This is a genomic window from Gordonia sp. NPDC003950 (genome assembly GCF_053605205.1).
This window is the reverse complement of record NZ_JBSGIT010000035.1, coordinates 1-44,193: the sequence shown is the minus strand read 5'-3', so window position 1 is coordinate 44,193 and position 44,193 is coordinate 1. Positions and strand designations below refer to the sequence as shown.

Here is a 44,193-nt window from a genome sequence, read left to right as displayed (position 1 = left end):
GCGTACCTGTCGTGTGAGTGCGGGCGGGGTGACTGCTCGCGGGCGATCCCGTTGCCGGGAGAACCCTGTGGTCTGACCGACCTCGACATCGATGTCGACCTCGACGCGGCTGATCTGTCTGACGATGTCGACGCGGACGTCGATCATGGTGAGCCTGATGAGATCACCGAACCCGAGACGACCGACGATCCCCAGACGGACGCTAATGTGGCCGTCGATCCCGAGACGATCACCGACGGCGACGCTGACTGTGCGGCAACGGATACCGTCGAGGCGCACCCCAACACCGACACCGACACCGAACTCGACAGTGATTTGCAGTTGTCGCTGTCGTTGATCACCGACCCATCCGGGCAGCGGGAAGCCCGGCTGGAATACTTCGGCGTGATTGACGAAGCTCACGCCCGAACGCTGATCAATTCGGGACAGCTGGTCACCGTCACCGAGTTTCCCACCCTGGACATACCCACCATCAGCACCACCACCTCGCTGGATCGGATACCGGCGGCGTGGCGTCGTCTCGACGACCCGTTCCCCGCAACCCCGATCGACCCGACCGGACACGGCGGCTATCTCCTCCCACCACCGGGTGCGTTGACATATCGGATACCAGCCTGGTTACGAGAGAAGATCATCGAATTGGACGGCACCTGCCGATACCCGCAGTGCGGACGCCCGGCCAGCGACTGCCAGATCGATCACCTGGTGAAATTCGTGCACCAGGATCCGATCACCGGTGGCTGGACGGTGGAGTTCAACCTGATGCCGCTGTGCACCCCGGACCACCAACGAAAACACATGGGGCTGCTGATCCCCACCATGCTCGCCGATCGGGTGGTCATCTGGCACGACCCCGCCACCGGGGAAACCATCACCACCTATCCGCGATAGGCGGCCGACATCGGCCTGCTGTCGGGTGGTGCTGCGCTGCAACCGGTTTCCGGCATCAGGTTGCGAAAGTGGCCTCGACCTCGACAAGCTCGGCCCCGGTGGACGGGGCGGTGCGACCGTCCGACTAAACGCTGACCGGTGCCAGGCGGATACCAGCGCGCTGCCAGCGGGACACCGTTGCCCGACGGGATGCCATCGGCGTCGACAGGAGAACGGCGAATATTACTGGGGGATCAGAGAAATCACGGTAGTGGTCGCGGTAGAACGGCAGGGACTCAGCGAACCAGTCGAAGTCGGTGTCCGACGCGGTCAGCAGGTGCTGCGCGTGGGTGATCGCCGTCAGGTATCCACGCCGTGGCGGACTTCCGGCGTCCGCGGTGAGGTTGTCGAGGTCGCGCATCGCGTCGTCGAAGGCGTCCTTGTTCTTGCCGAAAGACGAAGGGAATCCCCAACCATCGGCGAATGCCGCGTACAGCTGCGGCAGTGAACGGAGGTGGTCGCCGTCGACGACGCGGACCTCGTACGAGTCGGCAACAGAGCTGGGCAATGATGTCACCGAGAGTGCGTCGGTGATCAATCCGACTGCGGGACCGCCCCTTCCGGCATCGGAGAGGAACTCGTCGATGGTGCGTGAGTCTCCGCTCATGACGGCCCCCTGATCAACACGAAACTGCGGTAGTGATTGGCGGTGTACCACGCCGACCCGTCACTGCCGGTGACGATGCGCTCGGCATCGCGCGAACGGCCGGGCTCCTTCGGGTTGACATCCCACTCCCGATACGTGATCCGCTTACCGGCGGAATCGCGAGCCGGTAGCCGACCCTCGCTGTTACGGAAGGTGATTCCGCCTTGCGTGCCGGGTGCGTCGGCGGCCTCGGGCCATTCACCGGCGTCGATGAGAGCCAGCGTGCGGGTCACCCGGGCGGGGACGGCGGCCGTCTGCCGGGACGTCGACCGCTCCGATGGCCCCGACGATGCGACCGACGACCGCGCCACCGAAGACCCTGCCACCGACGAACTCGCCACCGACGAACCGGACGACCCGGCGTCGTCACCCGAGTTGTTGATGAGCCAGGTCGCGATCACGACGATGGCGACGACAACCAGGCCGATCGCGGTGACAACGGCCTGACGGCGCCGTTGCGCCGGGGTCTGTGCTCGCGATCCCCGGGTCGATGACCGCGGCCGCTTCGATGTCGCATTCATGTCTCTCGCCCTCCGTCGCCGAGCGCGAGGTAACGATAGCCGTGGTGCAGCGCGAAACCCCGTGACCTATACCAGGCCCCGGCCACCCGGTTGCCGGCTTCGGTCTGAACGTAGGCCGCGTCGGCACCGTGCTGCGCTCCCCAGGACAACAACCGGGACACGATGGCGTCGCCGATATGACGTCGGCGACGGGCCGGATCGGTCCACACCGCCGTGATGCCCAACCACCGTCGTGAACCCGGCGCCTCGGTCACTGCGCCACGACCGATCGCGATGGGCTCCCCGTCGTACTCGACGGAGGCGAACACCACCGAACCATTCTCGCCGACAACACTGTTCAGGACGCCGGCGCCGACGGTGAGGTCGGCCTCGTCACCAAGGTAGGCGCGCAACCAAGCGCGCGACGGATCAGCCCCGAGCGTGACATCGCCACTGCCGGTCGGCACACCGCCGTCAGCCGGCACGTCGTCGAGAATCCGTGTCAACACCTGGATCTCGTCGCTCGCGGGCTCCCCGACGATCTGCCGGGGCAGCAGCCGATCGGGAACCGCGATGAGCGTGCGCAATCCCCGTGCCGCATACCAGTCTCCGATCACCGACAGCATCTGGGCATCGGCGCGAGCCGCACGATCAACGGCGATGGCCGAATTTGCGCGCCGAGAGATGCCGCCACTGGCGCGCAGCAGCCATCCGTCGATCTCCTCGTGCTCGATGCCGGGCCACGCCAGCGCCGCGGCATGTTCCAGCGTCCGAATGTCACTGTTGCGGACCGCGACCGCCGACAGCAGCCGCATTGAGGTGATCGCCGACCGCGGGATGGATTCCACGACCCCGTCGCGATCGAGTCGGATCGGGTCGCCGTCGTCGAACAGGAAACCGGTCACATCCGACAGCGACGGCCGACCCGGTGCCGTGCGCGGATTGGGGGTATCGCGCCAATCGGCCGGGGTCGCATCGCCGAGGCGATAACGCACCACGACACGGTCACCGCGGAAAGCCCCGGACGACATGCCGAACCGATCCGGCATCGAACCCGCCGCCCCGGTCACCGTGACATCCGCACGTTCAATCGTCGTCGTCGTGACCGAACGGATCCGCCTGCTCACCCGGGGTCCAGGTCAGCCCCGGCACCCCCCATCCGTTCTTTTTGATCGCCTTCTTCGCGGCCCGGGCATTGCGGCCGACCAGCACATCGACGTAGAGGTATCCGTCGAGATGACCGACCTCGTGCTGCAGCATCCGGGCGAAGAACCCGTTGCCCTCGATCGTCACCGCGGCACCGTCGCGGTCGACTCCGGTGACCCGAGCCCAGTCGGCGCGGCCGGTGGGGAACTGCTCACCGGGCACCGACAGGCAGCCCTCGTCGTTGTCGTCCGGATCGGGCATGGTCTCGGGGATCTCGGAGGTCTCGAGCACTGGATTGATGACCTCACCGCGGCGGCGGGCCGCCATCCGGGACTCGCCGGCGGGGCAGTCGTAGACGAACATCCGCCGACCGACCCCCACCTGGTTGGCGGCCAGGCCGACGCCGTTCGCGGCGTCCATCGTCGCGTACATGTCGTCGAGCAGCGTCACCGTCTCCGCCGACGGCCGTCCGTCACCGTCGAGTTCGACGAGTTCGGTCGGACGGTGCAGAACCGGCTCACCGACAATGCAGATGGGGAGAATTGCCATGCACGACAGGTTATCGTGCGCGCAGATGGCCATCGGCGCCGAATGGTCCCGCGCGACGTGCCGCCCGCGCGTCACGTCAACCCACTCGGTTCTGCGTGGTTAGATGTTGACGAACCACACCGTTGTCATTCGCCGGCCCCGAGCCCGTCATGCGCGACGTCACCAGACGTCCGATGATGGACCCCGGACCCAGATGACGTGGTGTGAGGGGTCGCAGAGGAGATCTTCGAGGGAGCGAGATGGACGGCGCAGCAGCGCGAAGCCAGAATCAGCCGGGCCAGGGCCCGGAGTCTGAGAAGACCCACGACGTCGACGGCGCGCAGAGCATCGATCCGAACGAGGTCGGTCCCGACGGGCTGTCCCGCCGCGAGCACGACATCCTTGCCTTCGAACGTCAGTGGTGGAAGTATGCCGGCGCCAAGGAAGAGGCCATCAAGGAACTCTTCGGGCTCTCGGCCACGCGCTACTACCAGATCCTCAACGCCTTGGTGGATCGGCCGGAGGCGCTGGCCGCCGACCCGATGCTGGTGAAGCGCCTGCGACGGTTGCGCGCATCACGCCAGAAGGCGCGTGCCGCACGTCGACTCGGTTTCGACATCACCTGAGCCCGCACGCCCCGGCGCTGGAGAGCAGGCGCCATGCGTGTGTGCGTTAAGGTCATCGGTGATGAATGCTGATCGCGAGTCCAACCGCCTGCCCCTGAGGGCCGGAGCCATGCTGCTCTTCGCGGTTGCCATCGTGTTCGTGGGCCTGGGCTGGCACTCCGCGGCCACCGCGAACGACAACCCCGAGGAACAACTGCAGGCCGCGCAGTCGTCGGCGCCGTCGACGACTGCCAGCGCACCGGCCACCACGTCGACGGTGAACCAGGGCAACACCACCATCTGCGTCATCAACGCGGGTGAGGTCACCGGTCTGGCGGGCGAGGTGGACTCCCAGGTCAAGGCCAAGGGCTACACCACCGAGGGCATCACGAGCGAGAGCAACTACTCGCAGGGCGGCTTCTCCGAAAATTCCATCGTCTACTCGACGACCGCGCAGAAGCCGCTCGCCCAAAAGCTCAACGACGACCTCGGCGGGGAGTTCAGTGTCGACTCGCGCAGCTCCTTGGGCAGCGGGTTCAGCCGTTGCGCCGGCGGGATCGCCGTGGTCGTGGTGAGGCAGCCATGATCGGCACATCCGTCCATCGAGGCCCCAGCATCCCAGGCCCCGGCGTCCCAGACCGCAGTGTCCCAGGCGGCGGCGTCCCAGACCTCAGCGTTGCAGCCCCGGGCGCTGACACCGGCTCATCAAGGCAGCCCGGTTTCCAATCACATATCACTCGAGGAGCGAGATGACCGTCAGTTCGAAATCAGGCTCTGCGTCCCTGCGTGCGCTCGCGGTGCTCGCCTCGGCCGGCGCCGTCGGGTTGGCACTGGCGGGATGTACCCCGGACGAGCCGACCACCACCGAGAAGGGCACCACCCCGGCGGTGCAGACCGGAAATCCGGCGCCCGTCGTCGGACTCGTCGACGCCGACGACATCCCCTCCAGCAGCGGTGAGAAGGGCTCGGCGACCATCAAGGACACCTCCGGCAAGGACATCGGTACCGCGACCTTCAGCCCGCAGGGGGAATCGTTGGCGGTGCTGGTCAAGCTCAACGCCGGCAGCGGTCTCCCGGCCGGCTTCCACGCGATGCACATCCACTCCGGCAGCACCTGCAACACCGCCGACAAGTTCGACTCGGCGGGTGGTCACCTGCAGGTCGACGGCCACACCGGCCACCCGGCCAGCGGTGACCTGGTGTCGATCAACGTCCTGCCCGACGGCTCGGGGACGACGCTGACCTCCACCGATGCCGTCGATCTGGAGCAGGTGACCGGTAAGACGATCATCATCCACGAGAACGCCGACAACTTCGCCAACATCCCCGATCGCTACCAGGCCAACGGACAGCCCGGACCCGACGAGACGACGATGACCACCGGTGACGGTGGGCCGCGCCTGGCGTGCGGCGTCATCGAGACCGCGGAGTAGGGCGTTCTGCCGACGGCTCCGGTGCACAATCCACGTGTGGTGACGTGATGCCCGCCATCCTCCCGATTGAATTCTCGGGCTCGCCGGAGCCGACACTCGGCGTCGAGTGGGAGTTCGCCCTGACCGACAAGGTCAGTGGCGATCTCTCGAACTCCGCGGCAGACCTGTTCGCGGCCTTCGGGTCTGCGCATCCCCATCTCGCCGGCAAGGTACACAAGGAATTGCTGCGCAACACCGTCGAACTGGTCACCGGCATCTGCCGGACCACCGGTGAGGCGGTCGCCGACCTCGCCGAGACACTGCACGCCGTCCGCGGCGTCGCCGATGACCTCGACGTCGACCTCTACGGGGCGGGAACTCACCCCTTCGCGCAATGGTCGACGCAACTGCTCACCGAAGGCCATCGGTACGCCGAACTCATCGAGCGCACCCAGTGGTGGGGCCGGCAGATGCTGATCTGGGGCGTGCACGTGCACGTCGGCATCTCCCACCGCGACAAGGTACTGCCGATCCTGTCGTCGCTACTCAACTACTACCCGCATCTGCTGGCGTTGTCGGCGTCGTCGCCGATGTGGTCGGGGCAGGACACCTCCTACGCCAGCAATCGGGCGATGATGTTCCAGCAGTTACCGACGGCCGGCCTGCCCTTCCAGTTCCAGACGTGGCATGAGTTCGAGGCGTTCGTCGCCGACCAGAAGACCACCGGCATCATCGACCACATCAACGAGATCCGGTGGGACATCCGGCCGTCGCCGCATCTGGGCACCATTGAGGTGCGGGTGTGCGACGGGACCACCAACCTGTACGAACTCTCCGCACTGGTGGCGCTGATCCACTGCCTCGTCGTCGACCTGGACCGGCGGTTCTCCGCGGGCGAGACCCTGCCGCAGATGGCGCCCTGGCTGGTGCAGGAAAACAAGTGGCGCGCAGCGAGATACGGGCTCGAGGCGATCGTGATCCTGGACTCCGACTGCACCGAACGCCTCGTCACCGAGGATCTGGCGGACCTGCTGGTGCGGCTCGCGCCGATCGCCGCCGACCTCGACTGCGTCGACGAACTCGCCGGGATCTCCGAGATCATGGCCCGCGGCGCGAGTTATCAACGGCAGCGGGCGACGTTCGCCGCCACCCGGGACATTCGCGCGGTGGTCGCGTCGGTGGTCGACGAACTGAAATGACCCGCGGCGCCGCTGTGCCGGCCGAGAGCCGGGGCGGTGTGTTCGGTGTGGACCCGGGACCGCGCGGGATCGGGTGCGTTGAGGAAATTCGCGACCATTTCATAACCCACTCTGACAATTCATTTTCCCGCGTGTGAAGTAGGGCTTCTCCGACCGTGTGAATGTCGGGTTTCGCCGGTGACCGGCCTGTCCGGATTGCCGCACTGACGTCGACAGTCCGACGATACGCGGGGTTGCGTCGTGTCCGCGTGTTGGCTTGTGACCTTTGCTAACGGACACTGAAGAGGTGCTGCCCGTCCGTGTGCAGCATCCGAAATCGGTGTCGGGGTTATCTGGCAAAGGAAATGAAAGCTTATGAATTATTCCATCGTGACAATCGCGCATTCCCCGCAGTATTCTGCACTCGATCTCGCCGGTGCGTCGGCATGGGTGGACGACCTCTGTGGGAGCGGAGCGACGATGATCTTCGCCGATCCGCACACGTGGCCGGAACTGTGGCATGAGTACATCGATGGCGCCGTCGTCGAATACACCGCACGCGGGGTCCGGTCGGCGCTGGAATACGAGCGGATCCGCGACGGCCGGGACACCACCCTGTTCTGTGCCGTGCTCGACCCGTCGGGTGCGGTCGTCGGTGGCCTCCGCGTGCAGGGGCCGTATCGCGATGCCCGACAGTCACACGCGATCGGCGAGTGGGCGGGCCAACCCGGCCAGGACGACCTGATCGCGGCGATCAACCATCGCATCCCCGACGGGATCATCGAGGTCAAGTCGGCCTTCGTCGACCCGTCGTCGCCGCTGGCCAAGGTGGCGGCGGGTGCGCTGGCGCGGTCGGCCAAGATCTCGATGGAGCTGACCGGATGCCGCCACATGCTCGCCACCGCGGCCGACTACGTGCTCGAACGCTGGTCATCCGGTGGGGGACGAGTCAATCCGCTGATCGCCGCGACCCCGTACCCCGACGACCGCTACCGCACCCGGGCGATGTTTTGGGACGCGGAGAACCTGCAGTCCTTCGCCGATCCCGACGTATGGGAGTTGATGAATGCGGAGCACGCCGCCGCATTGCGGTCGCGGGAGGTGTCGGCGGCGGAGACGGCGACGGTGGCCTGACAGGTGCACGTCGGGGGACACCGACCGCGAGAACTTACCTCAAGCAGGTGGCTTCTCGCGGTCCCACGTCCCCGGCCCGTCAGTGGGCCTACCGGCGATGAACTCGGGATCGAGTTCATTCCATGCGGAACCGCCGTGGCCGGCGTTGAGTATCTGCTCGACGTCGATGACGTGGCGACCGGATTCGACGAGGTGGCCGCTGACGATGTTCCGGGCCGCCGCCGCGGCGAAGGCGCCGGCCATCGCGCCGGTCGAACCGAGTTGCGGCCAGGACGCGACACCGCGGCCGATTTGACTGGCGGAGAACGCCATTCGAGGGGTGAGGACGTCGCCGACGATCGACGTGGCCATTCGCAGTCGCTGGGCGGGGTCGGTGGCATCACCGGCGGTGAAGTTCTCCACCCGGCCGTGGAAGATCGGGTAGGTGGGGTCGAGGTCGTAGCGTTCGATGTCGAGAATGACGTTGTCGCCCATGTCGGTTGCGCTGATGACCGGAATCCGCAACGCGCGGGCACGGCGACGCATGTCGATCTTCGCCGCGACATCATCGATCTCCTCGATCACGATGGTTCGCGGACCGGACGGCGAGGTTGCCAGGAACCGGTCGGCCGTGGTCGGCGAGTAGCCATCGGCGAACGATTCGATGACGGTGTAGGGGTCGGCCTCGAGGAGCCGACGCGCCGTCAGGTCCAGCTTGGCCGTCCCGACATCGCACACCGACCCGGACATCCGGTTGAGATTCGTGGTGGCCAGGGTGTCCGGGTCGGCGAGGCGGAAATGCCGCACCCCGGTCAGCGAACACGCCGTCACCGCCGACGATCCGACGCTGAGTCCGGCGACGGCGATGATCGTCTCACCCCACCGGCGTTGTTCCGCGCTGGTGACGAGGAAGCGATTACGTGCTGTCTTCAACCGATAGAACGTCGCACTGTCGGGCATCCGGACCACCCGGCGGCGCCACGGGAACACCACGTACCGCGTATGTCCGGTCACGACCGACGGGTCGTCGTAGTCGAGTGGGTCTGCCGGCCGGACCCCTGGTTCGACGTGATCGAGTGCATCGAGTTGCCGCAGTTCGGCCACCGCATCGGGCCAGATGTCGACGAACTCGTACAGATTCGACGAGGTGAGCTGCCGAATGCGGCCGGCGTCCCGGGCGGGATGCAGGATCTCGAACGTCGCATCGCCGGTGGGGTCGGGGGCGCCGAAATCGGCGACGCCGGGGTCGGTGATGTCCACACCGTCGATACGGCGGGCGCTGCGTGGCGGCCGGGACCCGCTCGCGGTGCGTGTCGACGCGGCCCGCAGTACCCGCGTCGCCGCTCCCGCCGATCGCGGTGCGACCGCCGAGACCAGCGCGGAGGTGGTGCGTACCTGACGGGCCGTCCCGTCCTCCGACGTCGCCGTCGCCTCCGGATCATCGAAGTACCAATCGACGGTCGGTATCTGCGACACCATCGACCGGTTGCGGCCCAACGCCTTGGCGGCGTACAGGCGCTGGTCGGCCGGTCGTGCCAGATCGTCCAGGAGCGTCTGGGCATCGGGGTGCAGCGGTGCATCGAGTCGCCGCAGCGGTGCGCAGACGCCGCCGACACTGGCCGTCACCTCGGAGCCGGAACCGACCGCCAGCCGCAACCTCGTCGAGGCGGCCTCGAGTTCGGCCGCGCCGGCGACCCCGAACAGGATGGTGAATTCCTCACCGCCGGTGCGTGCCACGATCCCGCGATCCCCCACCTCCTCGTGGAGAACCGAGGTGATGTCGACGAGAACCTCGTCGCCGGCGGAGTGCCCGAGTGCGTCGTTGACGCGTTTGAAGTGATCGATGTCGATGACCAGCATGCCGATCATCTGACCCGCCTGCTGGGCCTCCTCGAAGACCGTCGGCGCGCCGTCGAACAGGCCGCGCCGGTTGAGGGCGCCGGTGAGCGGATCGATCAGGCTCAGCGTCGTCTGTTCGTGGATCAGATCCGACAGATTGCGCCGCAGCATCGTCACCATCAGCGTCGGTGCAATGACCGCCATGATCACCGCACCCCCGCTGACCAGGAGATCGGTCAGCGATGCCGCGCGCACGGCGACGACGGCGAGTCCCAGGGTCACTGCGATCGTCATGAAACCGACGACGGTGCGCCCCGAGGACCCCATCGCGGCGAGTGCGGGGATCGCCGCCAACAGCACCAGCACCGCGTGTGAGGTGCCCTGATCGGCGATCACCGCCGCCGAGCCGGCCACCCCGATCATCCCGCCCGTGCACAGGATGACGAACAGCCGGTCGTCGAGACTGCCCTGCCAGGCCGTGAGTGACACCGAGATCGCGGTGAACACCAGGATCGCCACCAAGAGTGGTCGGGTGCCGGCGACAGCGAAGGACGACGAGAACAGCGCCAAGATCAGCAGCGGTACCGCCCCCAGCTCGCTGCACAAGACAGCCAGCGTCCGCTGATCGAATCGATTACCCACCACTCGATTCCTTCCGCGACCCCCTCTTTAGTCCTGTGAACAATCAATCTACCGGTGGTTGTCGTCCGCGGGGAAGGGTCGACTTACACAATGGGCGTAAATGTCGAGATATCCGTCACACCGCGGGTGTCAGACAGTCCTGATCAGGCCCTAATCCCGGTCGCCGCTTTCCATCTGGTCGCGTGCGATGAGCCCGTCGCGGGCACGCTGCTCCTGATAGACGAGGCGTCCGATGCGGTGCGCGACCACCGGTGCGGTGATCAGTGCGAAGATCCCGGCGAGGATCAGCATCCCGTTGTCGACGTGCCCGCCGCCGACGCTGATCATCGTTCCGATCAGCATCATCAGCAATCCCAGCGTCTGGGGTTTGGTCGCGGCATGCATCCGCGAGAGGGTGTCGGGGAATCGGAGGATGCCGATCGCCGCGGTGACGGCGAGCAACGCCCCGATGGACAGGAAGACGGCGGTGACGATGTCGGCGATCATGTTTGATCATCCCGGACGCGAAAGCGGGCGATGGCCACCGAGCCGACGAAGCTGACCAGCGACAACGCGACGATTCCCGACACCACCGTGGTGTCGCCGCTGTAGGCGGTCCAGGCCGCGAGCCCGCACATGCACAGCGCGATGAGCGCGTCGAGGGCGACCAACCGGTCCAGGGTGGTCGGGCCGAGCAGAATCCGTGCCATCACCAGGACGGCGGCGACGAGCAATGCGGTGGCGATGCAGTACCAGACCACAGTCATAGCCGATCCTCCTCGTCGCCGGGGGTCGTGCGGTCGAAGAGGTCGGGGCGGTGCCGGACCGCGCCGGTCGCAATGCCGACATGCTCACCGTCGGGCACGTGATGGAAGCTGTCGTCGATCCCGTGGTACGGACTGGGATGCCACTCGCTGTCGCGTTCGAAGGCCTTGATGAACATCCGCTCGACGAAGGCGACCTGGTTGTAGAAGCTGCGCACCTTCTTGTCCGATCGGACGTCGAAGACGTGGACGTAGAGCAGGCGCCGACGATGATCGATCTCCAGGACCATCGTGCCGGGCACCAGGTTGAGATAATCCACGGCCAGCGTCAGGACCATGTCGGATTTGATGGCGACGCGTACACGCATGACCGCGCCCAGCGGCGGTCGGCCGGGCCGGATCGCGATCCACGCCACCTGCGCACTCGAGACGAAGAAGTCGACGATCAACCGCAGAACCAGCACAAGCAGGGTGAGGGGATGGATCCGGCCTTCGACGGGGACCCGGGGCAGCGGCAACAGGACGCCGATGGCGATGGCCAGGACCAGCCCGGCGATCACATTCGCCCACGACACCGTGCCCCACAACAGCACCCAGACGAAGGCCAGCCACGCCATCGACCACAGTCGGACGGCCACCTCCCGGCCGTCGGTGCCCAACCAGTGGGGTGTGCGAACCCGTCCGCGCAGCCACACCCACGCGCTGACCGTCGTCCACGCGAAACCCAGCACCGAATAGCGCGCGATGTTGATCAGCAGGCGCTTCACCGGCCCTTTGCCGACGGGTCTGACGGGCGCGATCCGTTCGTTCTTCCGGTCGGTCATCATCGGCCTCCCAACACCGAGCTGACGTAGATGTCACGGTCGATGATGTCGGTCGCGGCGCGGTCGGTGAATCCGAAGATCGGACCTGCCCACACCGTCAACGCCAGACCCGCCGCCACCATCAGCGCTGTCGGGATGACCATCGCGATGGGCATGCGACCCACGTCGGCGCGCTCGTCGAAGGCGATGTCGGCGCTCTCGTCGATCAACGCCGACGGGGCACTGTCGGAGAGGTCGCCCTCGGGGGCGTCGGCGCGGGGACGCCAGAAGCCCTTGGTCCAGATGCGGGCCACCACGTACAGGGTCAGAAGGCTGGTCACCACCGACCCGGCGACCAGAATCCAGGCGAGCACCGAACCGTCGGAGGTGCCGGCCTCGATCAACGCAACCTTGCCCAGAAAGCCCGAAAAGGGCGGAATACCACCGAGATTCAACGCCGGGATGAGGAACAACGCGGCCAGGACCGGGCTGGCGATGAGGCCACCGAGTCGCCGTAGCGACGCCGACCCGGCCTGACGTTCGATCAGCCCGACCACCAGGAACAGCGTCGTCTGCACCAGGATGTGGTGCGCGACGTAGTAGATGGCCGCGCTCATCCCGATCTCCGAGGACAGCGCGATCCCGAAGATCATGTACCCGATGTGGCTGACCAGGGTGAATGACAACAGTCGTTTGATGTCGGATTGGGCGATCGCACCGAAGATGCCGACGAGCATCGTCAACAATCCGGCGACCAGCAGGATGGCGTCCATCGACCCGCCCGGGAACAGCAAGGTGTGTGTTCGCATGATCGCGTATACGCCGACCTTGGTGAGCAGGCCGGCGAACACCGCGGTGACCGGTGCCGGGGCCGTCGGGTAGGAGTCCGGCAGCCACGTCGACAGCGGGAAAACCGCCGCCTTGATGCCGAAGGCCACCAGGAGCACCGCGTACAGCGCGTTGCGGGTGCCATCGGGGACGTGGTCGAGGCGCACCGCCATCTCGGCGAGGTTGAGGGTCCCGGTGGTCGCATACGCGAAGGCGATGCCCGCCAGAAAGATGAGCGACGACACCATCGAGACCATCACGTACGACGCGCCGGCGCGGACACGATCGGCGCTGGCCCCGAGGGTCAGCAACACGAAACTCGCGGCCAGCAGCACCTCGAACGAGACGAACAGATTGAACAGGTCGCCGGCCAGGAACGAATTGCACACGCCGGCACACAGGATCAGATACGTGGGCAGGAAGATCGACACCGGCTGATCGGTGGTGCCATCGCGGATACCCTGCCCGATCGCGTAGATGACGACGCACAGCAGCACGAGCGTCGACACCACCAGCATCAGGGCGGCGAGTTGATCGACCACCAGGGTGATGCCGAGGGGTCCGTTCGCGAATCCCTTGTCATCCCACCCGCCGATGGCCAGCGCGTAGGTGCCGTGTTCGTTGGTGAGGTAGAGCATCATGCACGACGCGATGAGTGCCACCCCGATCGCCGACACCGTGATGATGCGCTGGAAGATGGCGCCGCGGCCGCGCAACAGCGTCAACGCCGCGCCGAGCAACGGGACCAGCGTCGGCAGGGTGATCAGGACCGGGAGCCAGGAGGTCTGCGGGATCATCGGCGATCCCCCGGGGTGCGGTCATCCGACCCGGTGTTGTCGGAACCGGTGTCCGAACCGGCGGTGTCCGAACCGGTGGTGTCTGACTCGGCGTTGTCCGACTCGGCGGTGTCTGAATCCGGATCGTCGACGCCGATCTCGTCGATGACGTCGGCGTCCTCGGGCATCAGGTCGGTCTCGATCACCTCGAGGTGGCGTTTGATGTATTCCTCGGGGGTCAGCGGGTTGCCCTCGTCGTCGAAGAAGTCGCCGGCGGAGGTGTCCGCGCCGGTCAGGGGGTCGTCGCTGCGGTCGCGGTCGGGTGCGGTCCGCAGGGAGCCGGTGGCGACCTTGACGTCCTCGGTGTCGTCCTCGACGTCGTCGTCGTCGCGATTGAGCACGAACAGCCGGTACACCAGCGACAGGATGAACGCGGCCACACCCATGGTGATGACGATCGCGGTGAGCACCATCGCCTGTGCGAGGGCGTCGGCGTCGCGGGGGCGGGCCTCCGACGATCGGCCCATGATCGGTGGATTGCCCATCCCGCCGGCGAGCACCAGGATCAGCAGGTTGATGCCGTTGCCGGCCAGCAGCAGACCCAGCAACATCCGCACCAGGCTGCGTTCCATCAGCAGATACGCACCGGCCGCGATCAGTACCGCGATGACCACCAGCAGGCCGAGGTTGACGCTCATTTCGCCCCACCATCCGCCGGCACCTGCACCGACCGGGTCACCAGACCGCCGGGGCCCTCCACGTCCAGGCGGGCGCCGAGGCTGCGCAGGACGTCGAGGACCAGACCGATGACGATCAGGTAGATGCCGAGGTCGAAGAACAGCGCGGTGACCAGTTTGATGTGCCCGAGCACCGGGACGGTGATCTCGAAGACCGCCGAGCTCAGGGCCGGCGCGCCGAGGAACATCGAGGTCACGGCCGTGCCGGCGGAGATCAGCAGGCCGGCGCCGAGGAAGGTGCCCGGTTCCACCGGCAGGGCCTCACCGAGTTCGTAGCGGCCACCGGCCAGGTAGCGCAGCACCAGCGCCAGGCCCATGGTCAATCCACCGGCGAACCCGCCGCCGGGCGAGTTGTGGCCGGCGTAGAAGAAGTACACCGACAGCACCACCATCGTCGGGAAGATCAATCGGGTGGTGGCCTCGAGCACCATCGACCGATGTCGCGGATCGCGGAATTCGCTGCCCAGCAGGTAGGTGGTGCGGTCGGGCGGGATGACGTCGTCGTCCTCGTCGGCGGACCCGGCGAAGAATTTCGCGGCGTCGGCGACGCGCGGGGCGGCACCGAACCGGCGGTTGCGGAAGACCATCGACGCCACCCCGGTCGCGGCGACGATGAGGACCGACACCTCGCCGAGGGTGTCCCAGGCGCGGATGTCGACGAGGAGCACGTTCACCGCGTTGGCGCCGTGGCCGAACTTGTAGGCCGCCTCGGGGAGGTCGATGCTCACCGGCTGTTCGGAGCGGGCCGCGGCGGCGAACAATCCGATCACCACCACCGACACACCGAGTGCGATGCCGATGAGCGCGCGCAGCGGTTTGAACCCGGTGGAGTGGCGGGGCTCGGGTTCGGCGGGCAGTTTGCGCAGGACCAGGACGAAGATCACCAGTGTCAGCGTCTCCACCAGGAATTGGGTGAGGGCCAGGTCGGGTGCGCCGTACAACGCGAAGAGCATGCCGCATCCGTATCCGGTGACGCCGACGATGAGGGTGGCGGCCAGGCGGTTGCGGAGGATGACCGCGGCGATGGCCGCGGCGATCATGATGCCGCCGACGACGAGTTGGACCGGGGAGTCGAAGCCGCGGGGGGAGAGCGTGTTGCGATTGCCGAGAAAGAGCACCGTCGTCGGCAGGATGATCATCGTCGACAGGATCACCCCCTGGGTGATCGGCAGCGATCCGCGCTGGGTGTTGCGGGTCATCAACAGCGACACGGTGTCCGCGCCACGCAGGGTTGCGTCGTAGATGCGGTCGGCGTTGAGCAGTGGCCGGAACCCGAAGACGCGGTCGCGGATCGGGCGCAACCCCAGGAAGAGGGCGGCGCCGCCGACGACGACGATGACCGAGAACACTACCGGCAGGCCGAAGCCGTGCCACATCGCGAGGTGTTCGAGGTCGTGGCCGTGGAGCGGCAGTTCCTCGGCGTAGGGCTCGAACCAGTGACCGACCCAGCCGCTGGCCAGGCCGGCGACGACGCCGAAGGCGGCGAGCAGGATCGGGGAGAACAGGAACATCGGCGTCGGCGGATGCATCTTGGCGACCGCCCGCGTCGGCAGGGTGCGGACCTTGCGTCCGAACGCTCCCCAGAGGAATCGGCAGGTGTAGGCGAAGGTGATCACCGAACCGAGCAGCAGCACGAGGTCGACGACATGGCCCTGCCAGGGTTGCAGCGACCCGGTGTCCCACACCGACCCGAACGCGGTCTCCTTGCCGACGAATCCGAAGGTGAACGGCAGTCCGGCCATGCTTGCGCCGGCGACGGCCGCGGTGACCGCGAGGACGGGCAGGCGATGCCCGAGCCGGGCGAGTTTGCGGATGTCGCGGGTACCGGTGGCGTGGTCGATGATGCCGACGACCATGAACAGCGACGCCTTGAACAGGGCGTGCGCGACCAGCATGGTGAGGCCGGCCATCGCCACGTTCGCATCACCCATGCCCATCAGCACCGACATGAAACCGAGCTGGGAGACGGTGCCGAAGGCGAGGACGAGCTTCAGGTCGAGTTCCCGCAGGGAGCGCCAGCCGCCGAGCACCATCGTGAACGAGCCGAGCCCGATCACCATCACCTGCCAACTCGGCAGCGGCGCGAATGCCGGCGCGAGACGACCGATCAGGTAGATGCCCGCCTTCACCATCGCCGCGGCGTGCAGGTACGCCGAGACCGGGGTGGGTGCGGCCATGGCGCCGGGCAGCCAGAAATGGAACGGCACGATCGCCGACTTGCTCAGCGCCCCGATCAGCAGCAGCACGACGGCCACCTCGACGTAGACGCCGTCCATCGGGGGATGCGCCAGCAGATCACTGAGCAGGTAACTGCCGGTGCGTTCGCCCAGCATGATGATGCCGACGAGCATCGCCAGACCGCCCAGGGTGGTGACCAGCAGCGCCTGGGTGGCCGAGCGTCGCGACGTCGCGCGGATGCGATAGAAGCCAACCAGCATGAACGACAGGACCGTCGTCAGCTCCCAGAAGATGTACAGCACCAGCATGTTGTCGCTGGTCACCAGGCCGAACATGGCGGCGGCGAAGGCGATCATCTCGCCGCCGAACACGGCGACGCGCGGGAGGGCGTCGTCGAAGTAGTGCGCGCAGTAGAACAGCACCAGCGTGCCCACACCCAGGATCAGCACCGACAGGATCGCCGACAGCGTGTCCATCCGCATGACGATGTCCATGTGCAGGGTGGGAACCCAGTGCAGCGTCTCGACCTGCGGGGCGCGATCGGAATCGGGCCAGTGCGTCAGCACCCAGACAAGTCCGCCGAGAGGGGCCAGGCCGAGGAGGTAGAACCCCTTCGTCCCGAGCTTGCCGACGATCGCGGGGGCCACGAGCGCGCAGAGTGCCAATGCCATCAGCACAGTGAGCAAGGGGGCGCACTCCGTCTTCGGTCGTCGGTCTTCGGTCGGCGGGCGGGGTGGTCATGGCGCGGGTGTCGAGTGTGTCTGTCCGGTGGCCGGGAGTGTCACGACGTGACGTCCGCGGGCTCTACCTTACCGTTGCTCCCATGGCTCGGCTGAATGCAGTGGTGAGGGTGCTCGCCGTGATGCTGGTGATATCGGTGGCAACGGTGCTGATCGCGGCATGCGGCAGCGACGACGCGCCGACCCGTCCGGGGCTGCCCGCCGATTTCCCGACCGCGCAGGTACCGCTCGTCGACGGCCAGGTGCTGACCGCCGACGGTAGCAAGGATCACTGGACCGTCACCGTGCAGGCACCGGCGAATCAGGGCAACCCGATCGAGGGTGCGGTGACGAAGCTGACCGACGCCGGCTTCACCGAGGAGGGCCGGGAGAGCGACTCGGGTCAGACCGTGGTGCGGATGTCGGGGACGAAGGACGGCACCACCTACTGGGTGACGCTGGGCATCACACCGGCCGCGGCCGCCGGTGCCACCTCGGTGTTCTATCAGGTCAGCGTCGGCTGAGCGGACGGGTGAGCCAAACGTAGGGCAGATCGGTTCGGGCCGTGCCGCGGTTGACAGCGGGTTCACAGGTGATGGGCAGTACCGGCCAAGCGGGTGTCGCCACCGTGGAGTCGTTGAAACCGATCCGGGACGCAGGTGTCTGTGACCGGACCAAACCTGAAAGCGAGAGTGACACGATGTCGACTCCCGACACCACGACAGTTTCCGATACGTCGACGGCCCCCGACGCAACGCCCGGCACCACTGCGGCACCGTCGAATGCCGACGCCTACAGCGACACCGCCCCGACGGCGCCGGTCGGACAGAGCCCGACGGCCGCCACCGCTCCCACCGCCCCGATCGGGTCGACACCGGTCGGGTCGGCGCCGGTCGCCGGTTCGCCCGCGCCGGCGGCCGCGGTTCCCGTCGCTGCTCAGCCGGGTTCGGGCCTGCCGTCGAAGACCAAGAACGCCGTGATCGCCGGCGGTATCGGCCTCGCCGTCGGCTTCGGGCTGCTCGGCTTCGGTGCCGGCTACGTCGTCGGCGATTCCGGCTCGTCGTCGAACACCCAGCAGTTCCCCGGTGGTGGCATGGGCGGCCAGCAGGGCGGCGGCATGGGTGGTCAGATGCCCGGCGGCGGTATGGGTGGCCAGCAGGGTGGTGGCATGGGTGGTCAGATGCCCGGCGGTGGTATGGGTCAGATACCCGGCCAGAGCGGGCAGACCCAGAACGGCCAGAGCGGGCAGACCCAGAACGGCCAGACCGGCCAGCAGCAGGCTCCCACCCAGGCGCCGACGCAGACCGACGGTCAGACCCAGACCAGCTGACGAAAAGTGGGGGAAGAACATCATTCTTCCCCCACTTTTTGTTGGTCGGGATCAGGTGAGCCGACGCTCCGCGTACGCGCGGAGGTTCTCCACCTGCGCGGCATCCAGGGATGCGCGCACCCGGGTACGGGCGTCGGCGATGTCGTCGGCGGTGACGGTCGCGGCGTCGATGTTGCGCCGCATCGCTGAGAGGGCCGCCTCGCGCAGCAGCGCCGAGCAGTCGGCGGCCGAGTAGCCGTCGAGATCGGTGGCCAGGTGATCGAGATCGATGTCGTCGGCCAGCGGGACGTTGCGCCCCGAGGTCCGCAGGATGTCGGCGCGGGCGGCGGCATCGGGCGGCGGGACGAAGACCAGACGCTCGAGCCGGCCGGGGCGTAGTAACGCCGGATCGATCAGATCGGGCCGGTTGGTGGCGCCGAGCACGACCACATCGGTCAACGGTTCGACGCCGTCGAGTTCGGTGAGCAGGGCGGCGACGACGCGGTCGGAAACGCCGGAGTCGCTGGACTGCCCGCGCCGCGGGGCCAGCGCGTCGACCTCGTCGAGGAAGATCAGTGAGGGCGCGGATTCCCTTGCGCGAGAAAACAAATCGCGGACGGCGCGTTCGGACGAGCCGACCCACTTGTCCATCAGCTCGGCACCCTTGACGGTGTGCACCGACAATCTTCCCGACGCGGCGAGAGCACGCACCACGAAGGTCTTCCCGCAGCCCGGCGGGCCGAACAGCAGGACGCCGCGCGGCGGCTGCACGCCGAGCCGGGTGAAGGTGTCCGGGTGTTCGAGGGGCCAGAGCACCGCCTCGGTGAGCGCTTGTTTGGTCTCGGTCATGTCGCCGACGTCGTCGAGGGTGATCGACCCGAGTGACACCTCCGGCGATTCGCCGCGCGACACCGGCCGGATCACGCCCAGCGCCCCGGCGAGGTCGGCGTCGGTCAGCACGGGTGCCGACGATGCGGGCGTCGACGACGCGGCATCGGCGGTCACCCGCGCCGCGGCCCGCAATGCCGCCTCACGAGTCAGGGCGGCCAGGTCGCCGGCAACGAAACCCGGTGTGCGAGAAGCGATCGCCGAAAGGTCCAGCGCACCGTCGGTGGGTACGCCGGTCAGGATGGCGGCGAGCAGTTTGGCCCGGGTGGCGGCATCGGGCAGACCGATCGACAGTTCACGGTCGCACAACTGCGGATCGCGCAGCCGAATGTCGATCGCGGCAGGTTCGGCGCTTGTCGCGATGAGCGCGATTGTGCCCCCGCCGGTGTCCCCGCCGGCCGGATCGAGTGCGGTACGCAACGCGTCGAGGATCAGCGTCGATACCGGCTCCGGTTCGGCCGGCAACAGCGCATCGATGTCGGTGATGAGCAGAACACCGCCACCCGGACGCAGACCCGCGATCGCGTCGGTGACCGCACGGAGTCGGGCATTCGCCTCGAGCGCTCCGACCGTCGGACCGTCGACGACGGTCATCGGACGCCCGGCGACGACTGCCCGCACGACCGTAGCCTTGCCGACGCCGGCCGGACCGGTGAGCAGGACCCCGAGCCGCGGGATGGCGCCGAGCGTCCGCAGCACCTCCGGCTCGTCAAGGGTGATCCGCAACCATTCGGTGAGCTTGGCGACCTGGGCATCGACGCCGACCAGTTCGGCGACCGATCGCGCCGGCCGCGCCGCACTGACAGCGCTCTCACCCGCACTGACAGCGCTCTGTTCCACGTTGACAGCGCTCATTCCCACGTTGACAGCGCCCTGGCCCGCATTGACGGCGCCCTGTCCCGCACTGACAGCGCTCACTTCCGCATTGACAGCGCCCGGATTCCCGCCGACGGCGCCCACGGTCCACATCACCGCGGTGTTCGGCTGCACGCTCACCGGCGCGCCGGGCTCGGTGGAGGTGACGGTGAGCAGTTCATTGGTCCAGGTGATGCCCACCGACACCGCGAGGGCGCGGACCGCGTCGCCGGCGGTCAGCTCGGGACCGAGATCACGGGGTAGCAGGGAGACGGTGTCGCCGACGGAGAGCACCTTGCCGAGCAGTGCCCGTCGCAGGGTCGTCGGGTCGACGCCGTGGCTGGCCAGGGCCGATCCGCTGACGATGACCCGCGCGGCGGCCTGCACGACCACCGGGCCGATCACCACCTGTGCGTTCTCCCGCACACCGGCGTTGGAGAACGAGATGTCGTCGAGCAGGATGGCGCCGGTCGCCGCATCCGGTGCGGTGGCGCCGACGACGGCCGCGGTGACGCGCGCCCCGGTCAGACTCACGGCATCCCATTCGCGCAGGCCGAGGGCGGTCAGGACCTCCGGGTGGACGCGGACGATCCCGCGTCGGGCGTCGGCGGCCGACGGATTGAGCCGCGCGGTCAGGGTTAATTGGCTCATGACGGACGACGCCCCGAGTCGTCGGTGCGCGGTGGCCGGTGCAGGCCGAGTCGACCGTCGGACTTCTTCATCGCCTGCCGACGCCGCGGCATGACGCGTCGTCCGGAACCCTCCCGGGCCAGGGCTCGCCGTTCGGCGCGACGTTCCTTCGGCGCGGCGTCCCAGTGTTCGGGTCGCGAGGCGACCCAGCGTCGACTCCGCCAGGCGAACGGGATGTGCACGGCGTAGCCGACGATGGCGATCACCATCAGGACGTAGGGAAAGGTCAGCAGCAGGGCCGCGCCGATCGCCACCAGGAGTAGCAGGCCCGGCAGCGCCCGGGCCGACACCTTCGCCGCCTTCAGCGACGCTGTCGGGATGCGGCTCACCGCGAGGAAGGCCACCAGCATCAACCAGATCCCGACCGCGGCCAGCGACGTCCACCACCCCGTCCCGAACTGCTGCAGCAGTCCGACGGGCAGCAAGGCGCCGATCGCGGCGGCCGGCGCCGGCACCCCGACGAAGAAGTCGCGGGTGTAGGCGGGGGCGTCATCGTCGTCGAGCAGGGTGTTGAACCGGGCGAGACGCAGCACGATCGCGCAGCAGTAGATGAGGGCGAGCAGCCAGCCCAGGTCGGTGCCGTCGAGCAGCGCCAGATACACCAGGAATGCGGGCACCACGCCGAAGTTGATGACGTCGGCCAGCGAGTCGATCTCGGCGCCGATCTTCGTGGTCGCACCCATCAGGCGGGCGACCCGGCCGTCGATGCCGTCGAGTAACGCGGCCGCGACGAGCAGGCCCAGCGCGGCGTTGATGTTGCCGTTCATCGCGAACCGGATGGACGTCATCCCGGCGCAGATCGCCAGGATCGTCAGCGCCGACGGCACGAACATGCGCCCCGCGGCGGCCTGACGACGCAGCCGGGACTGCTCGGCCGGCGAGGTCCGACGACCCGCCACCCGCGTGGGCGGGCGTTGGGTGACGGGACGCTCCCGGTGCGGACTCATGCGCGGTCGCCACCCAGGGTGGCCAGCGCGGTCTCGGCGCCGATGGTGCGCTGGCCGAGCCGGACCTGCGGCACCGTTCCGGGTGGTAGGTAGACGTCGACGCGGGACCCGAAACGGATCAAACCGTACGTCGCGCCGACCGACAGCGAATCACCCGCCGACGGCTCGCAGACGATGCGACGGGCGAGCAGGCCGGCGATCTGGACGACGGCGATGTCGTCGCCGGTTGCGTCGGCGCGCAGTGTCATGGTGGTGCGTTCGTTCACCGAACTGGCGTCGGGCAGGTCGGCGGAGACGAACCGTCCCGGCGTATGCGTCACCGACGTGACCGTTCCGGACACCGGAACCCGCTGCACGTGCACGTCGAAGAGTGACAGGAACACCGACACCCGCGGCCGTGGTGTGTCACCGAGGCCGGCCTCGGCGGGTGGGACCGCCTCGTCGACGAGGCTGACCGTGCCGTCGGCGGGGGCCGCGACGACTGCCGGATCGGTGGGTGGCACCCGGGCGGGGTGCCGGAAGAACGCGGCACACGCCCCGGCGGTGAGGGCGGCCGGCACCCGGATCCAGCGGTGTCTGCGGCCGACGACGGCGAGGCCGGATGCGGCGGCGACGAAGGGCAGACCGGCGGGATGGACCGGGGGAATGGTCTCTTTGGCCAGGGTGAGCAGATGTGCAGGTGACAGGCCGTCTGGTGCGTCCGGCCGCGGGCGCCTCGCCACAGTCAACCTCTCCGATGTCGGGGGATGCGCACTCCGATGGTGCGCCCGTACAGCTTAGAGCCCCCGGTCGCGAAGGGACTGCCGGGACCGTCCGCCCGTCCGCTACCCACCCGCCGACTACCGCAGTCGGATGACGTCGACCTCGTCGCCCGCTGAGAGCGTCACGGTGTCGGCGTCGATGTCGACGAGGGCCTCGGCACGCGCCAGGTTGCTCAGGTGATGCGACGCCGGGGGGCCCGCGGGGGAGATCCACGGGCCGTCGGGGTGGCGGACGAACAGTCCGCGCTGGAACTGGCGTTTGCCCGGCGGTGACGTGAGGTCGGTGGTGATCTTCGCGCGCAGACGTTCCCGGCGCCGGTGCAGTCCCATCGCCGCACGCAGCGGATCGCGGATGAAGATCTCGAAGGACACCAGCGAACTCACCGGGTTGCCCGGCACGGTGACGATCGGCACCGCACGCCCGTCGGGTGCACGAAAGTGGCCGCAGCCCTGCGGCATTCCCGGTTGCATCGCCACCTTCGCGAACTCCACGCCACCGGTGGCGGTGAGGGCCTCCTTGACGACCTCGAACGCACCCGCGCTGACGCCGCCGGAGGTGATGATGAGGTCGGCGTCGGCGGCGATGTCGGCCAGCCGGCGGAGGAACTGGGCGGGGTCGTCGGGCACGAAGTGCACGTGCCGCGCGATGGCCCCGGCCTCGATGGCCGCCGCCGTCAGCATCGCGCCGTTGGATTCGTAGATCTGGCCGGGCAGCAGCGGCTGCCCCGGCGCCACCAGTTCGGAACCGGTCGAGAGCACCGCCACCCGCTGTCTGTGAAAGACACGGACCTCGGTGATGCCGAGGCCGCAGAGCAGACCGATCTGCGCGGCACCGATCTCGGTGCCCCTGGCCAGCGCGGGGCTGCCGGCGGCGATGTCGGAACCGGCGAGCCGGATGTGTTTGCCGAGCGGAACGCCGGCGGTGATCGTCACCGTGTCGGGCAGGTCGGCGTCGCCGGTGAAATCGGCCGTCGTCGACTCGACGGGTACCACCGCGTCGGCGCCGGCCGGCATCGGAGCGCCGGTCATGATGCGTGCGGAGGTGCCCGGTGCCAGTGGGGGTGGGTCGGTGCGTCCAGCCGGGATGTCGGCGGCCACCGGCAGGATGGCCGGGTGCTCGGAGCTCGCCTCGGCGACCTCGGCGGCCCGGACCGCGAATCCGTCCATCGCGGAATTGTCGAAGCCGGGCAGCGAGATCGGCGCGTCGATCGGTTCGGCCGTGACCAGGCCCAGCGCGTCGGTGACGGCGACGGTGACCGGTTCCGGCGGACCGAACAGGTCGGCGACGATCTGCTGATGGACATTCACCGGGCGCATCGCCCCAGCATGCCATCGCCCCGGCATGCCATCGCCCCACCGGGCCGTCGTCGGTGCACACCGAGGGAACTGGGGGCGTCGAGCTCTGCGGGCATCGGCGACCGATACTAGATTTGGTCTATGAGTCTCGGGTTGCTGCTGGACATCGACGGCGTGATGGTCACGTCATGGGAGGCGCTGCCGGGTGCCGTCGATGCGGTGCGCTCCCTGGCCGACCGGCAGATCCCACGAATGTTTTTGACCAACACCACGTCTCGTTCGCGTGGGGATATCGCCGACGCCCTCGCGCAGGCGGGATTCGAGGTGGCACCCGAGGAGATCCTCACCGCCGCGAAGCTCACCGCGGAATATCTGGCGCAGACCTACCCCGGCAAGAAGGCGTGGGTGCTCAACGAGGGGCCGATCGCCGACGACATGACCGGGGTTCCCCTCACCGACGACCCGTCGCAGGCGCAGGTCGTCGTCCTCGGTGGGGCGGGCCCCGTGTTCACCCACGAGGCGCTGTCGACGGTGTTGGAGATGCTGCTCGCCGGGGTGCCGGTGATCGCGATGCATCGGTCGATGATCTGGTCGACGGCGTCGGGCCTGTCCATCGACACCGGCGTCTACCTCGAGGGGCTGGAGAAGGCCGCCGGCCGCAAGATCCGCGCGATCGGCAAACCGTCCCCGTTGGGTTTCCGGGCGGCCGTCGAGGTGATGAATCTGGAACCGACGCAGGTGGTGATGGTCGGCGACGACATGCACAACGACGTGCTCGGCGCGCAGGCCTCGGCACTGATCGGGGTACTGGTGCGGACCGGGAAGTTCCGGGAGGAGGCCCTCGCCGCCCTGCAGCGCGACGAGTTCGGCCCGGTGCCCGACTACGTCATCGACTCGATCGCCGACCTACCCGCACTGATCGACAAGCTCGACGGTTGAGCCGGGTACGCTCGACGCCTCCTATGCCTCCGCGGCCTTCTTGATCTTGCCGAGGGTCTCGGCCATCCCCAGCTTGAGCTCTTCCTCGAACGACTCGGTGCCGCCCATGAGCTTGTCGACGAGCACCGACGACACCTTGGTGGTCGTCCCGCCGGGCGCCTCACGGCGTTCGGTCAACGTGACACCGGCGTCGGTGGGAGTGATGGTGTAGCTCCACACGGTGTGGTTCTCCGCCACCCGGAAACCGATCTCCTGATTCGGGGCGAACCGCACGACCTTGGACGTGGTCGGCCACACCAGCGGTCCGCGACGGTTGATGTTGATGGTCTTGGTGCCGAGTTCCACCGGGCCGCGGATGATCATCTTCACGCACTGCGGGCTCCACTCACCCATGCGCTTGAGGTCGGAGATCACCGTCCAGACCGCCTCCGGGGAGGCGTTGATGTCGATGGACTCCTCGATGAGTGGTGCAGCCACGGTTCGGTTCCCCTTGTGTTGATCGGTTCGTGTGAATCGGTCGATGACGTCGTGATCGGTTGAAAGACCCCGACGGGTGACGTCGGATATGGGCGACCCTAGGCCACCTATTGAGCAACCGTCAATAAGCGGTCAGGCGAGCAGCGTGGCCGCGATGACCGCGCCGATCCCCACGAACACCGCCGCGGTCACCCAGATCGCCGGGTGATCCCGGGAATCGTCGAGCAGGATGGTGCCGAGTTTGCCCGGGGTCAACCAGTCGATGAGGACGAACGACCACATCATCACCGCGATCGCGACCACCGCGTACGCGATGGTGTAGAGGAGGCCGCGCCACAACTCCAGGAAGGCCGTGTCGAACACCGACCCCACCAGCACCAGCGACAGGCCGATCACCATCGACACCGTCATGATCATCGCGTTGCGATTGTGCTCGACCCACACCAACTGCCGGAGTCGTCCCGGCGTGACGAGGTCGAGAGCGGCGAAGCCGAGGATCAGCAGCGCGATGCCGACCAGCGAGAACGACGCCGCCTGGGCCAGATTGTCCCGCAAGATCTCCACCCGAACTCCTGTCGTCACCGATCGTCGAGGCCCGTCCGTCACCGGCCGGGTCAGAAGAAACCCTAGCGACAATGGTGTCCCGGGCGTCGGGTTTGGCACCCACGACATGCGGTCGCCGACGAGGTCGGCACGATCACGCTGGGCCAAACCCTGGTCACCGCGATCTGTTCGGGGCCTACTGGGCGGGATCGTCGTGGGAATCGAGTGGCGCAGGAGGTGTCCGGGATGGGCTGGTTGGCACGACTACTGGAGAACGAGCATCGCCGGCTGCTGGACGGTGTCGCGGGACTGTGCCCCGAGTCGGTGGGTGCCACCGCCCTATGTGCGGACACCCCGTGTGTCGACACCGTGAGTGCGAATCCCGTGAGTGCGAACGCCGTGACCCCACCCGCCGTGACCCCACCCGCCCCGTCGAGTGGGCGCCCTTTCCCGTCGAGTGTGCGCTGATTTCCGTCGGGTGTGCGCCAGGCAAGTACCGCCCCGACCACCCGCCGTGTGCGGCGGTTGATCGGGGCGGTGGCGTTCTCGCGTTCAGCGAGTTGTCAGAGCAGTCCGACGAGGTCGTAGCTGCCCACGTTCTTCGACAGCGCCCGGAGGTGATCGTTGGCGTCGCCGAGCGTGTGGCTGATCGCGGTCAACCGGGACAGGTAGTGACCCACCGGGTACTCGGCGGTCATGCCGATGCCGCCGTGCATCTGCACCGCTTCCTGCCCGACGTGTCGCAGCGAACGGCAGATCTGCAGCTTCGCGCGTGAGGCGACGATCGGGTCGGCGACGCCGTCGGCGAGCGCGGTGGTCGCGTACAGGCTCATGCTGCGGGCGAGTTCGAGCGAGACGTACACGTCGGCGGCCCGATGGTCGAGGGCCTGGAACGTCGACAGGGTCACGCCGAACTGCTTGCGCGTCTTGAGGTAGTCGACGGTGAGGTCCAGGGCGCGCTCCATCGCGCCGACGGCCTCGGCGCAGAGGGCGGTCTGGATACCCACCTCGACGTCGCTGAGCAGGGCGCTGGCATCACCCGAGCCGAGCCGCGTGGCCGGTGCGTCGGTGAAGGTGATCTGCGCACCGCGTCGACGATCGCTGGTGCGGTAGGCGACGCGGTCCACGCCGTCGGCGTCGGCGTTGACGAGGTAGAGGCCGAGCTCGCCGTTCTCGCGCGCCGAAACGATAAGCTTGTCGGCGCAATCACCGTGGGGGACAAGCGCCTTGGTTCCGGTGAGCTTGCCGTCGGCGACGGTCGCATCCACCGCGGCGGCCGGCCAGCGATCGCCGGACTCGTGGTGGGCGAAGGCCATCAGCAACTCGCCGGATGCCAGCCCGCCGAGAAGCTCGGCGCGCAGCTCGCCCTCGGCGGTGGCGACGATCAGCGAGCTGGGCACGAGTACCGAATCCAGGTACGGCTCGGGCGCATTGGCGCGACCGATCTCGCCCATGACGCTGGCGAACTCCACCGGACCGGCGCCCGCGCCGTCGTCCTCCTCGGGGATCGTCAGACCCAGGATGCCGATGTCGGCCAACGACTTCCAGACATCGCGGCTCCAGCCGAGTTCGGTGTCGGTGACCTTGCGCAGCGTCTCCACGTCGTAGGTCTTGGTCAGGACGTCGCGGACGGTGTCGCGCAACATCGTTTGTTCTTCGGAAAGTTCGAAATCCATGAAAAATTCCTCGGTTGTCGAGAGGTGTTGGGGCAGAAGGGGATCGGGGCTACAGGCCGAGGACGGCCTTGTCGATGATCTGCCGCTGAACCTCCGACGAACCGCCGTAGATGGTCACCTTGCGGTAGTTCAGGTACGTCGGCACCGACAGCTGCGCCCACTCCGGGGCAAGGATGTCGGCGGAACCGTTGGCGGAGCCGGATTCGATCGCGGACACCGGCAGCGACTGGGGGCCGGCGATGTCGGCGATCAGCTCCATCGCCTCCTGCTGCAGTTGGCTACCGCGCAGCTTGAGCAGCGACGACGCCGGATTCGGCTTGCCGTCTGCGGAGGACGCCACCACCCGCAGCTGCGTGAGTTCCAGCGCGAGCAACTCGTTTTCGAGTTCGGCCAGACGTGCGGCCAACAGCGGATCCTCGAGCAGCGGGGTGCCGTCGGCGGCGGTCACCTCCCGTGCGAGTTCCTTGGCGCGGGCGAGCTTGGTGCGGGTGTAGCCGACGCGGGCGATGCCGTTGCGCTCGTTGCCGAGCAGGAACTTGGCCTGTGTCCAGCCCTGATTCTCCTCGCCCACAAGGTTTTCCACCGGAACGCGGACATCGTTGAAGAACACCTCGTTGACCTCGAAGCCGCCGTCGATCAGCTGGATCGGGCGGAGTTCGACGCCCGGGGTGTCCATCGGGAACAGCAGCATCGAGATGCCGGCCTGCTTCTTGACGTCCGGGTCGGTGCGCACCAGGCAGAAGATCCAGTCGGCGAACTGGCCCAGCGTCGTCCAGGTCTTCTGGCCGTTGACGACGTAGTGATCGCCGTCGCGTACCGCCCGGGTCTTCAGAGATGCGAGATCCGAGCCCGCTTCCGGTTCGGAGAAGCCCTGGCACCACCAGATATCGAGGTTGGCGGTCTTGGCCAGGAAACGTTCCTTCATCTCCGGGGAGCCGAACTGTGCGATGACCGGCCCGATCATGCCCGCGTTGAACGGCAGCATGTCCGGCACCGACGCCAGGCTCATCTCCTCGCGGTAGATGTGGTGCTGGATCGGGGTCCAATCCTGGCCGCCCCACTCCGTCGGCCAGTGCGGCACCGCATACCCGGCCTCGTTGAGGATGCGGGTGGTGGTGACGACGTCCTCGGGGTAGTTCAGCTTTCCGGCGGCGCTGCGCTCACGAATGTCCTTGGGGACCTGGGTCGTGAAAAACGTCCGGAGCTCCTCGCGGAATGCTTCCTCACTTGAACTGTATTTCAGGTGCATGCCTACCTTCATACTCTTCGAGGTTGCGGGGCAAAACCCGGGATCGCGAATCGGTCGGCTCCGGCGCCGACAATGAGACAATTCCGGCACGCCGTCGCGCCCGCCGCGACAGCACGGCCCCGACGATCGCGACCAGCAGAACGTAGATGACGTAGCCGACGACGGTCTCCTGGAGTCCGACGTGACTGACGACGAGTCCCGCGATCACGGCCGGGCCGCTGAAGGCGAGGTAGCTGACGATGAAGACGGCCGAGAACACCTGTCCGCGCTGCGGCGGTGGGGTGGCGGCGCTGATCGAGTCGAGCGCACCGAGGAAGGTCGCCGCGAAGCCGGTGCCGGCGATCAGCGAGCCCGCCACATAGAACGGCAGCGCCGAGGTGAGCACCCCGACCAGCGAGATCACCGCGCCGGCGGCCAGGGCCGGGTAACCGTAGGCCAGTTTGGTCGCGGCGTCGCGTCCGATGAGGGCCAGCGAGGTGAGTGCGCCGGCGGCGAAGAAGGTGAACAGCAGGGCGCCCGCCTCGGCGTGATTGTCGATGCCGAAGACCTTCGCGATCACCGACGACCCCAGCGAGAGGTAGAGCCCACCCATCGACCACGTCGCGACGAAGGCGGGCAGGGCGCCCCAGAAGAGATGGCGGATCTCACTGGGAACCGACGCCTGCGGGGCCAGGGTGGCGAGCATGTGTCGGCGTGAGGTGAATCCGATGCGCGACGATGTCTCGGGCACGACCAGCAGCGCGACGAGCAGTACGGCGTAGATGCCCAGGGTGATCTCGTAGACCAGGAATCGCGGTTGCGGCGCGTACTGGACGAGGACACCGGCGATCGCGACCCCGGCGGCCAGGCCGATGGTCGGGGCCGCCCCGGTGATCGCCGAGCCGAGGCGCGCACTGGGCTGCAGGTCGACGACGGTGGCGGTCAGCGTGCCGATCGCGGCCCCGGTGGCCAGGCCCTGCAGAGCGCGAGCTGCGATCAGGATGCCGACGCCGTCGGCGGCCAGGAACAGCACCATGCTGGCGATCAGCAGGACCAGGGCCGCGGCCAGTACCGGTCGGCGGCCGATGTGATCGGAGAGCGATCCCACCGACAGCAGGCTGATCAGCATCGTCACCACGTAGATCGCGAACACCCCGGTCAGGGTGAACGACGAGAAGCCCCAGAGCTGCTGGTAGACCGGGTACAAGGGCGACGGGGCGGCGGAGGCGAATAGGACCATCACCACGGTCGCGGCGATCACCCAGAATGCGCGGTGCGGATGTAGACGCGACATCGAACCTCCAAAAGCAAAGTGGTTTGCGTTAGGGCCAACCTAGCTGGACGTGGACCTCTAAAGCAACGCGATTTGCAATAATCGATTCCATGAGTGCGGTAACAGCTGACAACACCGAGGTCACGGCGGGTCGCCGACCCGGTGGACGCAGTGCGCGGGTGCAACACGCGGTGTACGACGCGGTCGGCCAACTCGTCGCCCGCGGTGAACGCGAGAGCATGACGATCCCGCAGGTCGCCGACCTCGCCGGGGTCAACCCGACCAGCATCTATCGACGCTGGGGATCGATCACCGCCCTCCTCGAGGAAGTTGCGGTGGCCGCGCTCACCCAGGGCGAGGCGCTGCCGGACACCGGCACGCTGGCCGGGGATCTGGCCGAGTGGGCGCGCATCATCGGCGCCGACATCTCGCGGCCGTCGCGTCGCGCCTACCTGCGCGCGATGGTCACCGCGCGCGACGACCTCATCGACGAATGCCCGTGCTGGGAGATCCGCCGCGGTCAGGCCGCCGAGATGGTCGGGCGGGCTTCCGGCCGCCTCGAGGCCACACCGTCGGTGGAGCAGATCCTCGACCACATCATCGCGCCGCTCTATCACCACGCGGTCTTCGCCAAACACATCGACGACGAGTTCGCCACCCGCCTGGCCGCCGATGTCATGCGAATGGTCTGATCCTGACGAATCCGGTGCCCGGGACGTACTAGGCTCGGCGCGCATGAGGCATGTGCACGCGTTCGGTGACGACGCGCTGGGGGAATGGGACGCGGTCGGCGTCGCCGAGGCGATCACGCGACGCGACATCTCGGCCGCCGAGGCGGTCGAGGCGGCCCTCGCCCGGATCGACGCGGTCAACCCGACGCTCAACGCGGTCGCGGTGGACGACCGCGAGCGCGCCCGCAAGCGCGCCGTCGACGGCGGGTATTGCGGCGGCTCGTTCGCCGGGGTGCCCTCGATCATCAAGAACAACACACTGTTCGCCGGAATCCCGACGACGCACGGTTCGGCCGCGGTACCCGAGCGGGTGGCCACGAAGAACGAACCCTTCACCGATCAGTTGCTGTCCACCGGCGTGAACATCGTCGGCGCCTCGACCCTGCCGGCCTTCGGGCTGACCGCGACCACCGAATTCGTCGACCGCGAGCCCACCCGCAATCCCTGGGACACCGATTACTCCTGTGGCGCGTCGTCGGGTGGGTCGGCGGCGTTGGTGGCGGCCGGGGCGCTGCCGATCGCGCACGCCAATGACGGTGGCGGGTCGATCCGTATCCCGGCCGCGGCCTGCGGGCTCGTCGGACTCAAACCCACCCGCGATCGCGTCGTCGCCTCGCCCGAGGGGAAGTCGATGCCGATCGACCTGATCTCCAACGGTATCGTCAGCCGCACCGTCCGGGATACCGCACGCTTCCTCGCCGATGCCGAGACCTTCAGCCCGGCAAAGGGATTGCCGCTGGTGGGTCGCGTCGACGGGCCGTCGGAGCGGCGCCTGCGGATCGCGATGCTCACCGAACCGCTGACCGGGCAACTCCTCGACGACGACACCCAGGCCGGGTTGACCGCCACCGCCGAACTTCTCGAAAGTCTGGGTCACCGAACGGAATTCGTGCCGGTCCCGGTGGACCGTTCGTATATCACTGAGTTCACCTCGTATTGGGCGATGCTCGCGTTCGGTATCGATCACTTCGGCAAGCGGATGATCGACAAAGGCTTCGACCGTTCGCAACTCGATCCGTTCACTCGCGGGCTATCGCGGATGTATCTGCGTCGGATGTGGCGCACACCCGCTGTGATCCGCGGCCTCAAACGATCCACGGTTCAACTCCGCGAGACCTTTTCGCGTTTCGACGCGGTGCTCTCGCCGACGCTGGCGCACACCACGCCGAAGATCGGTTACCTCGATCCGGGGGTGGATTTCGACGAGGCCTTCGATCGGCTGACCCGGTACGTGGCCTTCACTCCGGCCAACAACACGTCGGGCACCCCGGGAATCAGCCTGCCGCTGGCGCAGACGTCGGACGCTTTGCCGCTGGGCATGCACTTCTCGGCCGATCTCGGTGACGAACGGACGTTGCTGGAACTCGCCTACGAACTCGAGGCCGCTCGGCCGTTCGCACGCATTCAGGACGCGGGCTGAGGCATTCCTCGGCCTGCAGGCCCGGGAGGCAGCCGGTGAGCTGTCCGGTCCCGTTGTGCCGCCGGTGATTCCGCTCGCACAGTGGGCGGCCCGCACCGGCCGTCGCGGTTGCCGGGGTGGTGGCGTCCTCCGGGATACCGAAGCCGAGATCGTGGGGGCGACATGACGGACAACGATCAGGGTCTCCCAGAGAATTGGGTCTGATTCCCCGTCCGGCGATCCCGCTACGGCCGTGGCCGCCACGAGTTCAGCAGCCGGATCACCAGGGGTGCCAGAACGGTGGCGATCATCATGCAGATGGCCATACTCAGCAGGGACAGGGCGGCATTCGTCCCGAGACCGGAGAGTTCGTGATCTTCGGTGATGACTCCGCTGATCGCGACGAAACCCATCGATCCCGGAACCATCAACCAGAACGGCGGCAGGTACATCACCAGCGTGCTCGGATGTCCCTTTGCGCGGTCGCTGACGACCCAGGCGACAAGCAGCGTGACGCCCAACGCGATACCGCCGGCGAACGCGGGCAGCATGACCAGCCGTGTCACGTTGTTGAGCCAGAAGGTTCCGAATGTCAACCCGATGGTCCACACCCACAACCGTTGGGGCGTACAGAAATACAGGATGTTGCCGACCGCGAACACCGGTCCGGCGAGCCACAGCACCCACGACGGCGCCTGTTCACTTGTCAGATCTTGCAGGTGAACGGACGTCAGGCCGGCGACGTCGAGGGCCAACGCGAATCCGAATGCCATCGACAGCAGCACGATCAGCGCGGAGACCAGGCGGGTCGAGCCGGCGATCATGTCGCCGGTGGTGAGTTCGATCAGTGCCGTGGTGAGTGCCGCTCCGGGAATCAGTGTCACCACCGGGATGACGGCGAGTCGCACCGGGTCGTCGAATCCGCCGTGCACCGACCACAGTGCAATGGGCAATGCGGCCAGAAACGTCAACAGGACGGGCATCAGGGCGGCGATCGCCGGTTTGGTGCCACTCCACAACAGCACCGCCGCAATCGGAATCGACAGGACGACGGCAGCGACCGACGCCAACGGGCTCATCCGGAAACACATGGCGAACCCCAACGCCATGAGCATGTAGCCCGCAATCCGGGCCAAGGGATGAATCGGTGGCGGGGCATCGGCGATCGCGCGCAGCTTGTGGAGCGCATCGGGAACCGGAATCGGTTCCCGCCGGAGCCGGTGCACCAGCGTCTCGGTGTCCGCGATCTGGTCGAATCGGTAGGGCGTACTGCTGTTCGCCATCGCCGCCCGACCCCGTTGACGATCGAGCGCGATGATGTAGGTCGCGAAGACCTCGGTCGTCGCGTCGTAGTCGTACGTCGTGCAGATCTCGTGAAGAACCTGCTGTGTGAGGGGAACCGGGTACGACGAACTGTTGAGCGCCTCACCGACCTCGGTGATGAGGGACAGCATGTCGTCCGGATCTGCCGATTCGGGCCGCTTCACTGCGTCATCTGACATGCCTGCACCTCACAGCGAGTCTCGATTACCATGCGGACCAACCGATGTGGTCGGACTGCCGACACAGCTCGGATCAACCTACACCGGGGTGACCGGCGCTTCGATGCGGAAGCCACCGCGCGAGAGCGGATCTGTTCGACGCCACCTGATGAGATCCATCGTCGCGTCATCGCCGACAGCTGACGATGACTTGTAGAGGAACCGTGGCCGTCACGGGTGATTTCCGGAAACATTGGCACGGAATCGCTCGGATCGTGTCCCGAATCATCGGTGTCGCCCGCGGTAAACCTATTGCTGCGATGTTCTCTCGCATTGAGATAATGTTCTCGGCAGAATCGTCGACAACGAAAAGAGAATTCTGTGTGCACGCGTGTGATGTGGCCGGACGCCAACGGATCTGTCATCGTCGGCCGGAACATGGACTTCCATCAGGATCTCCACACCAACCTCTGGAAGCTCCCGCGCGGTGTCAAACGCAATGATCGCGTCGAGGGCAAGCTGAAGTGGACCTCGAAATACGGCAGTGTGATTGCCGGCGTATACGACATCCTGTCGACCGATGGGGTGAATGAGAAAGGGCTGGCGGGTCACATTCTGTGGCTCGCCGAGTCGGAGTACGGCACCCCGGATCCGAATCGTCCGCAACTGGCGATGTCGGTGTGGCTGCAGTACTACCTCGACAACTTCGCCACGGTTGCCGAGGCCGTGCGGTGGACCCAGGACAATGATCCGCAAGTGATTCCGATGGCGGATCCGACCGGCGGTAGCAACCCGGCGATTCATCTGGCTCTCGACGATGCCACCGGCGATTCGGCGATCTTCGAGTACATCGACGGCAAGCTCGACGTGTACCACAGCCGGGACTACTGGGTGATGACCAATTCGCCCACCTACGACAAGCAGTTGGAGCTCGTCAAGAAGTTCGAGGGTCTGGGCGGCTCGGAAGCGCTCCCCGGTACCTGCGACGCGGCCGACCGTTTCGCTCGTGCGTCGTACTACGTAAACCATCAGCCGCAGCCCACCTCGCGGCTGCAGGCCACCGCCGCGATGGGCAGCATCATACGCAATGCGGCACAACCGTTCCGCACCGCGGACCCGGGCAAGCCCGATGCGTCACAGACGTTGTGGCAGGTCGTCATCGACCTGACCAACCCGCGCTACATCTTCGAGTCCACGACCCGCCCGAACACCGTGTGGGTCGACCTGAAGGATCTCGACTTCAGCGAGGGATCGGGAGACGCAAAGCTCGACCTCGTCAACGGTCTCGAGGTCGAGCAGGGACTGTCGGGCAACGTCGGCCACAAGTTCAAGCATCACAAGTTCCACATCGTCTCCATCGAGCAGGCCAAGCTGATCGGGGAGCTGGTGGAGAAGGCCAAGAAGGGCCTCGACGCCACGAAGCCCATCGAGCAGCGCGTCAAGGACATTCAGGACAAGGTCGACGCGAAGCTCGCGGAGTTCGTCGACGCGACCTGAGGTCACACTCCCGATAACACATTCTGCAACAACGTAATTGGGTCCTGTCAGAGAACCTGGGTGGTGTGCCACCCAGCTTCTCCAACAGGACCCAAGTTCTCCTCCGGAGATTATCGGGACGTCAGTGCGCGACCGCCTCCTCGGCACCGATGCCGGTCAGCGAACGCACCTCCATCTCGGCATTGCGTTCCGGGGTACCGCGATCGTTCGGCGCGGTCAGGGTGCCGATGATGCCGAGCGCGAACGCGAGCGGGATCGACACGATGCCGGGGTTCTCCAGCGGGAACCAGGCGAAGTCTGCGCCGGGGATCATCGATGTGGCCTTGCCGGAGACGGCGGGGGAGAACACGATCAGCAGCAGCGTCGAGCTGAGGCCACCGTAGATGCTCCACAGGGCTCCGCGAGTGTTGAATCGCTTCCAGTACAGCGAGTACACGATGGTCGGCAGGTTGGCTGCGGCGGCGATCGCGAAGGCCAGCGCCACCAGGAAGGCGACGTTCTGGCCGTTGGCCAGGATGCCGAGGACGATACCCAGCACGCCGAGAGTGATTGCGGCGTAACGGGACACACGCACCTGATCGTCCTCGCTCACCTTGCCGCGCTTGATGACGCTGGCATAGATGTCGTGGGCGAAGCTCGCCGACGCGGTGATGGTGAGGCCGGCGACCACCGCGAGGATCGTCGCGAAGGCGACCGCGGAGATGATGCCGAGTAGCACGGTGCCGCCGAGTTCGAAGGCCAGCAGCGGTGCCGCCGAGTTCTCCTTGCCGGCCGCGGCGAGGATGCGGTCCGGGCCGACGATGGCCGCGGCGCCGTAGCCGAGGATCAGGGTGAACAGGTAGAACGCGCCGATCAGAGCGATGGCCCAGACCACCGAGCGCCGAGCCTCTTTCGCGGTCGGGACGGTATAGAAGCGCATCAACACGTGCGGCAGACCGGCGGTGCCGAGCACGAGCGCGATGGCCAGCGAGATGAAGTTGATCTGCGACTCCAACGATCCGCCGTACTTGGCGCCGGGTGCGAGAACGTCACGGGCGGCGACCTTCTCACTCGACGACCCCGCGATCGCCTGCTGCGCACTGCCGAGGATGTCGGAGACGTTGAGCCCGAACTTGGCGAGCACCATCACCGTCATGAACGCCGCGCCGGCGATCAGCAGGACGGCCTTGATGATCTGCACCCAGGTGGTGCCCTTCATACCGCCGACGAGGACGTAGACGATCATCAGCGCGCCGACGACGGCGATCACCAGCGACTGGCCGGCCCGCGACTCGATGTCGAGCAGCAGGGCGACAAGACCGCCGGCACCGGCCATCTGGGCCAGCAGGTAGAACAGCGACACTGCCAGGGTCGAGATGGCCGCGGCCAGGCGCACCGGACGCTGCTTGAGCCGGAAGCTCAGCACGTCGGCCATGGTGAATTTGCCGGTGTTGCGTAGCAATTCGGCCACCAGCAGCAGGGCGACGAGCCAGGCCACCAGGAAGCCGATGGAGTAGAGGAAGCCGTCGTACCCGTACACCGCGATGGCGCCGGCGATACCGAGGAAACTCGCGGCCGATAGGTAGTCACCGGCGATGGCGACACCGTTCTGCGGACCGGAGAAGGCGCGGCCACCGGTGAAGTAGTCGGCAGCAGAGGAGTTGTTACGGCTCGCCCGGATGACGACGAACATGGTGATGGCGACGAACGCCACGAAGATCGCGATGTTGGCGACCGGATTGCCGACGGCCGCGGCTGCAGCGGAAGTCATCGTTCGATCTCACTTTCCATCTTGTCGCGCAGCGCGGCGGCCTGCGGATCGAGTTCGCGGTTGGCGAAGCGTACGTAGAGCCCGGTGATGAGGAACGTCGTGACGAACTGCAGCAGACCGAGGATGAGACCGACGTTGATGTTGCCCCACACCGGCGTCGCCATGAAGTCGTGCGCGAAGGCGCCGAGGGCCACATAGAGCGCATACCAGATCAGGAAGAACGCGGTCATCGGGAAGACGAAGCGGCGCAGGGTCCGCTTGAGGTTCTGGAACTCGGGGCTGGCTTGCATGGCGATGAACTGCTCGCCGGACGGGTGCAGCTGATGATGTTCGTGCGGTGGATGGCCGGGCGGCTGGGCCGACGCGGGTTGATCGACAGTGGACAAGATGTCCCTCCCAACTGTGATGGTCGATGCATCACAGAGTGGGTGAGGTCGACATCACACACAACGGGGTGGCATGGGTCACACGACGAAGCCGTTCATCTATGCGGTGGGCGGTCGGTGCGTGCCGATGAACGGTCGGGGAGATTGCGTGTACTACTGGCACCATGACCCTGCTCTGGGACCAGCACGCCTGCCTGCCGCTGCAGCCCGACGCCGACGTCGATCCCCTGACACGGTTCGCGCGGCCCGGCCCGACGTATGTCTCGGTCAACGTCGGGTACTCACCGCAAACCTGCGCCGATTCCATGCGTCTGCTGAACCGTTTTCGCGCCGGAATCGAGGCGCACCCGCGGCTGCGGCTGGCCGGCGGGGTCGACGACATCACGGCCGGCGACCCCACCCGGATCGCGATCGCCTTCGATCTCGAGGACTCCCACCCGCTCGACGGCAACCTCGACAACGTGGCCGCCTTCACCGCACTCGGCGTACGCACCATGTTGCCCAGCTACAACCACGCCAACCGGGCCGGCTGCGGATGTCTCGACACCGACGACACCGGACTCACCGGCTGGGGGCGGGAGCTGGTCGCCGAGATGAACGCCGCGGGCATGGTGCCCGACGGTTCACACTGCAGCGCCCGCACCGGCCTGGACATGTGCGAGGTGTCCACCAAGCCGGTGATCTACAGCCACTCCTGCATGCGCGCCGTCTGGGAGCATCCGCGCAACATCACCGACGATCAGGCGCGCGCGTGTGCGGCCACCGGCGGGGTCGTCGGGATCACCGGCGTCGGAATCTTCCTGGGCCCCAATACTCCGTCGATCGAGGCGATGATCCGCCACCTCGAGTACGCCGTCGAACTCGTCGGCATCGATCACGTCGGCGTCAGCACGGATCACTCCTTCGACGCCGCGGACTTCCTCGACGAGATCCGCAGCCATCCGGAGGCCTTCGACGAGTCGTACACGCGCTGGGGTCCCATCGAGTGGATGGCGCCGGAGATCTTCGTGACGCTCGGGGACCATCTGCGTGCGCGCGGCTGGGCCGACGCCGACGTCATCGCGGTGCTCGGCGGCAACTTCGCGCGTGTGGCCGCGGTCAGCTGGTGAGGGTGAGTTGGTGAGGGTCAGCTGGTGACTCTCGCTTACCGCTTCTGGACCAGACCCACGATCCACAGCAGGATCACCGAGCCGAGAATGGCGGTGAACAGGGTGAACCACCATCCGCCACCCGCGGTGTCGAGGAAGAAGCTCAGCAGAAAACCGCCGATCAGCGCGCCGACGATGCCGATGACGATGTTCATCAGGAGTCCGGAGCCGCCGCCCTTGACGATCTTGCCGGCGATCCAGCCGGCGATGGCGCCGATGAAGATGTAGCTGATCCACCCCACATTGGTCAGGGTGGTCGATCGGGCGAGAATCTCGGTGGCGGCCAAGGTGATCATGGTGAACTCCCGTCGGTGGGCGGTCAGGCGAACCTCTCGACCGTAGCCCGTCGACACCGATCTATCGAGGTGTATCCGCGATGACGCATGCGTGGTTCACGACGGAAGCGGCTGCCATGCCCCGGGTTCAGCGCTCGCCCGGGACGCGTTCGACACCCATGCCGAGCCGTTCGGGTACGTGCATGCGGGCGAAGATGCGGGACAGGTCGCCGGGCACGCGGCGTCGCGTGCCGAGGCTGACCAACACCATCGTGGCGAAGGCCAACGGCACGGTGACCGCGGCCGGATAGCCGATGATCACCGCGGGCCACCCGCCGAGAGCCTCGTCGTCGATAACCCCGGCGATCGCCAAAGATGTTGCGGTTCCCGAGGACACGCCGCCGATCACCATGCCGCAGATCGCGCCCATCGGAGTCAGCCCACGCCACCAGATACCCAGGATGAGCAGAGGACAGAGAGTGGATGCGGCCACCGCGAACACCAGGCCGACGGTTCGCGACAGTTCCAATGACGCGGTCGCCAGGGACAACACGATGGGTAGCGTCCCGCCGATCACCGCCGCGATACGGAAGTCGCGGATCCGGCCGGACAGCACGTCGGTGGATACCGCGCCGGCGACGCTGACGAGCAGCCCTGACGAGGTCGCCAGGAAGGCCGCGATCGCACCCGCGGCGACGAGTGCGGCGAGGAGTTGTCCGGCGAGTCCACCGACCGCCGCCGACGGCAACAGCAACACTGCCGCGTCGGCGGTCCCGGTGATCAGCAGCTGCGGCACGTAGAGCCGCGCGAACACACCCAGCAGGAGGGGAAACAGGTAGAACAATCCGAGCAGCGCGATCACGGTGAGTGCGGTGCGACGGGCCGAGCGGCCGTCGGGATTGGTGTAGAAGCGCACCAGCACGTGCGGCAATCCCATCGTGCCGAGGAACGTCGCGATGATGATCGAATACACCTGGAACAGTGGATGTTCGCCGCCCAGACCGCCACCGGTGGACAGCCACGCCGCCCCCGTCGTCGGCGCCCCGGCGACCACCGGGGTGGCGGCACCGGCGTCGAGGTGAATGGTGGTGCCCGACCGCAGGGTGTACTCACCGGGGGCCGGGAATCGGCCGTCGTGCATCTCGTGGCCGTCGACGACGCCGCTGACCCGCACGCCCGCGACCGCGGGCACCGCGACGACGGTGTCGGTGGTGACGTCCACGGTGGTAGCGACGTCGACCCGCGGTGGTGCGGGTTCGCCGACGGCGTGGCGATCGCCGAGGAACACGATCACCAGGGCGAGTGCGGGAACGCCGATCGCGGTGAGTTTCAGCCAGTACTGGAAGGCCTGCACAAAGGTGATCGAACGCATGCCGCCGCCGACCACGTTGACGATGACGATCACGCCGACCGCCACCGCACCCACCCACACCGGCACACCGAGCAGGATGTTCAATGTCAGTCCGGCGCCCTGGAATTGGGGGATCAGGTACAACACGCAGATCACCACCACGACGATCATCGCGGTCTGGCGGGCCGGGCGGGACGCGAGCCGGAACTCGGCGAAGTCCGGCACGGTGTAGGCGCCGGACCGGCGCAGCGGCGCGGCGACGAACAACAGCACGCCGAGGTAGCCGGCGGTGAAGCCCACCGGATACCACAGGGCGTCGGCGCCATATTTGGCGACGAGTCCCGCCACACCGAGAAAGGATGCCGCCGAGAGGTATTCGCCGGAGATCGCGGCCGCGTTCCAGCGTGATCCGACACTGCGGGAGGCCACCAGGAAATCGGAGGTGGTGCGGGCGAACCGGCCGCCGTAGGCGCCGATGACGATGGTGGCCAGTGCCGCGACCACCAGGGCGGTCGCGGTCAGCACCGACTCACTCATCGTCGGCCATCGGTGGCCTCGGAGGTACGGGTGTCGTCGTCGACGACGCCCATGAAGTCGCTTTCGGCCTGCTCGGCCAGCCGCACGTAGAGGCGTCCGAAACCGTAGAGGACCGGATACAGTGCGACGCCGAGCACCAGCCACGACAGTCTGATGCCGAACACGTCGAAATCGGCGAGACTGGGTAAGATGATGCCCAGCAACGGGATCAGCGCGATCAGTGCGACGATGCTGACGCCGAGGCGTAGGGCCAGCCCCAGTTGTGCGCGCATCAGTCCGCGCACGAGGGCGTCGCCGACCTCGGTCTGCTCATGGACCTCCACGCGGGTGCGGACGATCCGGGCGCCGCGGCGTTGTGCGAGGACCACCCGCTCGCGGTGCGGTGGGCCAATCATTGCTCGTCCCCGGATCGGTACGCGCGCATGGGGTCCCGGATCAGTCGGTCCTTGAGTTCACGAACCTGCCTGCGGCTCACCGGGAGTTCGGCAGCGTCGGCGGATCCGTTGGCGCGCACACACACCACCGTCGTCGAGCCGGCCGACCGCAGGCCGGTCACCATCGGCAACGCCACCAGGTACGAACGGTGGATGCGGGCGAAACCCTTGTCCTGCCAGCGTGATTCCAGTGTGCTCAGCGGGATGCGGACCAGGTGCGCTCCGGTGGCCGAATGCAGTCGTGCGTAGTCGCCGACCGCCTCCACCCAGGAGATCGAGTCGCGACGCACCAGCGAGGTCACCCCACCGAGTTCGACGGGGATGACGTCATCGTCGCGCCCGGACTCCGGCTCCGCGTCGCGGTGTCCGGCGACCGCGGCCTCCACCCGTTCGATGGCCTGCCGTAATCGCTCATCGCGCAAGGGTTTCAGCAGGTAGTCGAGGGCGCCGACGTCGAAGGCGTCGACGGCGCGATCGTCGTGGGCGGTGACGAACACGATCGCCGGCGGATCGCTCAGTTTGCCCAGGACGGTGGCCAGTTCGATGCCGGACAGTCCCGGCATGTTGATGTCGAGGAAGACGGCGTCGATGGTGTAGTCGTTGAGGGTGCGCAACGCCTGGGTGGCATCGGAGGCCGAGCGCACCTCGCCGATGCCCGGTTCCCGGGAGAGCAGGTACACCAGTTCGTCGAGGGCGGGCCGCTCGTCGTCGACGGCCAGAACGCTCAGGGGCACGGCGAATCCCATCTCATTGCTGCTTCATCACACCTGCACGCCGGCACGGAACTTCGGGACGCGCATACCGACCTTGGTTCCGGCGCCGATGCCGGTATCGACCACTAGACCGTAGTCGTTGCCGAACGCCGCCCGCAGCCGATGATCGACATTGGTGAGCCCCACGTGGGCGCCCGCGGATTCGCCGCGTTCCCGAGCGGACGGTCCGGGCGGATCGAGCGCGTCGATCTCACCCGACCGCAACAGTTCCGGGTCCATTCCGACACCGTCGTCTTCGACGGTGATCACACAGTCGGCGCCCTCGTCGCGGGCGATGATCGTGATGGTGCCGCCGCCTTTGCCTGCCAGTCCGTGCCGGACCGCGTTCTCCACGAGTGGCTGCAGGGCCAGGAACGGTACGACGACGCCGAGGACCTCCGGCGCCACCTGTAACCGCACGTCCAGGGCGGTGCCGAAGCGGGCCCGCTCCAACGTCAGGTAGCGGTCGATGTTGCGCAGTTCGTCCGACAGCAGGGTGTACTCGCCGGCGGCACGGAACGAGTAGCGGGTGAAGTCTGCGAACTCGATGATGAGTTCCCGGGCGCGGTCCGGGTCGGTCCGCACGAACGAGGCGATCGTGTTGAGCGCGTTGTAGATGAAGTGCGGACTGATCTGGGCGCGCAGCGCGAGGACCTCGGCGCGGTCCAGGCGGGTGCGTGACGCGTCGAGTTCGGCCAATTCCACCTGATCGGCGACGTAGCGGGCGACCTCGGCGATGGCGCCGAGCTTGCCGGGGGTGGGGTGGTCGACGGTGACGACGACCAGCGCACCGGCACCCACGTCGTCGGCGACCAAGGGTTGGGCGATGAGCGTCCGTACTGGTGACTCGGGGCCGGACGGGTCGTTCACCAGGACGCGGCGCTGGTCGGTCAGAGCGGACGTGGCCGCCGTGTCCGCGGCCGCGATCAGCAGCTCATCCCACGTGACGATGTCGGTGACGTCATGGGCGAGCAGTGAGGGTTCGGCGTCGTAGAGCGCGATGCCGTCGGCGGCGGTCAGGGAACGCAGCGGCGGGAGGGCATCCCGCGCGGCGTCGGCGGTGAGACCGCCGCGCAGCGACCGAGCCGCCAGCGACGCGGTGTGCAATGCCGTGTGCACGGCTCGTTCGGTGGGGGTGGCGACGACCCGGCGGGTCCGGACCAGCACGATCAGCCCGGCGACGACGGCCACCGCGACGATGGCGAGCGCGATCGCCAGACCGCTAGACATGGCAACTCCCGGATGTCTTCCTCACAGGTGTCATTGTCGCGCGTTCGAATAGCCCGGTATGAGTCGAATGGGGGATGTGTCGTAGCGTTCTGGGGACATGTCGGGGGCCGGGGAAGCGGCCCATGGATGCGGAGGTGGGAAGTGCGCAGGATGTCGGCGCGAGTCATCGGTGGAATCGGGGCAGGGTTGCTGGCTGCAGCGACCCTGACCGGGTGTGGAGCACTGCCGTTCGGCGACTCGTCGACCGTGTCGTCGGTGACGGAGAGTCAGGACGGTGGCGGTGACGTCGACTTCGACGCGAACATCGGCGACTGCGTCTACCTGTCCGGCACGACGTTGGACGCCGACATCGATCACGCGACCTGTGGGCAGGACCCGGCGAACTACGTCGTGGTGGCCAAGGCTCCGAACAAGGAGGCCTGCCCGTCCGACGTCGACCAGACCTACTACGTCACCCGCGGCTCGACGCAGACCGGTGCGCTGTGCCTCGACACCGACTGGACGGTCGGCGAGTGCATGACCGTGCCGAGCTACGGCGACCCTGCGCACGTCGAATGCACGTCCTCCGACTCGGACGCGCTGCGCGTCCTCGAGATCGTCCCCGGTACCACCGACGACAGTCAGTGCCCGGACGCGACGACCAACTACTACACCTACGATGAGCGCCAGAAGGTCGTCTGCGTGGAGAAGTTGCAGGGCTGACGGGCTTCGCTCGACCAGCGGTTGGTGACCTCCCGCTGGTCGAGGTCGAGGCCACCTCCGCTAACCGGGAGCGAAACCAGGCCACCCCCAACCGAACCCAACGTTGAGGAGGCGGATAGTTCTCGTACCCAGTAGATTCGGCACCGATCAGTTTTGTCGTACCCCCTCGATATACTTGCGTCAGTTCAGTTGATGCGTCCGATCAAGGGGGTGAACATCTTGGCCGACACCACAATTCGCACGACTACCGCGCCGGAACTGTCGATGACCGCCGCCGACGCCGCCATGATCGATCACCTCCCCGCCGAGCAGGCC

At 67.2% G+C, this 44,193-nt stretch carries 42 protein-coding genes; 14 read left to right on the top strand and 28 right to left on the bottom strand.

The genetic code is table 11. The features are described from left to right. A partial coding sequence (locus ACWETB_RS22505) for an HNH endonuclease signature motif containing protein (RefSeq protein WP_452213759.1) occupies positions 1 to 891 on the top strand: 891 nt, incomplete at its 5' end. Between the two features lie 124 nt (positions 892 to 1,015). Here the strand turns inward: ACWETB_RS22505 and ACWETB_RS22500 are convergent. The 4 genes from ACWETB_RS22500 to ACWETB_RS22485 are packed head-to-tail and all read right to left on the bottom strand — an operon-like array spanning position 1,016 to position 3,771. After that, positions 1,016 to 1,537 (bottom strand): barstar family protein, encoded by a 522-nt coding sequence (locus tag ACWETB_RS22500; RefSeq protein ID WP_449742276.1) that lies wholly within the window; start codon positions 1,535 to 1,537, stop codon positions 1,016 to 1,018. Continuing rightward, positions 1,534 to 2,097, bottom strand: a complete 564-nt coding sequence (locus tag ACWETB_RS22495) for a ribonuclease domain-containing protein (RefSeq protein ID WP_452213757.1) — start codon at positions 2,095 to 2,097, stop codon at positions 1,534 to 1,536. The genes ACWETB_RS22500 and ACWETB_RS22495 overlap by 4 nt, the downstream gene beginning before the upstream one ends. Beyond that, on the bottom strand, positions 2,094 to 3,203 hold the full coding sequence (locus ACWETB_RS22490) for an N-acetylglutamate synthase, CG3035 family (RefSeq protein ID WP_452213755.1): 1,110 nt from the start codon (positions 3,201 to 3,203) through the stop codon (positions 2,094 to 2,096). Before ACWETB_RS22490 ends, ACWETB_RS22495 begins: the two co-directional genes overlap by 4 nt. After that, entirely contained in the window at positions 3,163 to 3,771 is a 609-nt protein-coding gene (locus ACWETB_RS22485; RefSeq protein ID WP_452213753.1) for a peptide deformylase, read from the bottom strand. The genes ACWETB_RS22490 and ACWETB_RS22485 overlap by 41 nt, the downstream gene beginning before the upstream one ends. A gap of 239 nt (positions 3,772 to 4,010) precedes the next feature. Between ACWETB_RS22485 and ACWETB_RS22480 the strand changes: the two genes are divergently transcribed. The 5 genes from ACWETB_RS22480 (at position 4,011) to ACWETB_RS22460 (ending at position 8,079) form a co-directional block, all read left to right on the top strand. Continuing rightward, entirely contained in the window at positions 4,011 to 4,376 is a 366-nt protein-coding gene (locus ACWETB_RS22480; RefSeq protein WP_452213751.1) for a DUF3263 domain-containing protein, read from the top strand. 61 nt (positions 4,377 to 4,437) lie between these two features. Continuing rightward, positions 4,438 to 4,941: a LytR C-terminal domain-containing protein gene (locus tag ACWETB_RS22475; protein ID WP_452213749.1), complete on the top strand. Its 504-nt coding sequence runs from the start codon at positions 4,438 to 4,440 to the stop codon at positions 4,939 to 4,941. A gap of 163 nt (positions 4,942 to 5,104) precedes the next feature. Then, positions 5,105 to 5,788, top strand: coding sequence for a superoxide dismutase family protein (locus tag ACWETB_RS22470; protein ID WP_452213747.1), 684 nt, complete (start codon positions 5,105 to 5,107; stop codon positions 5,786 to 5,788). Between the two features lie 56 nt (positions 5,789 to 5,844). After that, positions 5,845 to 6,966, top strand: coding sequence for a glutamate--cysteine ligase (locus ACWETB_RS22465; protein ID WP_452213761.1), 1,122 nt, complete (start codon positions 5,845 to 5,847; stop codon positions 6,964 to 6,966). A gap of 369 nt (positions 6,967 to 7,335) precedes the next feature. Further along, positions 7,336 to 8,079: a hypothetical protein gene (locus tag ACWETB_RS22460; protein WP_449742269.1), complete on the top strand. Its 744-nt coding sequence runs from the start codon at positions 7,336 to 7,338 to the stop codon at positions 8,077 to 8,079. 39 nt (positions 8,080 to 8,118) lie between these two features. Here ACWETB_RS22460 and ACWETB_RS22455 read toward each other — a convergent pair whose 3' ends face one another. From ACWETB_RS22455 to ACWETB_RS22425, 7 genes are all read right to left on the bottom strand, one after another. Further along, complete coding sequence (locus tag ACWETB_RS22455) at positions 8,119 to 10,539, bottom strand: diguanylate cyclase (protein WP_452213744.1); 2,421 nt, start codon at positions 10,537 to 10,539, stop codon at positions 8,119 to 8,121. A gap of 150 nt (positions 10,540 to 10,689) precedes the next feature. Beyond that, complete coding sequence (gene mnhG / locus ACWETB_RS22450) at positions 10,690 to 11,025, bottom strand: monovalent cation/H(+) antiporter subunit G (RefSeq protein ID WP_449742267.1); 336 nt, start codon at positions 11,023 to 11,025, stop codon at positions 10,690 to 10,692. Continuing rightward, positions 11,022 to 11,285 (bottom strand): monovalent cation/H+ antiporter complex subunit F, encoded by a 264-nt coding sequence (locus tag ACWETB_RS22445; RefSeq protein ID WP_449742266.1) that lies wholly within the window; start codon positions 11,283 to 11,285, stop codon positions 11,022 to 11,024. The genes mnhG and ACWETB_RS22445 overlap by 4 nt, the downstream gene beginning before the upstream one ends. After that, complete coding sequence (locus ACWETB_RS22440; RefSeq protein ID WP_449742265.1) at positions 11,282 to 12,109, bottom strand: Na+/H+ antiporter subunit E; 828 nt, start codon at positions 12,107 to 12,109, stop codon at positions 11,282 to 11,284. The genes ACWETB_RS22445 and ACWETB_RS22440 overlap by 4 nt, the downstream gene beginning before the upstream one ends. Continuing rightward, positions 12,106 to 13,710: a Na+/H+ antiporter subunit D gene (locus tag ACWETB_RS22435; protein ID WP_449742264.1), complete on the bottom strand. Its 1,605-nt coding sequence runs from the start codon at positions 13,708 to 13,710 to the stop codon at positions 12,106 to 12,108. The genes ACWETB_RS22440 and ACWETB_RS22435 overlap by 4 nt, the downstream gene beginning before the upstream one ends. Further along, a complete protein-coding gene (locus tag ACWETB_RS22430; RefSeq protein ID WP_452213741.1) occupies positions 13,707 to 14,387 on the bottom strand; it encodes a Na(+)/H(+) antiporter subunit C in 681 nt (226 codons plus the stop codon). The genes ACWETB_RS22435 and ACWETB_RS22430 overlap by 4 nt, the downstream gene beginning before the upstream one ends. Beyond that, positions 14,384 to 17,290 (bottom strand): Na+/H+ antiporter subunit A, encoded by a 2,907-nt coding sequence (locus ACWETB_RS22425; protein ID WP_452213739.1) that lies wholly within the window; start codon positions 17,288 to 17,290, stop codon positions 14,384 to 14,386. The genes ACWETB_RS22430 and ACWETB_RS22425 overlap by 4 nt, the downstream gene beginning before the upstream one ends. 137 nt (positions 17,291 to 17,427) lie before the next feature. Here ACWETB_RS22425 and ACWETB_RS22420 point away from each other — a divergent pair, with 137 nt between their 5' ends. Both ACWETB_RS22420 and ACWETB_RS22415 read left to right on the top strand, forming a co-directional pair. After that, positions 17,428 to 17,847: a hypothetical protein gene (locus tag ACWETB_RS22420; RefSeq protein ID WP_449742261.1), complete on the top strand. Its 420-nt coding sequence runs from the start codon at positions 17,428 to 17,430 to the stop codon at positions 17,845 to 17,847. 176 nt (positions 17,848 to 18,023) lie between these two features. After that, complete coding sequence (locus tag ACWETB_RS22415) at positions 18,024 to 18,653, top strand: hypothetical protein (protein ID WP_449742260.1); 630 nt, start codon at positions 18,024 to 18,026, stop codon at positions 18,651 to 18,653. A 51-nt stretch (positions 18,654 to 18,704) separates the two neighbouring features. Here ACWETB_RS22415 and ACWETB_RS22410 read toward each other — a convergent pair whose 3' ends face one another. The 4 genes from ACWETB_RS22410 to moeA form a co-directional block, all read right to left on the bottom strand. Further along, positions 18,705 to 21,026, bottom strand: coding sequence for an AAA family ATPase (locus ACWETB_RS22410; protein WP_449742259.1), 2,322 nt, complete (start codon positions 21,024 to 21,026; stop codon positions 18,705 to 18,707). Next, positions 21,023 to 22,012: a CDP-alcohol phosphatidyltransferase family protein gene (locus ACWETB_RS22405; protein ID WP_449742258.1), complete on the bottom strand. Its 990-nt coding sequence runs from the start codon at positions 22,010 to 22,012 to the stop codon at positions 21,023 to 21,025. The genes ACWETB_RS22410 and ACWETB_RS22405 overlap by 4 nt, the downstream gene beginning before the upstream one ends. Further along, on the bottom strand, positions 22,009 to 22,734 hold the full coding sequence (locus ACWETB_RS22400; RefSeq protein ID WP_449742257.1) for a phosphatidylserine decarboxylase: 726 nt from the start codon (positions 22,732 to 22,734) through the stop codon (positions 22,009 to 22,011). The genes ACWETB_RS22405 and ACWETB_RS22400 overlap by 4 nt, the downstream gene beginning before the upstream one ends. Before the next feature lie 117 nt (positions 22,735 to 22,851). Next, entirely contained in the window at positions 22,852 to 24,090 is a 1,239-nt protein-coding gene (gene moeA / locus ACWETB_RS22395) for a molybdopterin molybdotransferase MoeA (protein WP_449742256.1), read from the bottom strand. 120 nt (positions 24,091 to 24,210) lie between these two features. On the opposite strand from moeA, the gene ACWETB_RS22390 reads away from it, so the two are divergent. After that, positions 24,211 to 25,008 carry an HAD-IIA family hydrolase gene (locus tag ACWETB_RS22390; RefSeq protein ID WP_449742255.1) on the top strand — a complete coding sequence of 266 codons (798 nt, stop codon included), beginning with the start codon at positions 24,211 to 24,213 and terminating at the stop codon, positions 25,006 to 25,008. A gap of 21 nt (positions 25,009 to 25,029) precedes the next feature. Here ACWETB_RS22390 and ACWETB_RS22385 read toward each other — a convergent pair whose 3' ends face one another. From ACWETB_RS22385 to ACWETB_RS22365, 5 genes are all read right to left on the bottom strand, one after another. Then, positions 25,030 to 25,485 carry an SRPBCC family protein gene (locus ACWETB_RS22385; RefSeq protein WP_348805216.1) on the bottom strand — a complete coding sequence of 152 codons (456 nt, stop codon included), beginning with the start codon at positions 25,483 to 25,485 and terminating at the stop codon, positions 25,030 to 25,032. Positions 25,486 to 25,617: 132 nt separating this feature from the next. Continuing rightward, on the bottom strand, positions 25,618 to 26,049 hold the full coding sequence (locus tag ACWETB_RS22380) for a DUF350 domain-containing protein (RefSeq protein ID WP_449742254.1): 432 nt from the start codon (positions 26,047 to 26,049) through the stop codon (positions 25,618 to 25,620). Positions 26,050 to 26,591: 542 nt separating this feature from the next. After that, complete coding sequence (locus tag ACWETB_RS22375) at positions 26,592 to 27,704, bottom strand: acyl-CoA dehydrogenase family protein (protein WP_449742253.1); 1,113 nt, start codon at positions 27,702 to 27,704, stop codon at positions 26,592 to 26,594. Between the two features lie 49 nt (positions 27,705 to 27,753). After that, positions 27,754 to 28,953, bottom strand: coding sequence for an acyl-CoA dehydrogenase family protein (locus ACWETB_RS22370; protein WP_449742252.1), 1,200 nt, complete (start codon positions 28,951 to 28,953; stop codon positions 27,754 to 27,756). Then, positions 28,928 to 30,226, bottom strand: a complete 1,299-nt coding sequence (locus ACWETB_RS22365; RefSeq protein ID WP_452213733.1) for an MFS transporter — start codon at positions 30,224 to 30,226, stop codon at positions 28,928 to 28,930. The genes ACWETB_RS22370 and ACWETB_RS22365 overlap by 26 nt, the downstream gene beginning before the upstream one ends. Before the next feature lie 89 nt (positions 30,227 to 30,315). On the opposite strand from ACWETB_RS22365, the gene ACWETB_RS22360 reads away from it, so the two are divergent. Next, on the top strand, positions 30,316 to 30,897 hold the full coding sequence (locus tag ACWETB_RS22360) for a TetR/AcrR family transcriptional regulator C-terminal ligand-binding domain-containing protein (RefSeq protein ID WP_449742250.1): 582 nt from the start codon (positions 30,316 to 30,318) through the stop codon (positions 30,895 to 30,897). A 43-nt stretch (positions 30,898 to 30,940) separates the two neighbouring features. Further along, positions 30,941 to 32,356, top strand: coding sequence for an amidase (locus ACWETB_RS22355; RefSeq protein ID WP_449742249.1), 1,416 nt, complete (start codon positions 30,941 to 30,943; stop codon positions 32,354 to 32,356). Positions 32,357 to 32,580: 224 nt separating this feature from the next. Here the strand turns inward: ACWETB_RS22355 and ACWETB_RS22350 are convergent, their stop codons facing one another. Beyond that, positions 32,581 to 33,837 (bottom strand): threonine/serine ThrE exporter family protein, encoded by a 1,257-nt coding sequence (locus tag ACWETB_RS22350; protein WP_449742248.1) that lies wholly within the window; start codon positions 33,835 to 33,837, stop codon positions 32,581 to 32,583. A 360-nt stretch (positions 33,838 to 34,197) separates the two neighbouring features. On the opposite strand from ACWETB_RS22350, the gene ACWETB_RS22345 reads away from it, so the two are divergent. Beyond that, on the top strand, positions 34,198 to 35,313 hold the full coding sequence (locus tag ACWETB_RS22345; protein ID WP_452213730.1) for a linear amide C-N hydrolase: 1,116 nt from the start codon (positions 34,198 to 34,200) through the stop codon (positions 35,311 to 35,313). 121 nt (positions 35,314 to 35,434) lie between these two features. On the opposite strand, the gene ACWETB_RS22340 is transcribed toward ACWETB_RS22345, so the two are convergent. Continuing rightward, positions 35,435 to 37,063: a solute symporter family protein gene (locus ACWETB_RS22340; protein WP_452213728.1), complete on the bottom strand. Its 1,629-nt coding sequence runs from the start codon at positions 37,061 to 37,063 to the stop codon at positions 35,435 to 35,437. Then, positions 37,060 to 37,449, bottom strand: coding sequence for a DUF485 domain-containing protein (locus ACWETB_RS22335; RefSeq protein WP_449742245.1), 390 nt, complete (start codon positions 37,447 to 37,449; stop codon positions 37,060 to 37,062). Before ACWETB_RS22335 ends, ACWETB_RS22340 begins: the two co-directional genes overlap by 4 nt. Before the next feature lie 164 nt (positions 37,450 to 37,613). On the opposite strand from ACWETB_RS22335, the gene ACWETB_RS22330 reads away from it, so the two are divergent. Further along, positions 37,614 to 38,558 carry a dipeptidase gene (locus tag ACWETB_RS22330; RefSeq protein ID WP_452213726.1) on the top strand — a complete coding sequence of 315 codons (945 nt, stop codon included), beginning with the start codon at positions 37,614 to 37,616 and terminating at the stop codon, positions 38,556 to 38,558. 35 nt (positions 38,559 to 38,593) lie between these two features. Here ACWETB_RS22330 and ACWETB_RS22325 read toward each other — a convergent pair whose 3' ends face one another. The 5 genes from ACWETB_RS22325 to ACWETB_RS22305 all read right to left on the bottom strand — a co-directional run bounded on the left by ACWETB_RS22325 (position 38,594) and on the right by ACWETB_RS22305 (position 43,176). Continuing rightward, entirely contained in the window at positions 38,594 to 38,893 is a 300-nt protein-coding gene (locus ACWETB_RS22325; RefSeq protein ID WP_348805203.1) for a GlsB/YeaQ/YmgE family stress response membrane protein, read from the bottom strand. A gap of 127 nt (positions 38,894 to 39,020) precedes the next feature. Next, on the bottom strand, positions 39,021 to 40,760 hold the full coding sequence (locus ACWETB_RS22320; RefSeq protein ID WP_452213724.1) for a sodium/solute symporter: 1,740 nt from the start codon (positions 40,758 to 40,760) through the stop codon (positions 39,021 to 39,023). Further along, positions 40,757 to 41,155: a hypothetical protein gene (locus ACWETB_RS22315; RefSeq protein WP_348805200.1), complete on the bottom strand. Its 399-nt coding sequence runs from the start codon at positions 41,153 to 41,155 to the stop codon at positions 40,757 to 40,759. The genes ACWETB_RS22320 and ACWETB_RS22315 overlap by 4 nt, the downstream gene beginning before the upstream one ends. Continuing rightward, positions 41,152 to 41,940, bottom strand: a complete 789-nt coding sequence (locus ACWETB_RS22310) for a LytR/AlgR family response regulator transcription factor (protein ID WP_348805199.1) — start codon at positions 41,938 to 41,940, stop codon at positions 41,152 to 41,154. Before ACWETB_RS22310 ends, ACWETB_RS22315 begins: the two co-directional genes overlap by 4 nt. 15 nt (positions 41,941 to 41,955) lie before the next feature. Further along, on the bottom strand, positions 41,956 to 43,176 hold the full coding sequence (locus ACWETB_RS22305; protein ID WP_452213721.1) for a sensor histidine kinase: 1,221 nt from the start codon (positions 43,174 to 43,176) through the stop codon (positions 41,956 to 41,958). Positions 43,177 to 43,326: 150 nt separating this feature from the next. On the opposite strand from ACWETB_RS22305, the gene lppU reads away from it, so the two are divergent. Further along, the gene (gene lppU / locus ACWETB_RS22300; RefSeq protein WP_449742239.1) at positions 43,327 to 43,878 is read left to right on the top strand and encodes an LppU family putative lipoprotein; all 552 of its coding nucleotides are present in this window, start codon (positions 43,327 to 43,329) and stop codon (positions 43,876 to 43,878) included. The last annotated feature ends 315 nt before the right edge of the window (positions 43,879 to 44,193 follow it).

What these genes read in the sequence shown, in the direction of transcription:
- ACWETB_RS22330 (WP_452213726.1), top strand. Translation starts at nt 37,614, where the DNA reads ATGACCCTGCTCTGGGACCAGCACGCCTGCCTGCCGCTGCAGCCCGAC.
- ACWETB_RS22430 (WP_452213741.1), bottom strand. Translation starts at nt 14,387, where the DNA reads ATGAGCGTCAACCTCGGCCTGCTGGTGGTCATCGCGGTACTGATCGCG.
- mnhG (WP_449742267.1), bottom strand. Translation starts at nt 11,025, where the DNA reads ATGATCGCCGACATCGTCACCGCCGTCTTCCTGTCCATCGGGGCGTTG.
- ACWETB_RS22495 (WP_452213757.1), bottom strand. Translation starts at nt 2,097, where the DNA reads ATGAATGCGACATCGAAGCGGCCGCGGTCATCGACCCGGGGATCGCGA.
- ACWETB_RS22435 (WP_449742264.1), bottom strand. Translation starts at nt 13,710, where the DNA reads ATGATCCCGCAGACCTCCTGGCTCCCGGTCCTGATCACCCTGCCGACG.
- ACWETB_RS22305 (WP_452213721.1), bottom strand. Translation starts at nt 43,176, where the DNA reads ATGTCTAGCGGTCTGGCGATCGCGCTCGCCATCGTCGCGGTGGCCGTC.
- ACWETB_RS22325 (WP_348805203.1), bottom strand. Translation starts at nt 38,893, where the DNA reads ATGATCACCTTGGCCGCCACCGAGATTCTCGCCCGATCGACCACCCTG.
- moeA (WP_449742256.1), bottom strand. Translation starts at nt 24,090, where the DNA reads ATGCGCCCGGTGAATGTCCATCAGCAGATCGTCGCCGACCTGTTCGGT.
- ACWETB_RS22445 (WP_449742266.1), bottom strand. Translation starts at nt 11,285, where the DNA reads ATGACTGTGGTCTGGTACTGCATCGCCACCGCATTGCTCGTCGCCGCC.
- ACWETB_RS22485 (WP_452213753.1), bottom strand. Translation starts at nt 3,771, where the DNA reads ATGGCAATTCTCCCCATCTGCATTGTCGGTGAGCCGGTTCTGCACCGT.
- ACWETB_RS22405 (WP_449742258.1), bottom strand. Translation starts at nt 22,012, where the DNA reads ATGAGTCCGCACCGGGAGCGTCCCGTCACCCAACGCCCGCCCACGCGG.
- ACWETB_RS22500 (WP_449742276.1), bottom strand. Translation starts at nt 1,537, where the DNA reads ATGAGCGGAGACTCACGCACCATCGACGAGTTCCTCTCCGATGCCGGA.
- ACWETB_RS22310 (WP_348805199.1), bottom strand. Translation starts at nt 41,940, where the DNA reads ATGGGATTCGCCGTGCCCCTGAGCGTTCTGGCCGTCGACGACGAGCGG.
- ACWETB_RS22415 (WP_449742260.1), top strand. Translation starts at nt 18,024, where the DNA reads ATGTCGACTCCCGACACCACGACAGTTTCCGATACGTCGACGGCCCCC.
- ACWETB_RS22470 (WP_452213747.1), top strand. Translation starts at nt 5,105, where the DNA reads ATGACCGTCAGTTCGAAATCAGGCTCTGCGTCCCTGCGTGCGCTCGCG.
- ACWETB_RS22320 (WP_452213724.1), bottom strand. Translation starts at nt 40,760, where the DNA reads ATGAGTGAGTCGGTGCTGACCGCGACCGCCCTGGTGGTCGCGGCACTG.
- ACWETB_RS22365 (WP_452213733.1), bottom strand. Translation starts at nt 30,226, where the DNA reads ATGTCGCGTCTACATCCGCACCGCGCATTCTGGGTGATCGCCGCGACC.
- ACWETB_RS22340 (WP_452213728.1), bottom strand. Translation starts at nt 37,063, where the DNA reads ATGACTTCCGCTGCAGCCGCGGCCGTCGGCAATCCGGTCGCCAACATC.
- ACWETB_RS22390 (WP_449742255.1), top strand. Translation starts at nt 24,211, where the DNA reads ATGAGTCTCGGGTTGCTGCTGGACATCGACGGCGTGATGGTCACGTCA.
- ACWETB_RS22370 (WP_449742252.1), bottom strand. Translation starts at nt 28,953, where the DNA reads ATGCACCTGAAATACAGTTCAAGTGAGGAAGCATTCCGCGAGGAGCTC.
- ACWETB_RS22440 (WP_449742265.1), bottom strand. Translation starts at nt 12,109, where the DNA reads ATGATGACCGACCGGAAGAACGAACGGATCGCGCCCGTCAGACCCGTC.
- ACWETB_RS22315 (WP_348805200.1), bottom strand. Translation starts at nt 41,155, where the DNA reads ATGATTGGCCCACCGCACCGCGAGCGGGTGGTCCTCGCACAACGCCGC.
- ACWETB_RS22420 (WP_449742261.1), top strand. Translation starts at nt 17,428, where the DNA reads ATGGCTCGGCTGAATGCAGTGGTGAGGGTGCTCGCCGTGATGCTGGTG.
- ACWETB_RS22480 (WP_452213751.1), top strand. Translation starts at nt 4,011, where the DNA reads ATGGACGGCGCAGCAGCGCGAAGCCAGAATCAGCCGGGCCAGGGCCCG.
- ACWETB_RS22350 (WP_449742248.1), bottom strand. Translation starts at nt 33,837, where the DNA reads ATGTCAGATGACGCAGTGAAGCGGCCCGAATCGGCAGATCCGGACGAC.
- ACWETB_RS22410 (WP_449742259.1), bottom strand. Translation starts at nt 21,026, where the DNA reads ATGAGCCAATTAACCCTGACCGCGCGGCTCAATCCGTCGGCCGCCGAC.
- ACWETB_RS22475 (WP_452213749.1), top strand. Translation starts at nt 4,438, where the DNA reads ATGAATGCTGATCGCGAGTCCAACCGCCTGCCCCTGAGGGCCGGAGCC.
- ACWETB_RS22375 (WP_449742253.1), bottom strand. Translation starts at nt 27,704, where the DNA reads ATGGATTTCGAACTTTCCGAAGAACAAACGATGTTGCGCGACACCGTC.
- ACWETB_RS22355 (WP_449742249.1), top strand. Translation starts at nt 30,941, where the DNA reads ATGAGGCATGTGCACGCGTTCGGTGACGACGCGCTGGGGGAATGGGAC.
- lppU (WP_449742239.1), top strand. Translation starts at nt 43,327, where the DNA reads ATGTCGGCGCGAGTCATCGGTGGAATCGGGGCAGGGTTGCTGGCTGCA.
- ACWETB_RS22360 (WP_449742250.1), top strand. Translation starts at nt 30,316, where the DNA reads ATGAGTGCGGTAACAGCTGACAACACCGAGGTCACGGCGGGTCGCCGA.